Here is a 57,671-nt window from a genome sequence, read left to right as displayed (position 1 = left end):
GCAGCCGTAGTCGGCGGCCAGCGTCTTCAGCGCCTCCAGGCAGGGCCGCAGCAGCGGCAGGGGCAGGGTTTGCGCCTCGTCCAGCACGATGACGGAGCCGGCGATGCTGTGCAGCTTGCGGCAGCGGGATCGGCGGGCGGCGAACAGGCTCTCGAAGAACTGGACGGCCGTGGTGACCACCACCGGGCGATCCCAATTCTCCGCCGCCTGGCGCATCTTCCGCGCCCCGTCCGCCCCCTCGTCGTCGGCGCCCCGGTCGGTCTTGGGCGGGTCCGCCTCGAACGCGCTGTGGTGCTCCAGGATCGCGTCGTCGTCGCCCAGCGCCTGCCGGAACACGTCGGCGGTCTGCTCGATGATCGAGGTGAAGGGGATCACGTGGATGACCCGCGGCCGGTCGAGCCGCGCCGCGTGGTTCAGGGCGAACGACAGCGACGCCAGGGTCTTGCCGCCGCCGGTCGGCACCGTCAGGGTGAACAGCCCCGGCGCCTCGTCCGCCCCCGCCGTCGCCGCGGCCAGCACCTCGGCGCGCAGGGCATTGACCTCGCCGGGCCGGGCCGTGGCGGACAGGCCGGCGAGGTGCCCGGCCAGCCGGTCGCGCAGCGTGGCGAGGGTGACGGCGCTGCCGCGGTCGGAGGTCCGGCCTTCGGCGCGCAGATAGAACGCTTCGGTGGCCAGGGAATCCGCGTCGACGAGGCAGGAGAACAGCATGCGCGCCAGCAGCGCGTCGCCGAACGGGGTGCGGGTGCGGGCGTGGAACGGGGCCAGCACCGCCGCCGCGTCTGGCGGGTCCACCCCGGCGGGTGGCGCGACCCGGCTGCCCCCCTTCAGCCGCTCCTTCAGCGAGGTGACGGCCCCGCCGTAGCCGGTGCCGTTGGCGAGGCCGGCGTGGTGGCCGGCGATGGCGAAGGCCAGCAGGGTGCCGAGACGGTCCCCGTAGAGGGCGCGGGCGAGGAGGGCGCCGGCGGTCGAATGGTCGGGGCCGCCGCCCCGCTTGCCCTTGCGGATGTATGCCTGGAACGCCGGGGTGGCCTTGCCCAGGTCGTGCAGCCGCCCGGCCGCTCGGGCCGCGTCGGCGAACCCGAACGGGTCGGCGAAGGCCGCGGCCAGATCGGCGACCTGGTTCAGATGGTCGGTCAGGGGCTCCCAACACGCCGGGTCCTTGCCCTCGACGGAATGGGCGTAGAGAACGGGATCGCTGTTTCCCATCGGCTGCCCCCTTGTCCGCGGATGCCGGTCCGCCGGACAATGACCATAGCACGACGGCAGGGTGCGCGATGGCGTGGGGCCGGACGTTGTGCGGCAGGTTCACGGAGGATCGAGCCGGCGGCCTTCCTTGACCCCGGAGGGTTCAGGATATACATTTCACACAATGTATATCCGCGAGGTGTCGCCATGCAGGTGGCCAAATGGGGCAACAGCCTTGCCATCCGCCTTCCCGCGGCGGTCGTGGAGGCGTTGGAACTCCGGGAAGGCGATGAAATCGAGATCCACATCACCGACGCGCGGGACTTCGCCGTCGCACGCAAGCCCGGCCGCGCGGACTTGCTGAGGCGGCTGCAGGCGTTCCGAGGGCGCCTCCCGGCGGACTTCACGTTCGACCGGGACGAGGCGAATGCCCGGTAGCTTTCTCGACACCAACGTCCTGGTCTATCTCGCGTCGGATGATCCGGCGAAGGCCGACCGGGCGGAGGGGATCGTCCGCGAGGGTGGCGCCATCAGCGTGCAGGTGCTGAACGAGCTGGCCAACGTCGCCCGCCGGAAGATGCGCCTCTCATGGCGGGAAACCCGCGACTTCCTCTCGCTCGTGCGCAGTTTGCTGGCGGTCCATCCCCTGACCACGGACACCCACGAGCTCGGCCTGTCGCTCGCGGAGCGTTACGGCTTCTCGACCTATGACGCCATGATCGCGGCGGCGGCGCTTCAGGCCGGGTGCGACACGCTGTGGTCGGAGGATTTGCAGCACGGGCTGACGATCGACGGCGGGCTGCGCATCCTCAATCCGTTCCGTGCCGAGGGTTGATCGGCACCGGCGGCATCGGCACCGGCGGCAAGGGGACCGGTGACACGGCCCGTCCTCGGCAACCCTGTGATGGAAGGCAAATTTGGAGCGGGCGAAGGGATTCGAACCCTCGACCCCAACCTTGGCAAGGTTGTGCTCTACCCCTGAGCTACGCCCGCGCTCCGTTGCGGCATCGCCGGGGCTGTCCCCGAAGGGCGCCCGCTGGCGGCGTGCGGCGGACTATACAGATCGGCCGAGGCAATGCAAGCGTCATGTTCCGCCGTTTCGCGACCGCTGGACGGGCCCCGGTGGGGCGGGGTACAAGCGCTCCATGTCCCACACCGATCCCAGCCCCGGGGCCGCCACGCCGCCCTCCGCCGAGGCCGCCCTGCCGCCCCTGCCCACCACGCCCGAGCGGCTGCTGGAGCGGCTGGCCGAGCTCGGCATCGACGCCGTCACCCACCACCACCCGCCGCTCTTCACGGTGGAGGAGAGCAAGGCGCTGCGCGGCGCGCTGCCCGGCGGCCATTGCAAGAACCTCTTCCTCAAGGACAAGAAGGGGCAGCACTGGCTGGTGGTGGCGCTGGAGGACGCGCCGGTCGCCCTCAACAGCTTCGACAAGGTGATCGGCTCGGCCCGGCTGTCCTTCGGCTCGGCCGAGCGGCTGTGGCAGGCGCTCGGCGTGCGGCCGGGCTCGGTCACCCCGTTCGCCCTGGTCAACGACCCGGACCAGCGGGTCGCCGTGGTGCTGCAGCAGGCGATGCTGGAGCACGACCCGCTGAACTACCACCCGCTCTCCAACGACCGCACCACCGCCATCGCCGCCGCGGACCTGCTGCGCTTCATCCGCGCCTGCGGGCACGAGCCGCGGATCGTCGACTTCGGGCGGGAGGCGGAGGGGTGAGCGAACACTTGTGCGGGTGCGTCCGTGCGCTCATCTAATCACGCAAACACCAAACGGGAAAAGTGACCGCCATGTTCTCTGTGCCGCCCGCCAACGCCGCCGCTGCCGCGACCGCCCCCGGGGCCGGGGCCGACCTCATCAAGGACAGCAGCGATCGCACCTTCATGGCCGACGTGGTCGAGGCGTCGAACACCGTTCCGGTGATCGTCGACTTCTGGGCGCCGTGGTGCGGCCCGTGCAAGCAGCTCGGACCGGCGCTGGAGAAGGTGGTGCGCGCCGCCAAGGGCGCGGTGCGCATGGTCAAGATCGACACCGACCAGAACCCGATGGTGGCGCAGCAGCTGCGCGTCCAGTCGATCCCCGCCGTCTACGCCTTCTTCCAGGGCCGACCGGTGGACGCGTTCGTCGGCGCCCAGTCGGAATCCCAGCTCAAGCAGTGGGTCGACCGCCTGGTGACGCTGGCCGGCGGGGCCGCCGGCGACGATCTCGGCGCGGTGCTGGAGGAGGCCCTGGGCCACGCCCGGCAGGCGCTGGAGGCCGGCGATCCGACCGCCGCCGCCGACATCTACAGCCAGATCCTGCAGCACGACGCGGCCAACGCCCAGGCCTATGCCGGCATGGTGCGCTGCCTGATTGCCCTGAACGACCTGGAGCAGGCCAAGGAGATGGTCGCCGGCGCGCCCGAGGATCTGGCCAAGAGCCCCGAACTGGCCGCCGCCCGGACCGCCATCGAGGTGGCCGAGCAGGCCCAGGCCGCCGGCCCGGTGACCGAGCTGATGGAGACGCTGGCCCGCGACAAGGACGACCACCAGACCCGCTTCGACCTCGCCATGGCGCTCTACGCCGCGGGCAAGCGCGAGGCCGCGGTGGACGAGCTGCTGGAGCTGGTGCGCCGCGACCGGACGTGGAACGAAGACGCGGCGCGCAAGCAGCTGGTCAAGCTGTTCGAGGCGTTCGGCCCGACCGACCCGCTGACGGTGCAGACGCGGCGCCGGCTGTCGACCATCCTGTTCAGCTGATCCGCCGGCGCCCGGCCCCACCGCCGATCGGACCGGGTTCCGCCCCGGGTTCCGCCCCGGGTTCCGCCCCGGGTTCCGCCAAGGTCCTGTTCGGCGGGGCGGCGGGCTCTATATTGGTCGCATGAGCCGGAGCCCGTTCCCCACGACCCGCGAAGGTCTGCCCGACACCCTGGCGGTGTTTCCGCTGCCGGGGGTCATGCTGCTGCCACGCTGCCGCCTGCCCCTGAACATCTTCGAGCCGCGCTATCTGGCGATGGTCGAGGACGCGATGGCCGGCGACCGCCTGATCGGCATGATCCAGCCCACCGATCCCGCCTCGCGCGCCCAGGACCCGGCGCTCTACGCCACCGGCGGTGCGGGGCGGATCACCACCTTCTCCGAAACCGACGACGGCCGCTACGTCATCACCCTGACCGGCGTCTGCCGCTTCGCGGTGCGCCGCGAGCTGGACGGCGTGCGCGGCTACCGCCGGGTGGTTCCGGTGTGGGACCGCTTCGCCGCCGACCTCGCGGCCACCGACCCGGAGGCGCTGGGCACCGGCGCCTTCGACCGGCCGCGGCTGCTGGCGGGGCTGCGCCGCTATCTCTCCGCCCAGGGCATCGCCGTCGACCGCGCGGCCATCGAATCGACCCCGGACGAGCGGCTGGTCAACTCGCTGGCGATGATCTGCCCGCTGGACGCCAGCGAGAAGCAGGCGCTGCTCGAGGCGCCGGACCTCGGCGAGCGCGCGAAGCTCTTGATCGCGCTGATCGAGATGTCCATTCTCGACTGCCGCGACGGCGACTGCGCGGCGCAACGCCACTGAGCCGGGGTCCGGCCCGGCGCCGCGCGTCCGCGCGGCCCGCCGCCCCGGAACGCCCGCGACGACAGAACGGATGGCAAGGATCCATGAGCGACAGCAGCCCCCCACCCGAGTCCCCCCCGGCCGGCGCCGGCACGGTGGACCGCAAGCTCCTCGAGATCCTGGTCTGCCCCCTGACCAAGGGGCCGCTGCGCTACGACGCCGAGCGCGGCGAGCTGATCAGCGACCGGGCGGGGCTGGCCTACCCGATCCGCGACGGCATTCCGATCATGCTGATCGACGAGGCGCGCAAGCTGGACGGCGACTCCGCCACCGGCGCCGCCGGCGCGGGGGCCTGACCATGGGCGATGTCGGCGCGGCGGCGGACGAGGGCGGCACCCGCCACTGGCCGGTGGAGGTCCGCCTGAAGGCCCAGGAGAAGCGCCTGGAGATCGCGTTCGACAACGGGCGCACCTTCTCCTACCCCGCCGAGTACCTCCGCGTGCTCAGCCCCTCGGCCGAGGTGCAGGGCCATGGGCCGGGCCAGGAGGTCACCCAGTGGGGCAAGAGGCACATCGGCATTCTCGCCGTGGAGCCGGTCGGGCATTACGCCATGCGCATCCGGTTCGACGACCTCCACGACACCGGGATCTACACGTGGTCCTACCTGTACGACCTGGGGGAGAACCAGGAGACGCGCTGGGCCGGCTATCTGGCGGACCTGGACGCCAAGGGGCTGAGCCGCGACCCGCGCCACCATTGACCCCCCGGCCGGCCCCCCCGGCCGTGGCGGCGGCGCCGTGATCGCCCGCCCCGCGACCGCCCGTCACCTGCGGGACCGGCTGGCGGCGGTGCCGGGCGCGGTGGTGTTCGACCTGGAGTTCACCGCCTGGGAGGGCTCCCAGGCGCGGTGCTGGAGCGGCCCCGGCGAGCACCGCGAGATCGTCCAGATCGGCGCCGTCCGGGTCGGCCGGGCGCCCGGCCTCGCGGAACGGGCGGCGCTGTCGGTGCTGGTGTGGCCGCGCCTGAACCCGCAGCTCAGCGCCTATTTCACCGCGCTGACCGGCATCGACCAGCGGCGCCTCGAACGCGAGGCCATCGCCTTTCCCGACGCCCTCGCCCGATTCGCCGCCTTCGTCGGCGAGGCCGGCGCGGTCCTGTGCAACGGGGCGGACCGCGAGGTGGTGTGGGAGAACTGCGCCCTGGCCGGCGTCGACCCGCCGCTGGACGCGGGGCGCTTCGTCAACGTGCGCGACGTGCTGGCCGTCGCCGCCGGCACCCCGGGGCACCCGGTCAGCAGCGGCGACTTGCACCGCTGCGTTCCCGGCGTGCCGGAGCTTCCCGCCCACGACGCCCTGTCCGACGCCCGCATGGTCGCGGCCGCCCTGCGCCACGCCCTGTCCGCCGACGGCGGCGGCGGCGCCCCCGGTCCGGGGTGACGCCGGGCGCCGGGGGCTCAGGGCAGGATCACCACGTACTGCTTGGTGGTGGTCTCCACCACCTCCCAGGTGCCGGCGAAGCCGGGCTCGAGGACGAAGCGGTCGCCCGCCCGCACCGTCCAGACGCGGCCGTCGTCGTGGGCGATCACGCTGACCCCGGAGAGGATGCGGCACTCCTCCCACTCGTCATAGCGGATGCGCCACCGTCCCGGCGTGCTCGTCCATTCCCCGGCGAAGCGCCGGCCGTCCGCCGATTCGTACGCGTTGCGCGTGGTGAAGACCGGCGCCCCCGCGAGCAGGCGGTCGGGCTCCGGCCCGCCGGTCTCGGCGGCGGCGGCGGCGGGGTCGACGGGGATCAGGGTCATGGCAGGCTCCGGTCGGCGGGGCTGGGGGAGGGCGGGGCGCCGTGCAGGGCGGCGACCGCCGCCGGCAGCGCGTGGAGCGATCCGATGCGGCGGTAGCCGGCGGCCGGCGGGTCCGCCTCCTCGTGCGCCCAGGTCAGGTGATAGGGCACGTGGACGGCGTGGCCGCCCGCCGCCAGCACCGGCAGGACGTCGGAGCGCACGGAGTTGCCGACCATGAGGAAGCGCCCGGGGGCGATGCCGTGGCGCTCCAGCACGCGGCGGTAGGTGGCGGGGTCCTTTTCGCTGACGATCTCGACGGCGGCGAAGCGCTCGGCCAGGCCCGACCGGGCGACCTTGCTTTCCTGGTCGAACAGGTCGCCCTTGGTGATCAGCACCAGGCGGTGGTCGCGGCCGACCGCGTCCAGCGCGTCGGTCACCCCGTCCAGCAGCTCCACCGGATGGGCCAGCATCGTCTTGCCGAAATCCACCAGCGCGGCGATGTCGGCGGCGGCGACGCGGCCGTCGGTCACGGCGATGGCGGTTTCGATCATCGACAGCACGAACGCCTTGATGCCGTAGCCGTAGTAGCGGAGGTTTGCCCGCTCCGCCGCCAGCAGGCGGTGGTCGAGGGTCTCCGGGTCGGCGGCGTGGGACAGCAGGGCGCGGAAGCGGTCCTGGGTCATCGAGAACAGCGACTCGTTGTGCCACAGGGTGTCGTCGCCGTCGAAGCCGATGGTGTCGATCATGGTCCCTCCCCGGCCGCACCGGCCCCACACGCCCCGGCCACAGCTACCCGACCGCTCCCGCCCTGGCAAGGGCGAGTCGCCGGCCGGCACCGCCGGACGGTGCGGCGGCCGCGCCGGGCACCCCTATTCCACGAACAGGTATGGGATTCGCTCACTCCCGATATGTCTAGTTGGGGGTGGTAGAATTGGGCGCGCCGGGGTAACCATGGTCTCAAGAGACAACGACGCAGGCGACGCCATCACGGACGACGCCGCGACAAACAAACGGAATCACCACCATGTCCCTGACCTACCATCCGGCCCCCGCGGGCCGAGGAACCCTGTCCGCCGCCTTGACCCACGGCGTCGACCAGGTGTTCGACACCCTGGCGCTGTGGCGCCACCGCATCACCACCCGGCGTGAGCTGGCCCGGCTGGACGACCGCATGATGCGCGACATCGGCGTGACCCGGTTCGAGGTCGAGCACGAGACGGCGAAGCCCTTCTGGCAGGACTGATCCGCCGGCCCCGGCGCCTTCGCCCGCACGACGAGAAAGGCCGCATCCCCACGGGGGGGTGCGGCCTTTTTCACGTGCGCCCGCCGGAGGCCGGCGCCGCACCGGGGGAACGGGGCCCGGAGGCCCCGCCGTCCTCAGATGCAGTACTGCTGGAGCGGCGCGAAGCCGTTGAAGCACACCGCGGCGTAGGTGGTGGTGTAGGCGCCGGTGGCGTGAATGCGCACGCGGTCGCCGGCCTTCAGCCCGCCCGGCATCCGGTACTCGGCCTTCTCGTACAGCACGTCGGCGCTGTCGCAGGTGGGGCCGGCGAGGATGACCGCCTCGGCGTCGTCGTTGGCCGGCTCGCCCAGCACCTCGATGGGGTACTGGATGGCCTCGTCCATGGTCTCGGCCAGGCCGCCGAACTTGCCGATGTCCAGGTAGACCCAGCGCTTGGGGTCGCTGGCCGACTTGCGCGACACCAGCACCACCTCGCTCTCGATCACCCCGGCGGAGCCGACCATGCCGCGGCCCGGCTCGACGATCGCCTCGGGCAGGCGGTTGCCGAAGTGGCGGCGCAGGCTGTCGAAGATGGCCTGCCCATAGGCCTGGGAGGCCGGGACGTCGGAGCGGTAGCGGGTGGGGAAGCCGCCGCCCAGGTTGATCATGCCGAGGTCGATGCCGGCGTCCTCCAGCTCGCGGAAGAGCTGGGCGACCTCGCCGATGGCGCGGTCCCACTGGCTCAGGTCCTTCTGCTGGGAGCCGACGTGGAACGACACGCCCCAGGGCTGCACGCCCATCTCGCGGGCGCGGATCAGCAGGTCGCGGGCCATCGGCAGGTCGCAGCCGAACTTGCGCGACAGCGGCCACTCCGCGCCCTCGCCGGAGGTGAGGATGCGGCAGAACACGCGGGCGCCGGGGGCGGCGCGGGCGATCTTCTCCAGCTCGGCGTCGCTGTCGTAGGCGAACAGGCGCACGCCCAGCTCGAAGGCGCGGCGGATGTCCGCTTCCTTCTTGATGGTGTTGCCGTAGGAGATGCGCTCCGGCGTGCAGCCCGCCGCCAGCACCATCTCGATCTCGGGCACGCTGGCGGTGTCGAAGGCCGAGCCCAGGCGGGTCAGCAGGCGCAGGATCTCCGGCGCCGGGTTCGCCTTGACGGCGTAGAACACCCGCGCGTCGGGCAGGGCGTCGGCCAGCGCGTGGTAGTTGGATTCCACCACGTCGAGGTCGACGACAAGGCACGGGGTCTGGGGGCGGCGCTCCTCGAAGAAGCGCGCAATCTTGGCGGTCATCTCAGTCTCCCGGACGCAAGATGATGGGGGGAAAGCGGTGGCGTGTGGAGTCGGGTACGGAGCGGCCGAACGCGCCGACAGACCGCGAAACTGAATCAGCGGTCAGGCGTTCAGGCCGCCCATACTGGACGGGCCGGGAGCACCACACGGGGCGCAGACAGATCGGAGACGGGTGGACCGGCGCGGCCCACCGACAACAACATCAACCATCGTAACCTCCAAGACGCCGCCTTGCTTAAGGGACGGTCGGGGATCACGCGTTACGTCGTTGCATAACCACCTCGGCCATCGGGGGGATCCCATAGGGGCGAGGGCGGGCCAGCGGCACGTGCGCTTGCGAGTGGCCGTTACATAGAGCGAACGGTCGGGGGAGGGAAGGGAAAAAATCGCCCGGCCGGTGAAAAAACGTGCAGACGCGCCATGCGTGTCGCACGGCGCCCGGAGGTGGAGACCGACCATGGACCTGACCCTGACCCTGACCCTGCCGTTCGAAGAGGTGGCCCTGCGCCTGGCGCTGGCCGCCGTGTGCGGCGCCGTGCTTGGGCTCGACCGCGAGGCCCGCGGCAAGGACGCCGGCCTGCGCACCCATATGCTGGTCGCCGTCAGCGCCGCCGCGACGACGCTGGTGGCGCTGGAGATGTACGGCTCCCTGTCCGCCCAGGGAGGGCAGGGCGACCTCGACCCGCTCCGCGTCATCCAGGGGCTGGCCCAGGCCATCGGCTTCATCAGCGCCGGCGTGATCATCCACCGCGGCGCCGACGTCCACGGCGCCACCACCGCAGCGGTGATCTGGATCGCCGGGGCGCTCGGCATCGCCTGCGGCGCCGGTGTCTACGCCGTGGCCCTGCTGGCGACCGCCATCTGCCTGGTCACCCTGGTCGCGTTGAAGCCCTTCGAGCGCTGGCTCACGCGCCATCAGGAGACTCGGGACGAATGATCCCCCAGACGACCGCCGCCGCGCCCACGGCCACCAGGGCGATGGCGGCCGCCATGGGCCGGGAGGTGCCGTCGTGCAGGTGGCCGACGGCGATGCCGACCAGCGCGGCGACGCCCATCTGCGCGAATCCCATCAGCGCCGAGGCGAGACCGGCCATGGTCGGGTAGGGGCCGACCGCCGCGGCCATGGCGTTGGGCAGGGTGAAGCCGCAGCCGACGTTGAACAGGGCCATCGGCACGACCACGGCGGCCACCGCCGCCACCGTGCCCTCCACCCCGACCAGGGCCAGGGCGAGGCCCGACAGCCCGCCGGCCGTCGAAATCAGCGTGCCCGTGCGCATCATGCGCAGCCCGCCGACCCGCCCGCTGATCCGCCCGGCGGCGAAGCTTCCCGCCATGTACCCCACGACCACGACGCCGAAGCACAGCCCGTACGCGCCGGGTGACAGGCCGATCCCGTCCACCATCACGAAGGACGAACCGGAGATGAAGGCGAAGATGCCGCTGTAGGAGAAGGCGACCGCCAGCACGCATCCGATGTAGGGCCGGCTGCGCAGCAGGGCCAGGTAGTTTCCGGCCAGCCGGGACGGGCGCAGGGCCTCGGCGTCGCGCCGGAGGTTGGTCTCGGCGAGCAGGAGGGCGGTGGCCGACAGCACCGCCACGGCGATCAGGGTCAGCACCACGAAGTTGGCCCGCCATCCGAACGCTTCGGTCAGCGCGCCGCCAAGCACCGGGCCCACCGCCGGGGCCAGCGCCATGGCCATGCTCATGTAGGCCAGCACCGTCGCGGCGCGGTCGCGGCCGAACACGTCGCGCACCACCGCGCGCGCCACCACCGGGCCGCAGCACGCCCCCAGCGCCTGGAAGAACCGTGCGGCGATGAGCTGCTCCACGGTGGTCGCGGCGGTGCAGGCGAGGCTGGCGACGAGGTAGATCGCCACCCCGCCGAGCAGGACCGGACGCCGGCCGAAGCGGTCGGACAGCGGCCCGTACACCAGCATCGCCACGGCGAAGCCGACGAGGAACACCGACAGGGTGAGTTGCACCGTGGCGATGTCGGTGCCGAACACCCGCACCAGCGTCGGCAGGGACGGCAGGTACAGGTCGGTGGACAGCGGGCCGAAGGCGACGAGCGCCGTCAGCAGCACACGCACGGCAAGGGAATCGGAGCGGGGCATCGGCGGCCGTTGCGTCGGGTGGGAGCGGGCGGCCATGACGCCACAGCCGGCCCGGGCTGGGAAGGCCGCAGCGGCCCGGGCATGGCTGGCCTGCCGCCGCGGCGGGCGGCTCAGCCGTAGCGCAGCAGCCGCGCCCCGTTGCGGCGCAGCCAGGCGCGCGGGCCGGCGACGTCGGCGGTCAGCGTGGCGCACAGCGCCCAGAACCGCGGCGAGTGGTTCATCTCCTTGAGATGGGCCACCTCGTGGGCGACGACGTAGTCGAGCACCGCCTCGGGCGTCAGGATGAGGCGCCAGGAAAAGGACAGGCGCCCGGTGGCGGTGCAGCTTCCCCAGCGGCTGCGGGTGTCGCGCACCGTCACCGCGGCCACCCGCGCGCCGATCCCGGCGGCCTTGGCCCGGGCCCGCTCGGCCAGTTCCCGGCGCGCCTCGCCGGTGAGGAAGTCGCGCACCCGGCGGGCCACGTGCTCGGGCTGGCCGCCGACCAGGATGGCGCCGTCGGCGCGCCGCGTGCCGCCGCGCAGCGCCGCGTCGTGGTGGATCGTGTGGTCGAGCCCGAGATAGGGGACGCTGGCGCCCGCGGCGAAGGGGAGCTGCGGCGGCAGCGCCGCCAGGCGGGCGCGCACCCAGCCTTCGTGGCGCCCGACGAAGCGGCGCACCTCGACCTCCGGCAGGCCCGGCGGCACCACCACCTGGATCAGCCCGCGCCCGGCGTCGACCCGCAGGGTCAGACGCTGGGTGCGCGCGCTCTCGCGCAGCTCCAGCGGCATCGGCAGCCCGGCGATGGCCAGCGCGCGGGGCGCCTTGGGGGTGCGGCGGATGGTCATGGCTCCTGTTATAGACCGCGCGCGGGACCGCGCACCAGCGCCCCTTCCCTCCCGTCGCCACCCGCGCCGGCGGCGGGGCGCGACTTGTCACCACCGCCCGGGGGCACTTGTGTGCAAGATGCCGTCATGTAACCATGTGGTCTCGGCACCAGCCATACATGCAGACCACGTCGATGGCGGCCCGATAGCCGGAAAGGTCATATGACGAACCGCGAAGATCTGCTGGAAGCATTGCTGACTGTGGATGGCCACGGCCTGGCGCTGTTTGCGCCGGATGGAGGTGTTCTCGTCGTCAACCGCAGGTTGGCGGCGTGTCTGGGCCGCACGCCGGCCACCATGGAAGGGAGGGCCGCCGCCGCCGCCGGCCTGCCCGCCGGGATCGCCGCGGCGGTGGCCGCGGTGGCCGCGTCGGGGCGGCCGGACGACGCCACCCTTCCCGCCGTCGGAACGGTGCGCCTGCTGCCGCTGCGCGACGCCACCGGCGCCCCCTGGGCGGTGGCCGCCGCGGGCGGCGCGGGCGAGCCGGCGGCGGGCGAGGCGGAGCGTGCTCGGACGGCGGCGGGGCGGTTCCTGTCGGCGGCCAACCACGATCTGCGCCAGCCCTTCCAGGCGATGCAGCTGTTCCACCATCTGCTGCAGCACCGGGTCACCGACGCCAAAGCCACGGAACTGCTGGACCGCCTCGGGCAGGCGATCGAGGGCGCCGACGCCATGCTGCGCGCGCTCGTCGAGGTGACCCGTCTGGAGGCGGGCATCGACCGCCCCTCCCCTCCGGTCGACGTCGACCTGGACGACCTCTTCGCCAAGCTGCTGGGGGAGTTCGACGGCGCCGCCGAGGCCAGGGGCCTGCGCCTGGTGGTGCGGCCCTGCGGCGCGCGGGTGCGCAGCGACGCCGCCTACCTGGAGCGGCTGCTGCGCCAGTTCCTGTCCAACGCCGTGCGCCTGACCGACCGCGGCGGGGTGGTGCTGGGCGCGCGCCGGCGCGGCGGCGCCCTGCGCATCGAGGTGTGGGACAGCGGGCCGGGCCTGCACCCCGACGACACCGCCCGAATCTTCGACGACTTCCACAAGGCGCACGGCGCCGAGGGGCGCAAGGGCGCGGGGTTCGGGCTGGCGATCGCCCGCCGGCTGGCCGCGGCGCTGGGGCACGCGGTGGCGGTGCGGTCGCGGGCCGGCCGCGGCTCGGTGTTCTCGGTGTCCGTGCCGCTGGCCGGCACGGTGGCCGGCTCCGAGGTTCGCACGCTGGTGGATCTCGGCGCCTAGCCCGTTCGCCCCTGGCCCGTTCGCCCCTGGCCCGTTCGCCCCGGGGCCGTGCGACGGTCGCGGGTCACCGCGCGAAGAGCTGGCCCATGTCCTGGAAGGCCTTGAACTCCAGCGCGTTGCCGCTGGGATCGAGGAAGAACATGGTGGCCTGCTCGCCGACCTGGCCCTTGAAGCGGATCTGCGGTTCGATCACGAAGCGCACGCCGGCGGCGCGCAGCCGCTCGGCCAGGGCGTGCCAGTCGTCCCACCCCAGCACCACGCCGAAATGGGGCACCGGGACCTCCTCCCCGTCGACCGGGTTGTGGCCCTTCGGGCCGGCCCCCGCGGTGACGTGGGCGACGATCTGGTGGCCGTAGAGGTCGAGGTCGATCCACTGGTCGGATTCGCGGCCGACGCCGCAGCCCAGCGTTCCGACGTAGAAGGCGCGCGCCTCCTCCTTGTCGCGGACGGGGAAGGCGAGGTGGAAGGGCTGCAGGCTGCTCATGGGGGACCGTCTCCTCACGCCGGATGCCCGGCCATCCTAGCGCGCGGTGGCGGCGCTGTCTGCGGCGGCGTGGGCCTCGACCCGCCGCCCCGTCGCCGGGTCGAACAGGTGGAAGGCGTCGGCCGGCGCCGCCAGCGCCAGGGTTTCGCCTTCGCGGCAGGCCGGCAGGCCGGGCAGGCGGGCCAGCAGCGGCGCGCCGCCGGGCAGCCGGCCGTGCACCACCGTGTCCGCCCCCAGCGCCTCGACCAGGTCGACGACGACCCGCAGCGGGCCGTCCGCGGTGGGGGCGAGGTGTTCGGGACGCACCCCCAGCGCCACGGCCTGGCCGGCGTGCCGTGCGTACGCGTGCGGCAACGGCAGCCGCACGCCGTCGCCCAGCGCCACCGTGCGGCCGTCCGCCTCCAGCGTCGCGTCGACCACGTTCATGGGCGGGGCGCCGATGAAGCCGGCGACGAACAGGCTGGCCGGGCGCCGGTAGACCTCCAGCGGGGTGCCGACCTGCTCCGCCACCCCGTGGTTCATGATCAGCACGCGGTCGGCCAGGGTCATCGCCTCGACCTGGTCGTGGGTGACGTACAGGGAGGTGATGCCCAGCCGGTCCTGCAGGCGCTTGATCTCCACCCGCATCTGGGTGCGCAGCTTGGCGTCCAGGTTGGAGAGCGGCTCGTCGAACAGGAACACCATGGGCTCGCGGACGATGGCGCGGCCCATGGCGACGCGCTGGCGCTGCCCGCCGGAGAGCTGGGAGGGGCGGCGCTGCAGGAACGGGCCGAGTTCGAGGATGGCGGCCGCCGTGTCGACCCGGGCGCGGATCTCCGCCGCGGGCAGGCCGCGGATCTTCAGCCCGTAGGCCATGTTGTCGAACACGCTCATGTGCGGGTAGAGCGCGTAGTTCTGGAACACCATGGCGATGTCGCGGTCCTTGGGCTCCAGGGTATTGACGACGCGGCCGGCGATGGCGATCTCGCCGCCGGAGATGTCCTCCAGCCCGGCGACCATGCGCAGCAGGGTGGACTTGCCGCATCCCGACGGGCCCAGCAGCACCAGGAACTCGCCGTCCGCCACGTGAAGATCGATGCCCTTGATGGCCTGGACGGCGCCATAGTCCTTGCGGACGGCGCGGATCTCGACGGTCGCCATGTTACTTCTCGCTCTCCACCAGGCCCTTGACGAACCATTTCTGCATGAGGACCACCACCGCCACCGGCGGCAGCATGGCCAGGATCGTCGTCGCCATCACCAGGTTCCATTCGGTGGCGGCGTCGGCGAAGGAGATCATCTTCGACAGGCCGATGACGATCGTGTTCATGTCGTTGCTGTTGGTGACCAGCAGCGGCCACAGGTACTGCGTCCAGCCATAGATGAAGAGGATGACGAACAGCGCCGCGATGTTGGTCTTGGACAGCGGCAGCAGGATGTCCTTGAAGAAGCGCCAGGGTCCGGCGCCGTCGATGCGGGCGGCCTCCAGCAGCTCGTCCGGGATGGTCAGGAAGAACTGGCGGAACAGGAAGGTCGCCGTCGCCGAGGCCATCAGCGGCAGGGTGAGCCCGGTGTAGGTGTCGATGAGGCCGAGGTCGACCATGACCTTGTAGGTGGGCAGGATGCGCACCTCCACCGGCAGCATCAGCGTCAGGAAGATCATCCAGAAAAAGACCATCCGCAGCGGGAAGCGGAAGAACACGATGGCGAACGCCGACAGGATCGAGATGACGATCTTGCCGACGGCGATGGCCAGGGCCACCACCGTGCTGTTGACCAGAAGCCGGGCCACGTCGACGCCGCCGATGCGGCCGATCCCGCCGAACAGGGCGCCGGCGTAGTTCTCCAGGAAATGGGCGCCGGGGTAGAGGGGCAGGGGGGGACCGAGGATCTCCACGGTGGTCCGGGTCGAGGCGACGAAGGTGTAGTAGATCGGGAACGCGACGATGGCGATGCCCAGCACCAGGGTGAGGTGGGCGATCAGCCGGCCGACGGGGCGCCGTTCGATCATGCGTAGTGGACCTTGCGCTCGACGTAGCGGAACTGGACCACGGTCAGCGCCACCACGATGGCCATCAGGATGACCGACTGGGCCGAGGAGCCGCCCATGTCCAGCCCGACGAAGCCGTCGTTGTAGACCTTGTAGACCAGGGTCTCCGTCGCCTTGGCCGGGCCGCCGTGGGTGACGGCGTGGATGATGCCGAAGGTGTCGAAGAAGGCGTAGACGGTGTTGACCACCAGCAGGAAGAAGGTGGTCGGCGACAGCAGCGGGAGAACGATGGTCCGGAAGCGGCGGAACGGGCCGGCGCCGTCGATGGCCGCGGCCTCGACGAGCGAGCGCGGGATCGCCTGCATGCCCGCCAGGAAGAACAGGAAATTGTAGGACACCTGCTTCCACGCCGCCGCCACCACCACCAGGGCCATCGCCTGGTCGCCGTCCAGCAGGGGGTCCCACGCCACCCCGGCGCGGCGCAGCCAGATCGCCAGCGTGCCCATGGCCGGGGAGAACAGGAACAGCCACAGCATGCCGGCCAGCGCCGGGGCCACCGCGTAGGGCCAGATCAGCAGCGTCTGGTAGAGCGTCTTGCCGCGCACCACCCGGTCGGCCATGGCCGCGAACAGCAGCCCGGCGGCCAGCGCCAACAGGGCCACCGACAGGCTGAACACCGCCGTCACGCCGAGGGCGTGGAGGTAGCCGGGATCGCCCAGCACCTGGCGGAAGTTCTCCAGCCCGACGAAGACGCTGGACAGGCCGAAGGGGTCCTCGCGGTAGAGCGAGGTCTCCAGCGCCTGGTAGGCCGGCCAGAAGAAGAACACCAGGGTGATGGCGATCTGCGGGGCGACCAGCAGGTAGGGCAGGGCCTTCCCGGGAAAGACGGCGCGTCGCTGCATGGCGATCCCCTGGGCCCTCCCCCGGACGGCGCCGGGGGAGGGGTGCGGTGGCGTTACTTGGGCGCGACGGCCTTGGCGGCCTGGGCGATGGCCGCGTTGGAGCGCTCGACCGCCGTGTCCAGGGCGGTCCGGGCGTCCTGCTTGCCGGCCAGCAGCGCCTCGATCTCCTCGTTCTGGATGTCGCGCACCTGCGGCATGTTGACGAGGCGGATGCCGCGCGAGTTGTCGGTCGGCTCCTTGCCCATCATCTGGGTGATCGGCGTCTCGCGGCCCGGGTTCTTGTCGTAGAACCCCTCCGCCTTGGTCGCCTCGTAGGCGGCCTGGGTGACCGGCAGGTAGCCGGAGACCTGGTGCAGCCGGGCCTGGACCGGCGTCTGCGACAGGAACTGGAAGAACCGGCCGACGCCCTTGTACTCCTCGGCCGACTTGCCGGCGAAGACCCACAGGGAGGCGCCGCCGGGAATGGTGTTCTGGGGCGCGCCCGCGGCGTCGGCGTAGTAGGGGAGCTGGCCGATGCCGTAGTCGATCTTCGACTTGGCGATGTCGGCGAGGCCGCCCGACGATTCGGTCAGGATGCCGCACTCGCCGCTGAGGAACTTCAGCTTGGCCTCCGACGTCCGGCCACCGTAGCTGAAGGAGCCGTCCTTCTGCATGTCGGCCAGGGTCTGGAAGTGGGCGACGTTGATCGGGCGGTTGATGGTCAGCGTCGGCGTCAGGCTCTTCAGGCCGTTGGCGTCGGTGGCGTAGGGCTGGTTGTTCCAGGCGGAGAAGTTCTCCAGGTGGATCCAGGTCGGCCAGGTCGTGGTGTAGCCGCAGGCCCAGCCGGCCGCCTTGATCTTGCGGGCGGCGTCGAAGACCTCCGGCCAGGTGCGCGGCGGCGCGGTCTCGTCGAGGCCGGCCTTGCGGAAGGCTTCCTTGTTGTAATAGAGGATCGGCGAGGAGCTGTTGTAGGGGAAGGACAGCATCTCGCCGTCGGAGGTCGAATAGTAACCGACGATGCCGGCGAGGTATTGGCTCTTGTCGAAGGTGGCGCCGGCGTCGCGCAGCACCTCGGCGACCGGCTTCACCGCGGCGGCGTTGGCCATCATGACGCCGGTGCCGACGTCGAACACCTGGATGATGTGCGGCGCCTGCTTGGCGCGGAAGGCGGCGATACCGGCCTGCAGCGTCTCCGGGTACTTGCCCTTGTAGACCGCGACGACCTTGTAGTCGCCCTGGGAGTCGTTGAACTCCGCGGCGAGCCGCTCGACGACCTCGTTGTTGCCGCCCTCCATGGCGTGCCACCACTGCAGCTCGGTGACCGCCTGCGCGGACCCGGCCGAGGCCACCAGCGCAAGCGCGGTGCCGGCCAGCAAAGCCTTGACTCGAACCATCCTGTGCCTCCCTTGCGTGGACTGCGGGCGGCCCACGGGCAGGGCGGCGCGTGACCGCGTCGCCGCCCGTCGTGCGCCACCGAGCCCCGCTCCTTAGGCCCGTCGTGTTGCCGGGAGATCTCATCGTGGTGAAGCTTTTGTGGCGGCCGCCGGCGGATTTTTGTGCGGCGGCCGCCGGCCCGCCGGCGGCGGGCGTCCGGTCACCAGCGCCGGGACGGCTTCAGCGACTCCGGCGCGAAGGCGTCGGGCTTCAGCGGCGGGTCGAACACGGGCGCCGGTTCCTCGTTGTCGAGGCCGCTGGCCACGTAGCGCCCGCTGGCGAAGTCGTAGGTCAGCTCGAGGGTCGGCAGGAACACCGGCACCTCGGGGATGGCGATGCCATGGGCTTCGGCGTAGCGGGCCAGGGTCCCCTTGGCGTCGTAGTGGTCGGCCATCAGGATCTGCCAGGAATCCTCGTCCAGATAGTAGGTGCGCCGGGGGAACGGGTGGCGGTAGCCGGGTTTCAGCGTCGCCTCGACCACCCACACCCGGTGCAACTCGTAGCGCAGGAAGGCGGGGTCGGGGTGGGCCGGCCACAGGAAGTCGCGCGGCGTCAGGGCGCCGATGTTCAGGCGGTAGGCGTTGTACGGCACGTACATCTCGCGCCGCCCGACCAGGCGGAAGTCGAAGCGGTCGGTGACGCCGCTGAACATGTCCAGCATGTCCGCCGTGCGCAGGCCGCCGGTGGCGGGATCGGGCGTCCCGTACGCGAAGTCGGGCGCGCGCAGCACGGCGGTGCGGCCGGCGGGGCGGTACCACACGGCGCGCGGCTGGCGCAGCGGGTTCAAGGTCTCGTGGATCAGCAGCGTGCTGCCGGCGATGGCGTCCGGCGCGATGCCCGTGCGCTTGTACGAGAAGGCCGTCAGCCCGGGCCGGCCGGCGCTGTAGTCCGCCAGCCAGGATTCGCGGTAGTGGTTGACGTCCAGCGTGCCGGTGGGCGCGGGCAGCGCGACGACGTCGGTGCGCACGGCCGCCGCGCCGCGCCAGCGCAGCGTGTGGTTCCACATGACCTCGTCGCCGGTGCGCGGCTGCGGGAAGGGAACGCCGGCCTCCGCCCCGGTGACCGCCAGACCGTTCTCCGCGATGCGGGCGCGCCCGGCGTTGGCGGCGGTTGCGTCGTAGATGCGCTGTGGCGCCGCGGCGGTGCGGCGCGTCACGTACATCGGCATCTCGAAGCTGTCGGGGTAGCGGCGCAGCAGCTCCTGCAGGCCGGCCGACAGGCGTACGGCGAACCGCTCCAGCTCGGACGCGCGCACGGTGAACCAGCGGCCGTCGTCGACGAAGGGGTCGGGGTGGTGGGTGCCGGCGACGAAGGTGCGGGGCAGCGTGGTCATGCCGCCCGTCCATTCGGGGATCGTGCCCTCGGGGTTGGCGGCGCGGATGGCGCCCATCGGGGTCAGCCCGTCGGCCAGCCCGCCGGCGATCTCCGCCGCCGCCGCCGCCGCCGTGCCGCCCGGGACCGGCGGGGCGGCCGCCGTGGGCAGGAGGACGGCCAGGAGGACGGCCAGGGTGGCGGTGAGCGGCGCCGTGCCGCGCGCGGTCGCGGATCGCCGGGCCACGGGCGGGCGCCTATTCGGCGGCGGCCGCGCTCTCGACGGCGGCGGCCCGGCGCACGAGGCGGCGGCGGTTCCAGGCGATGCTCTTCCAGGCGACGAGCACGCCCACCACCAGCACGGCCACGCCGAGCAGGATCTTCGTGCCGGATTCGCCGAAGGATGCGGCCGCCTCGCCGAACATGTAGCCGGCACCGGCGAAGCTGCAGGCCCAGAGTCCGGCGGCGACGAAGTTCCACGCCAGGAACGTCCGCCACGGGATGTGCGAGGTGCCGAGCGCCACCGAGGCGATGTTGCGCACCCCGTAGAGGAACCGGAAGGTCAGGATGAAGCCGACGCCGTAGCGCTCCAGCCAGACATGGACCCGGGCCGCGCGGCGGCCGGCGGCGGGAAAGCGGTCCAGCGCCTTGACGCCCCAGCGGCGGCCCAGCCAGAACCACATCTGGTCGCCGCAGAAGCTGCCCAGCCACACCGTCGCGATCAGCAGCTTGACGTCGAGAACGCCCAGCGAGGCGGCCCAGCCGCCGAAGATCACGAACGTCTCGCCCTCGAAGAAAGACCAGAGAAAGGCCACGGGGTAGAACGCATCACCCCAGTCCCGAAGCCAATTGATCCACTCCAACAACGCCTCCTGCGGGTTGCGGACGAGCCCTCGGAACGCGCTGTGGCGGTACGGACCCAACACCCGGCCCGGTCGTCCGGGCTCGCAGCCAATATGGCATGGGGGGTGCCTTTTGTCAGGGGTGGATTCGCCCTGTGACCAATTGGTCTCAGGCGTCCTCCCCCGAAAGTTCGGCAACCGCCTGCGCCGCGGCGCGCAGCAGCCCGCGGTCGGGCTCGAACGGCCCGTCCTCCGCCTCGTCCCAGCCGTCGGGCTGCACCCGCCGCTTCAGGGCGCGCGCCGCCTCCACCAGCAGATGGGCGAGCCGGGCGTCGGGCAGCGTCTGCACCAGCGCCCGCAGCTCCGGGTTGGTCAGGGCCGCCGGGTCGAAGGCCGGCGGCGGCGAGGCCGTCGCCGGGGCCAGGGGCATGGCCCCCTGGCGCGCCGCCGCGCTGGTCGGGGTGGCCGCGGGGGGAGGCGCCAGCGGCCCGGCCGCCGCCCCGGGAACGGCCTCGCGCACGGTGTCCACGCTGACCGCGGCGGCCGCCGTGGTGGCCCCCTTGGCGGCGCGCGGCCGGCCGGCCCGCGCCCGCCGGCCGGGCCGGGGGGCCGCCTCGGGCAGGCTGTCGAACAGCAGGGCCTGCCGGCCGGGCGCCGGCGCAGGGTCCAACCCCGGGGCCGATCCACCGTCCCGCACCGTCTCCTGCTCCCTTTCCTGGGCCATGACCCCACCCGTGGGCTGCGAAATGTTCACGGTTCATTCTACAGCCTGGCGGCGGATTGTCGAGCCTCAATCGCCGGCCTCAATCGCCGGCCTCAATCGTCCGCGGCCGCGGGTGCGAGCCCGGCCAGGAAGGCCGGTGGGCGCAGGATGGGCGTGGCGGCGACCCGGCCCAGCACCAGCAGGTCGCGGTCTTCGGTCACCAGCGCGCCGGCGCGCCCGGCCACCGCGAGGTCGAGGAACTTCTCGTCGTCGGGGTCGCGGCAGCGCCACGGGGTGCGGACCGGCTCCACCCGGACGACCGCGGCCTCGATCACCTCCAGCCAGGCCTCCCGCTCGGCCGCCGTGCGCAAGCGGTCGAACACGGGGCGGCGCAGCACCGCCCGCAGCTCCTCCAGCGTCGCCTGCGAGGCCAGCAGCCCGCCCCGCAGCGCCGCCGCGACGCACGGCCGCACGGCCGCCCAGCGCCGCGGCACGGGGTCGCGCAGCAGGGCGTGGGCGACCAGGACGTTGGTGTCGACGACGACGCGCATGGCCGCCCGCCGCCTCAATAGCGCCGGGCGATGTTCACCGGCACCGGGTGCTTGCGGATCTCCTCCACCATGCGGGTCAGGATGCCGCCGGCCCCCATCTCGACGAAGGCGGCGTCCTCCTCCTGCAGCAGGTACTGGATCGATTCGACCCAGCGCACGGAGTGGTCGATCTGCTGCACCAGGTTGTGGGCGACCTCGTCGTCGCGGTAGGGCAGGGCGGTGAAGTTGGACACCACCGGCACCACCAGCGGCGCGAAGCGCACGCCGGCCACGACGGCGGCGAACGCCTCCTTGAGCGGCCGCATGTGGCGGGAATGGAAGGCGGTGCGCACGTTGAGGCGCACCACCCGGCAGCCGGGAATGGCCTCCAGCACCGGCTGCAGGCGGTCCAGCTCGGCCAGCGGGCCGGCCAGCACGGTCTGGGTCGGGGTGTTGAAGTTGGCGACGTCGACCGCCGCCGTACCGGCCTCGGCGATGGCGCTGCGGATCGCCGCCGCGTCGGGGCCGATCACCGCGGCCATGCCGCCGCCCTCGACCGCGCCCATCAACGCGCCCCGGGTCTGCACCAGCCGCACCCCGGTGGCGAAGTCGAACGCCTCCGCCACCAGCAGCGCGTTGTACTCGCCCAGGCTGTGGCCGGCCGCGAAGTCGGGGGCGCGGCCGCCGTCCTCGACCCGCGCCCGGTGGTCCAGGGCGTTGACCACGAACAGCGCCGGCTGGGTGAAGCGGGTGTCGGACAGCTCGCCCCGCGGGTCCTCCAGGCACAGGGTGCGCAGGGAATAGCCGAGCACCGAGTCGGCCTCCGCCACGGCGTCGGGGAAGCGGTCGAACAGCGCCGCCCCCATGCCGCGCACCTGGGAGCCCTGCCCGGGGAAAAGGTGGATGGTGGTCATCGCAACGCCGCCTCGATCTGTTGCAGGGTGTCCAGGTTGCGGCCGAACTGGTTCATTGCCGGCAGCGCCGCCAGCCCGTCGCCCACCGCCATGCGGGTCAGCGCCGCCAGGGTTCCCGACGGGCCGCAGTCGATGCACAGGGCGCCCGGCAGGGCCGCCGCCACCGCCCGGATGGTGTCGCGGAAGCGGATCGGCCCGCGCACCACCCGCCACAGGTGGTCGCCGTCGAAGCGCGCCACCGGGGCCGCCAGGGCGCAGGAGTACTGCGGCACCCGCGGCGGCGTCCAGGGCAGGGCGAAGCACAGCCGGCGCAGCGCCCCCTCGGCCGGGTCGATGAAGGCGGCGTGGAAGCCGCGGCGCACCGGCAGCCGCGCCCAGGTGGCGCCGTGCCGGTCCAGCGCCGCCGTCACCGCCGCCAGGTCGGCCTCGGCCAGCGTGACCACGGCGTGGCTGTCGGCGTTCACCGCCCCCACCGTGCAGGCGTCCGCCAGCAGCGGGTCGGCGGCAAGCAGGGCGGGATCGGCCAGCACCGCCACCATGGTGGCGGGCGGCGTCTCGTCCTCCATGATCCAGGCCTCGGCCTTCAGGACCTCCACCGCCGTCTCCAGCGGCAGGGCGTCGGCCACCACGGCCGCGATCACCTCGCCCAGGCTGTAGCCGACCAGCGCGTCAGGGCGGATGCCGCGCGCCGCCAGCGCCCGGGTCAGCGCCCAGCCCTGGGCGAACAGCGCCAGATTGGCCTCCACAAGATCGTCGAAGCCGTCGCTGTCGGCCATCGGCCGGTCGAAGACCACCCGGGCCAGCGACCGGCCACCGACCGGCCCGGCGATCTCCGACACCCGGTCCACGGCGTCGCGGTACACCGCGTCGCGGGCGTACAGCTCCGCCCCCATCTGGTAGTACTGGGCTCCCAGCCCGGAATGCAGGAAGACGATCGGCCGCACGCGCGCAAGCTCCCGGGGTCGTGGCGCCTCCCCCTGCGATAGCACATCCCGCCCGCCGGCGCAGCCTCCGACGCGAAAAACCCGCCCGCAGCACCCGAGTCGGGGTTGAAACGCACGGCTTGCGCCGGCCCGTCGCCGCCGCGGCGGCGGAGCACGTCCGAATGTGGTGCTTTTCATACGGGGGTACCCCTCGTGGAAAATATCCCGGGGAATGATCGAGCAAGGGTTGCGCCCGTCGAATTGCCTCTTCTACCCTTCGCGTGCCAAGCGAAAGTCGCATGGGGAGTGCGCCGTGGGAGAGCGGCTGGCCATCGTCGGACTGTCGTGCCGCCTGCCCGGCGCCGACGACAGCGCCGCGTTCTGGGACCTCCTGCGCGACGGGCGCTCGGGGCTGCGCGACCGGCCGCGCGGGCGCTGGGACGAGCGCTCGAGCGAGCGGCGCGCCGCCGCCGCCGACGCCGACGCCGCCGCCGCCGACGAAACCCCGGGTTCGCCGGCCTCCCTGCTGCCCCGCGGCGGCTTCCTCGACGCGGTCGAGGGTTTCGATCACCGCTTCTTCGGGATGTCGGCACGCGAGGCCCGCAGCCTCGACCCGCAGCAGCGCCTGCTGCTGGAGCAGACCTGGCTGGCCCTGGAGGAGGCCGGGATGACCGCCGCCTCCCTGGCGCGCGGCCTCACCTCGGTCCACGTCGGCGTCATGGCGCTGGACTACCAGCAGCGGGTGGCGGCCGACGGCGCGGCGGCCGACGGCCACGCCGCCCTCGGCACCTTCGGCGCCCTGCTCGCCAACCGGATCTCCCACAGTTTCGGCTGGCGCGGGCCCAGCGTCACGGTGGACGCCGCCTGCGCGTCGTCACTGGCGGCGCTGCACCTCGCCCGGCGCGCCTTGCTGACGGGCGAGTGCGACACCGCGGTGGTGGGGGCCGTGAACCTCGTCCTCGCTCCCTGGCGGGCCGCCGCCTTCGCCCACGCCCGCATGTTCAGCCCGACCGGCGCCTGCCGGACCTTCGACCGCGCCGCCGACGGCTATGTTCCCGGCGAAGGCGCGGTGGTGCTGATCCTGCGGCGCCTCGCCGACGCCGAGCGCGCCGGCAACCGCATCCATGGCCTGCTGCTCGGCACCGCGCTCAACCATGTCGGGCCGTCGCAGACGGTGACCGCGCCGGCGGCCGACGCGCAGGCCGCGGTGATCGCCGCCGCCGCCGCCGAGGCCGGCGTGCCGCTCTCCAGCGTGTCCTACGTCGAGGCGCACGGCACCGGGACGGCGCTGGGCGACCCCATCGAGGTGGAGGGGCTGCGCCGCGCCTTCGCCCCGTCCGGAGAGACCCCGCCCGGAAAGGCCCCGCCCGGAAGCGCCGCGGGCGCGGCGCCCGGGCCGTGCCGGATCGGCTCGGTCAAGACCAACATCGGCCATCTGGAATCGGCCGCGGGCCTGGCCGGCGTGGTCAAGGTGCTGCTGATGATGCGGCACGGCACCCTCGCCCCGACCCTCAATCTGGAGCGGGAAAATCCGCTGCTGGGGTTCGCCGCCGGCCTGTTCCGCCCGGTCCGCGCGGCCGAGCCGTGGAGCGGGCGGCGGCGGCGCGCCGGCGTGTCCTCGCTGGGCTTCGGCGGCGCCAACGCCCACGCCATCCTGGAGGAGGCGCCGCCGCGCCCCCGCGCCGCCTCCGCCGCCCTGCCGGACGGCGCCATGCCCTTCCTGCTGTCGGCGGCGGGCGAGCCTGGTTTCGCCGGGCTGCGCGGCCGCTGGGCGGCGCTGGTGGAGGACGAGGGGTTCCGCCGCCAGCCGCTGGGCGACGTGACCCAGACCCTGATGCAGGGCCGCGCCGCCTTGCCCGTCCGGGCGTTCGCGGTGGTGGAGCGGCACGACGACGTGCGCGCCCTGTTCGCCGCCGGCGGTCCGCCGCCGCGCCGCGTCCCGGCCGAGCCGCCGGCCTGCGTCCTGCGGCTGGGCGCCGACCTGCCCATGGACGAGGCCGGATTCGCCGGCCTGTGCGCGGCCGTGCCGGCCCTGGCGGCGCGCCACGACGCGGTCCGCGCGGCGCTGCGCCGCGGCCGCGTCCGCAGCTCGCCGCGGATGGCCGCCTTCGCCCGTCTGCACGCGCTGGCGGCGGTCCTGCTGGACCACGGGCTCGCCCCCGACCTGCTCTACGGCGAGGGGGTCGGCCGCTGGGTCGCCCTGGCGCTGGCCGGTGTCCTGACGCCCGCCGACGCGGTGCGCGCGTCGGGGGAGGGGGCGGTGGACGGCCTGGTGGCGGCGCGGCCGGCGCTGCCGGTGTTCGATCCGGCCCGCGACGCCGTGGTGCCGCCCTGGTCGCTCGACGCCGGCTACCTCGCCGCGCTGCGGGCCGCCTGCGCGGCGGAATCGCTTCCGGTCGCGGAGCTGATGGCGCAGGGCCGCGACCTTGCCGCCGGGAACCACACCTTCCTTGGGTTTCTCGCCCCGTTCGGGGCCGATGGCGCGGCCCTCGACACCACCGGAACGGCCGGCGACGCGGCGCCGGGCCTGGCCTTCGCGGTGGCGGTGGCGCGGGCCCGGGTGTGCGCCAAATGGGCGCTCGCGGTGCCGGCGCCGGCGCTGGGCCCGGCCTGGAGCGAGGCGGTGGCGCTGGCCGCCACCGGCCTGCTGGAACCGCCGCTCGCCCGGGCGTGGCTGACCGGCGCCGGGGCCGGCGCCGCTCCGGCGGACGCCGCCCTGGCCGACACGGTCGCCGCGGCGCGCGGCTGGTGGCGGATTCCCGACCCGCGGGCGTTCCCCCTTCTCGACGCCCGGTCCCGTGCCGCCGCGGCGGCGGCCTGGGATTTCGGCGGCGGCGGCCGCCCCGGCCGGCCGCGCAAGCCGGTGCGGGTGGAGGCCGACCTCGCCGTCGACCTCGGCCGCATCGGCGTGCTGTCCCCGGCGCCGGAGACCGTGGAGCTGGCGGAGGGCGACCCGCAGCGCGCCCTGACCGCGGTGCTGGGCGCGCTGTGGCTGGCCGGTGTCGCCATCGACTGGTCGCCGCTGGCCCGCCCCTTCGCGGTGGCCGACCTGCCGCACACCGTGTTCGACCGGGTGCGCCACTGGATCGACGCGCCCCCGGCCGCCGCGGCCGCCCCCGCCGACCCGGCCCCGCCCCCGCCCCCGCTGGCGCCGCCCCTGCTGGGGCCACGCTGGTGCCCGGTCGCCGCCGCCGGCGAGCACCCGGCCGGCCGCCTGCTCGTGCTCGCCGACGACGGCCCGGTCGCGATGCGGCTGGCGGCGCGGCTGGCGGCGCGGCGCGGCGCGGTCGTGGACAGCGCCCGCTGCGGCGCCGCCATCGACGCCGTGATCGGCGACGCCGACACGGTGGTGGTGCTGTGGCCCCTCGCCCTGGCCGGCGTCGTGCCGACGCCCGACGCCCTGCGCGCCGCCGGAGAGACCCTCTACCGGCCGCTGCTCGCCCTGCTGCGCCGTCTCGCCGCGGCCGGCACGGCGCGGCGCCTGGTGGTGGCGCTGCCCGACGGCGACGCGCCGCTGGCCGCCCCGGCGACCGGCATGGCCAAGGCGGCGGCGCGCGAGGCGCCCCTGCTCGACGTCGCCCTGGTGACCCTGCCGTCGGACCCCGGCGACGACGCCGTGGACGCCCTGTTCGCCCGCGCCCCGGCGCCGCTGGGCGAGCTGGCGGTGCGCGGCGGCCGGCTGTTCGCCCGCGCCCTCGACGGGGTGCCCGGCGGGGTGCCGGGCGCCGCCGGTCTGGACGACGGGGCGGTGTGGCTGATCGCCGGCGGGCTGGGCGGGGTCGGGCGGACCGTCGCCCGCCATCTGCTGCACCGCCACGGCGCCCGCCTCGTCCTGCTCGGCCGCCGCGACGCGGCGGCGGTGGCGGCCGGGCTGGCCGGCCTCGGCGCCCCGGAGCGGGTGCTCTACGTCGCCGGCGACGTGGCCGATCCGGCCGCCGCCCGGGCCGCCGTGGCCGCCGCGGAGCGGCGCTTCGGCCGCCTCGACGCGGTGGCCAACGCCGCCATGGTGCTGGACGACCGGGCGCTTGGCGACCTCGACGACGCGGCGCTGGAGCGGGCGCTGGCGCCGAAGCTCGCCGGCACGCTGGCCCTGGCGGACGCGGTGGCCGGGCGCCCGCTGCGCGCCTTCCTGGCCTTTTCCTCGGTGCTGACCCTGCGCGGCAACGCCGGCCAGGCCAACTACCTGGCCGCCTGCGCCGGGCAGGAGGCGCTGTGCGCCTGGCTGGCCGGCCGGGGTGTTCCGGCGCGGGCGGTGCAGTGGGGGTATTGGGGGGAAAGCGGCGCGGTGGTCGGCGAGGCGCCCCGCCGCCGCCTGTTGCGCCTGGGCTTTCCCGCCCTTTCCGACGCCGATGGCTGTGCCCTGCTCGATGCCGTGCTGGCCAGCGGCCCGGGGCCGACGCCGCTGGTGGCGGCCCGCGTCACCCCGGAGTTCCGCGCTGCCACCGCGCCGCCCGCGGACCGCGCCCCGGCGGGCGCCGCGCCGGCCGATCCCTGGACGGCGCTGGAGGACGCGCTGCACGCCGGCGCGGCGGGGGACGCGGCGGCGCCCGCCCTGGCCGGCTGGGACGATCTCGACCGCTTGGCGGCGCTGCGCCTGCGCGCCGGCTTGGGCGAGGGTGGCCTGGCCGCGGTGCGGCCGTTGCCGCGCCACGCCCGGCTGGTGGCGGCAGCGGCGGTCCTGCTCGCCCGGCAGGGCCTGGACGGGCCGCTTCCCGCCGGTTTCTCGGCCGCCGTGGAGGCCGACCGCCTGGCCGCGGCCCTGCACCGCGACCACCCCGCGCTGGCCGGCGTGGTGGCGCTGGTGGAGCGCTGCGCGCCGCGCTGGCCCGCGGTGGTGTCGGGCGAGCTGCCGGCCACCGAGGTGCTGTTCCCGGGCGGCAGCATGGAGCTGGTCGGCGGATTCTACGCCGGCCATCCGCTGGCCGACCTGTCGAGCCGCCAGACCGGCGCCGCCGTCGCCCGCCTTGCCCGCGCCGTGGCGGCGCGGGGTGCCGCGCCGGTGCGGGTGCTGGAGCTCGGGGCGGGCACCGGGGCCACCACGGCGGCGGTGGTCGACGCCCTGGCCACGGCCGGGGTGGCGGTGGACTACTGCTACACCGACGTGTCCGTCGCCTTCCTCGCCCACGGCCGGCGGCGCTTTGCCGACGCCCCGCTCGCCATGCGCTTCGCCCGCCTCGACCTGGAGGCCGGGCCGGCCACCTCGCAGGGGCTTGGCGCCTTCGACATCGCCGTGGCCGCCAACGTGCTGCACGCCACCGCGCGGATCGCCCGCACCCTCGCCCACGTGGCGGCCCGGCTGGAGCCGGGCGGCGCCCTGGTGCTGAACGAGCTGGTGCGGCCCCGCGACCTGCTGACCCTGACCTTCGGCCTGCTCGACGGCTGGTGGCTGGCCGAGGACGGCGAGGCCCGCGCCGCCGCCGCCGGGCCGCTGCTCGACCCCGCGGGCTGGTGCCGCGCCCTGGCCGCCGGCGGCTTCGACCGGGTGGCCGTGGCCGGCCCGCGCGGTGCCGACGGCACCATCCCCCAGGCCGTCATCGTCGCCCGCCGGGCCGCCGCCCAGGCCGTGGCGACGGCGCCCGCGCCCGTTGCGTCCGCCGCCGCGCCACCCGCTCCCTCCACGCCGGCTCCGGTCAGCCCGCCGGCCGGCCCGCCGGACGCCGGGGTGGCGGAGGCGGTGCGCCGTGCCCTGGCCGCCACCCTGGATCTGCCCGAGGGCGAGATCGACCCGGCGCGGCCGTTCGCCGACTACGGCCTGGATTCCCTGCTCACCGCCGACGTCGCCGCCCGCCTCGCGCGCGCCCTGGGCTGCCCGGTCACGGCCGCCGCGGTGGCCGACCACCCCACGGTGGCGCGGCTGGCCCGCCATCTCGGCGGCGGGCCAGCACCCGCCTCAGCATCGGCACCGGCACCCGCACCGGCACCCGCACCCGCTGGCGGGCCGCCGGCGGCGGCGTTGCTCGACACCATCCGCACCGCGGTGGCGGCGACCCTGCACTGCGCCGTGGCGGAGGTTGCGGCCGACGCCCGCCTCGCCGACCTGGGCGTCGATTCCATCGTCGCGGCGGAACTGGCGATGCGCCTGCGCCGGGTGCTCGACCGGCCGGTGGCCCCCGGCCTGTTCAACGACCATCCCACCCCGGCCAGGCTCGCCCGCCACCTCGCGGGACCGGCCGGGCCCGCGGTTTCCCCGGCCCCGCTGCCGGCCCCGCCGGTGGCCCCGCCGGCGGCGGCGCGGCGGTGGGAGACGGTGGCGCGCGGCACCCTGGACGGGCTGGCCCTGCGGTCGGTGGCGGTGCCGCCGCCGGGCGCCGGGATGGTGGCGGTGCGGGTGGTGGCGGCCGGGCTGAACTTCCGCGACGTCATGGACACCCTGGGGCTGATCCCCGGCGGTCTCGACCTGCCGGCCGGGCTGGAAATGGCCGGGACGGTCACCGCCGTCGGCCCCGGCGTGACCACGGTGCGGCCCGGCGACGCGGTCTACGGACCGGTGCCCGGCGGCGCCCTGGCCGAGCGCGTGGTGCTGCCCGAGGCGCTGCTGGCGCCACGGCCCCCGGACCTCGGCGCCGCCGCGGCCGCCGGCCTGCCCATCGCCGCCATGACGGCGCACCACGCCCTGGTCGAGCTGGCCCGGGTGAAACCGGGGGAACGGGTGCTGGTCCACACCGCCACCGGCGGCGTCGGCCTGGCCGCCCTGGCGGTGGCGCGGGCCGCCGGGGCGGCGGTCCTGGCCACCGCCGGAACCCCGGAGAAGCGCCGGCACCTGCAGGCGCTGGGGGTCGCCGCGGTCGCCGATTCCCGCGCCGGCGACTGGGCCGAGGCGCTACGCCGGGCCGGCGGCGGGCGCGGCGTCGACGTGGTGCTGAACAGCCTGGCCGGCGCCCATGTCGACGCCGGGCTGGCGCTGCTGGGGCCGGGCGGCCGCTTCGTGGAGATGGGCAAGACCGACCCGCGCGACCCGGCCGAGGTGGCGCGCCGCTGTCCCGGCGTCGCCTACCTGCCCTTCGACCTGCTGCGGCCGATCCACGAGCGGCCGGCCGAGGCCGGCGCCCTGTGGCGCACCGTCGCCGCCCGCATCGCCGCGGGGGAGATCCCGGCCCTGCCGGTCACCGCCTTCGCCTTCACCCACGCCGCCGACGCGCTCCGCCACCTCGCCCGCGCCCGCCACGTCGGCAAGGTGGTGGTGGTGGTGGACCCCGCCGCCGCGCCGCCGGCCGACCCGCCCCCCGCGGGGGTGGTTGCGGTTGCGGTGGCGGGGGGCGTGGTGGAGCCATCATCCCGGGCCGACGCCCGCCGCGATGCCGGCCCCGGTCCGATCGCCATCGTCGGGCTGGCCGGGCGTTTCCCGGGCGCCGCCGACGTGCCCGCGCTGGCCGTCCGGCTGCGCGCCGGGACGAGCGCCCTGGGCCCGGTGCCCGAGGGGCGGTGGAGCGCCGGGCTGTGGCGGGCGTTCGGTCCGCCCCGCCCGGTAACCGGAGGGTTCCTCGACGATGTGGAGGGCTTCGACGCCGCCTTCTTCGGGGTTGCCCCGCGCGAGGCGGCGCAGATGGACCCGCAGCAGCGCCTGCTGCTGGAGGAGGTGTGGAACGCCCTGGCCGACGCCGGCTTCCCCAACGAGGGCGGCGGCGGCGAGGAGACCGGGGTGTTCGTCGCCGCCGGGGCGGGCGACCATGCGGTGAAGCTGGCGCTGGCCGCCACCCCGGCCGACCCGCAATCGCTGGCGGCGCAGCTGCCCTCGACGCTGGCGGCCCGGCTCGCCTACGCCTTCGACCTCGGCGGCCCGGCCCTGGTGGTGGACAGCGGCTGCGCCGCCGGGCTGGCGGCCCTCGACGTCGCCTGCGCCAGCCTGCGCCGCGGCGCCTGCCGCACCGCCGTGGTCGCCGCCGCCAGCGTCTTCGCGACGCCGCAGCTGGCGGTGCAGGCGGCCGAGGCCGGGCTGTCGTCGCCGAGCGGTGCCTGCCACCCCTTCGCCGCCGACGCCGACGGGCTGGTGCTGGGCGAGGCGGCGGTTGCCCTGGTGTTGAAGCCGCTGGCCGCGGCGCTGGCCGACGGCGACCGCGTCCACGCCGTCGTGGAGGCGGTGGCGACCGGCCAGGACGGCGCCAGCAACGGCTTCAGCGCCCCCAGCGCCCCGGCTCAGGCGCGGCTGCACGGCCGGGTGCTGGCCGAGGCCGGGGTTGACGCCGCGGGCATCGGCTGCGTCGAGGCGCACGGCGTCGGCACCCCGGCCGGCGACGGCGCCGAGCTCCGGGCGCTGGCCGCGGTGTTCGCCGGCGCGCCGGCGCCGCTGCCGCTGGGCACCGCCAAGCCGGTGCTTGGCCACACCGTGGCCGCCGCCGGCCTGGTGGGCGTGCTGCGCGCCGCCCTGCAAATGGCGGCGGGGGTGCTGTTTCCGGTGGCCGGCGCCGCCGGCCGGGCGCCGGCGGCGGAGCTGGAGGGCGCGCCGCTGGCGGTGGTCGAGCACGCCCGGCCCTGGCCGCGCCCGGCCGGTGGGCCACGCCGCGCCCTGGTCAACGCCTACGCGGTCAATGGCGGGCTTGGCGCCGCGGTGGTGGCCGAGGCGCCGCCGCGCGCCGCCCGGCCGGCCGCCGGGGTGGCGGCGCTGGTCCGCCTGTCGGCCCGCGACCGCGCCGCCCTGGACCGTCGCATGGCGGCGCTGCGCGACCGGGTCGCCACCGACCGGCCCCACCCCGCCGACGTGGCCCGCGCCCTGGAGCGCGGCCACGCCGGCATGCCCTGGCGCTTCGCCGCCGTGGTCGGCGACGCCGACGCGCTGCTGGCCGCCCTCGACGCCGCCCTGGCCGGCCAGGCCACCGGCCCGACCCACCGGCTGGGCCGGGCGGCGGCGGACGGCGGGGTGTTCGCCGCCCTGGCCGCTGCGCTGGCGGATGCCGTGGCCGGCGAGGCGGCGGCCGGCGGCGCCGCGCCGGATCGGCGGCTGGCGCTGGCCGAGCTGTTCGTCGCCGGCCACGACGTCGGGGCGGTGCGCACCGCCGGCGCGCTGGCCATTCCCTTCGTCCCCGGCTACCCCTTCGCCCGCGCCGCGCAGGGCGCGTCCCCAGGGGCGGCCGAGGGGGCCGACACGCCGTTGCGTCGCGCCGTCGCGGCGGTGCTGGGGGTGGCGCCGGCCGCCCTCGGCGCGGCCGACGCGCCGCTGCGCCCGGCGCTGGATTCCCTGATGGCGCTGGAGTTGCACCACCGGCTGCGCCGCGACTCCGGGATCGCCGTGCCGGCGTCGGCCCTGGTCGGGGCGGCCACCCTGGCCGCCCTGGAGGACGCCGTCGACCGCCACGCCGCCGGCCCGGCGCCCGCCGCGCTCCCCGTGCTGGTCGCCGATCCGGCCGGGCGGCACGAGCCGTTCCCGCTGACCGATCTGCAGCTCGCCTACTGGGTCGGGCGCGGCGGCGGCGTGGCGCTGGGCGGCCATGGCTGCCAGGTGTGCTGGGAGTTCGAGCGCCCCGGCGGCTGGGACCTCGACCGGCTGGAGGGCGCGTGGCGCCGCCTCGTCGCCGGCCACGGCATGCTGCGCACGGTGTTCCTGCCCGACGCCACCCAGCGCACCCTGCCCGAGGCGCCGCCCTTCGCCCTGGCCCGCCACGACTGGCGCGGCCTCGACCCCGCCGCCCGCGGCGCGCATCTGGCCGCCCTGCGCCGGACCATGGCCGGCCAGGGCTTCGATCCCGCCAGCGGGCCGCTGTTCGCCCTGGCGGTGGCGCTGGAACCGGATGGCATGCGGCTGCTGCTGGCCATCGACCTGCTGGTGGTCGACGTGCAGAGCCTGCACCTGCTGCTGCGCCAGTGGGGTGCCCTCTACGACGACCCCGCCACCCCGCTGCCGGTGCCGGCGCTCGGCTTCCGCGACTGGGTGCTGCACCGCGCCGCCCAGGAGGAGGACGCCGCGCAGCGCGCCGACGCGGCGTGGTGGGCGGCCCGCGCCGCCGCCCTGCCGCCGGCGCCGGCGCTGCCGGAGGAGAAGCCGCCGGAGGCGGTGACCGGGGCGGTGAGCGTGCGCCACCGCGCCGTGCTGGAGCCGGCGGCGTGGCAGGCCCTGCGCGACGCCGCGGGCCGGGCCGGGGTGACGCCGGTGGCGGCCCTGCTGGCGGCCTTCGCCGAGACGCTCGGGCACTGGGCCCGCTCGCCGCGATTCACCCTGAACCTGACGGTGGCCGACCGGCCGCCGCTGCACCCTGACCTGGCCGGCGTGGTCGGCGACTTCACCTCGACCCTGCTGCTGGGCCTCGACCTCGCCGCGCCGCTGCCCTTCGCCGGACGGGCGCGGCGGGTCGCCGAGGACCTGGCGGAGGCGCTCGACCACCGCGCGGTGTCCGGCGTGCGGGTGCTGCGCCGGATGGCCCGCGAGGGGCGGCGTGCCCTGATGCCGGTGGTCTTCACCAGCATGCTGGGCTTCGGCACGGCCGGCCACGGCCACGGCCACGGCACCGGCACCGGTCCGGGCGGGGACCCGGTCACCGGGCTCGGCCGCCTCGGCTGGGGGGCGACGCGCACGCCGCAGGTGTGGCTGGATTGCCAGGTGCAGGAGGACGAGGGCCGGCTGCTGCTGACCTGGGACGCGGTGGATGCCCTGTTCCCGCCCGGCCTGATCGCCGCCATGTTCGCCGCCTGGGCCGGGCTGGTGGGCCAGCTGGCGGCCGGGCCCGCGCCGTGGCAGCGGCCGCTCGGCCAGCTCCTGGCCGAGGCGCAGGCGGCGCGGCGGGCGGCCCGCAACGCCACCACCGGCCCGCTGCCGGAGGGCCGGCTGCACGAGCCGTTCCTGCGCCAGGCGCGGGCGACGCCCGACGCGGTGGCGGTGATCGCCGCGGATCGCACCCTCACCTATGGCGAGCTGCACGCCCGCGCCGCGGCGCTTGCCCGCCGCATCGGCCCGCAGGCGCCGGACCGCCTGGTCGCCGTCGCCTGCCCCAAGGGCTGGCCGCAGGTGGTCGGGGTGCTGGGGGTGCTGATGGCCGGTGGCGCCTACCTGCCGCTCGACCCCGCCCTGCCGCCGCGGCGCCTGCTGCACCTGCTGGAGCGGGGCGAGGCGACCACCGTGGTCACCGCGGGCCCGGCGGCCGTGGCCTGGCCCGACAGCGTGCGCGTGATCGCCGTCGACGGCGCGGTCGAGCCCCCGCCGGGCGCCGCGCCGGACGCCGCGCCGGAACACGGCGAAGCGGGCGGCGGGGCGGCGCAGACCGACCTCGCCTACGTCATCTTCACCTCCGGCTCGACGGGCGAGCCCAAGGGCGTGATGATCGACCACCGCGGCGCCCTCAACACGGTGATCGACGTCAACGAGCGCTTCGCCCTGGGGCCCGGCGACCGCGTGCTGGGCCTGTCGTCGCTCAGCTTCGACCTGTCGGTGTGGGACGTCTTCGGGACGCTGGCGGCCGGCGCCGCCCTGGTGCTGCCCGACCCGCGCTCGCTGGCCGACCCCGCCCATCTCGGCCGCCTGGTGCGCGAGCACCGGGTCAGCGTGTGGAATTCGGTCCCCGGCTTCCTCGGCCTGCTGCTGGAGGCGGACCACCCGCCGGGCACCCTCGACCCGCTGCGCCTGGTCATGCTGTCGGGCGATTGGATCCCGCTGAGCCTGCCCGGCCGCCTTGCCGCCGCGGCGCCGCGGGCCCGGCTGGTCAGCCTGGGCGGGGCGACCGAGGCGTCGATCTGGTCGATCCTGTACCCGGTGGAGCGGGTCGAGCCGGACTGGACCAGCGTCCCCTACGGCACGCCCATGCGCAACCAGACCGTCCACGTCCTGGACGACGGCCTGGAGCCGGTCCCGGATCTGGTGGCCGGTGACCTCTGCATCGGCGGTGTTGGCCTGGCCCGCGGCTACTGGCGCGATCCCGGGCGCACCGATGCCAGCTTCGTCCGTCACCCCCGCACGGGGGAGCGGCTCTACCGCACCGGCGACCGCGGCCGCTGCCGGCCCGACGGGGTGATCGAGTTCCTCGGCCGCCAGGACGGGCAGGTGAAGATCGGCGGCCACCGCGTCGAGCTGGGCGAGGTCGAGGCGGCGCTGCGCCGCCTGCCCGGGGTGGCCGAGGCGATCGCCGTGGGCCAGGACGGGGAGGGCGCGGACGGCCGCGCCCGGCGCCGGCTGGTGGCCTTCGTCACCGCCCCGCCCGGCGCGGTGGCCGATCCGGAGGCGCTGCGCGCCGCCCTCAAGGACACGCTGCCCGGCTACATGGTCCCGGCGGCGGTGACCGTGCTCGACGCCTTCCCGCTGACCGCCAACAGCAAGGTCGACCGCGCCGCCCTGGCCGCCGGCCGCGTCGCGGCGCCGTCCCCGTCCCCGCCCACCCTGGCGTCCCCTGTGGCGTCCCCGATGACGGCGCCGGTGGCGGCGCCGGTGACCGACGTCGCGGCGCGGCTCGCCGCGATCCTCGGCGCGGAGCTGGGGACGGCCGCCGTGGACCGCCGCACCAACCTGTTCGACCTCGGCGCCGATTCCCTGGTGGCGGTGCGGACGGCCCGGCGCGTCGCGGCGGAGCTGGGTCTGGCCTGCTCGGTCACCGACCTGTTCGAGCACCCCACGGTCGACGCCCTGGCCCGCCATCTCGGCGCCGCCCCCGGCGCGGCCCCGGCCCCCGCCCCATCCGCCACCGCCCCATCCGCCACCGCCCCATCCGCCGCCCCGCCCGAGCCGCCGCTCCCGGCGGCCCACCGTCGCGACCTGCGCCGCCAGTTCCGCGCCCGCACCCGGGAGGACGCCCATGCCTGACGACCGCCTCCACCCCGCGGGCGCCACCCCGATGGGCGACGCCGTCGCCATCGTCGGCATGGCCGTGCGCCTGCCCGGCGCCCCCGACCTCGACGCCTACTGGCGCCTGGTGGTGGAGGGCGGCACGGCGATCCGCCGCCCGGGCGACGCCGCGTTGCGCGCCGCCGGCCTTCCGGCCGCCGCGCTGGGCGACCCGGCGCTGGTCCGCGCCTTCGGGGTGCTGGACGGGGTGGAGCTGTTCGACGCGGCCTTCTTCGGCTATCCCGCGGCGCGGGCCGAGCGGCTCGACCCGCAGCAGCGGGTGCTGCTGGAAACCGCCCACGCGGCGCTGGAGCACGCCGGCTACCCGTCGGAGGCCGGCGGCGACAGCATCGGTGCCTACCTGGCCTTGACCGGCAGCACCTATCGCCCGGCCGCCGCCGGCGCGGGGACCGCCCATGCCTTCTTCGACCTGACCTCGACCGACAAGGACTACGCGGCCACCCGCATCGCCTACAAACTCGACCTGACCGGCCCGGCGGTGATGGTGCAGGCCGCCTGCTCCAGCTCGCTGGCCGCCGTCCACAGCGCGGCGGAGGCGCTGCTGGGCGGCCAGTGCGACCTCGCCATCGCCGGCGGCTGCTCGCTCACCCTGCCGCAGGGCGCCTACCGCTGGGCGCCGGGGCTGATGCTGGCCGAGGACGGGGTGTGCCGCCCCTTCGACGCCGCCGCCGCCGGGGCGGTGCCGGGCAACGGCTGCGCCGTGGTGGTGCTGAAGCCGCTGGCCCGGGCGCTGGCCGACCGCGACACCGTGTGGGCGGTGATCCGCGGCAGCGCCATGAACAACGACGGCGCGGCCAAGGCCGACTACCTCGCCCCCTCGGTCCGCGGCCAGGCGCGGGCGGTGGGCGAGGCGCTGGCGGTGGCCGGCGTCGACCCCGCCACCATCGGCTATGTGGAGGGCCACGGCACTGGCACGGCGCTGGGCGACCCCATCGAGGTGCGGGCGCTGACCCGGGCGTGGCGGGCCCAGGCGCCGCACGGCCGCGGCTGGTGCGCGCTGGGCTCGGTCAAGGGGACGATCGGCCATCTCAACACCGCCAGCGGCGTGGCCGGCCTGGTCAAGGCGGTGCTGGCGCTGCACCACGGCACGGTGCCGCCCAGCCCCAACTTCGCCGCCGCCAACCCGGACATCGACCTCGCCGCCAGCCCGTTCCACGTCCCGCGGGAGGCCGCGCCGTGGCCGGTGGCGGGGACGCGGCGCGCCGCCGTCAGCTCCTTCGGCTTCGGCGGCACCAACGTGCACATGGTGCTGGAGCAGGCGCCGCCCCGCCCGGCCGGGCCGCCGGCCGCCGGGCCGCTGGTGCTGCCCCTCAGCGCCAGGACGCCCGAGGCCCTGGCGCGGCGGCGCTCCGACCTCGCCGCCCATCTGCGGGCCCACCCCGCGCTGTCCCTCGCCGACGTGGCGCTGACCCTGCGGGCCGGCCGGGCGCCCCATCCGGTGCGTGGCGCCGTCGCCGCGGCCAGCGTGGCGGAGGCGGCGGCGGCGCTGGAAAGCGGCGCCGACCGGGCCGAGGACGCGCACGCCCGGCGCTGGCTGGACGGCGCGGACGTGGCGTGGCCGGTGCCCGAGGGGGCCGGGCGGGTGCCGCTGCCCACCTATCCCTTCGCCCGCACCGTCCACTGGTCGTGGCAGGACGAGGCGGCGGCCCCGCCGCCCGCCGCCGCCGCTCCCGCCGCTCCCGCCGCCGCCGCTTCCGCCGACCCGCTGGACTGGCTGACCCGGGTGTTCGCCGAGGAGCTGAAGGCCGACCCCGCCGCCCTCGACCCCGACGCCACCTATGACGCCTACGGCGTCGACTCCCTGCTGGTGGTGGCGATCGCCGACCGCCTGACGGCGCGCCACCCCGGGCTGCGCTCCTCGGTCCTGTTCGAGCACAACACGCTGCGCCGCCTGGCCGGCCATCTCGCCGGCCATCTCGCCGGCCCGTCTCCCGCGGAGTCCCCGGTCACCGCCCCGGCGGTGGCCGGGACGGTCCGGGCGGTTCCCACCGGCGTGGCGGCGGCCGAGCCGATCGCCGTGGTCGGTCTGGCCGGACGCTACCCCGGGGCCGTCGACGTCGAGGCGTTCTGGGAGCTGCTGCGCGAGGGCCGCTCGGGCATCGCCGAGGTGCCGGCGGAGCGCTGGGACTGGCGCGCGCTCGGGGAGCGCAGCTACACCCGCTGGGGTGGCTTCATCGCCGGCGCCGACCGCTTCGACCCGCTGTTCTTCGGCATCACGCCGCGCGAGGCGAAGATGCTCGACCCCCAGCAGCGCCTGTTCCTGGAATGCGCCTGGCACGCCCTGGAGGACGCCGGCTACACCCCGGCCGGGCTGAAGGCGGCGGCCGGGGAGGGCGACGTCGGGGTGTTCGCCGGGGTGATGAACCTGGCCTACCGGCTGTGGGCGCCCGAGGCCTCGGCCGACGGGCTGGTGCTGCAGGCGAACCACTGGTCGGTGGCCAACCGCGTCTCCTACCACGGCGACTTCACCGGGCCGTCGCTGGCGGTGGACACCGCCTGCTCCGCCTCCTTGACCGCGCTGCACCTGGCCTGCGAGGCGCTGCGCCGTGGCGAGTGCGGGGCGGCGCTGGCCGGCGGCGTCAACCTGGTGCTGCATCCGGTGCAGCAGGTCGAGCTGTGCCGCATGGGCATGCTGGCAAGCGGGCCGGAGTGCCGCGCCTTCGGCGCCGGGGCCGACGGCTTCGTCCAGGGCGAGGGGGTCGGCGTGGCGGTGCTGAAGCCGCTGTCGCGGGCGCGGGCCGACGGCGACCATGTCTATGGCGTGATTCTCGGCAGCGCGGTCAACGCCAACGGCCGCACAGCCGGCTACACCGTGCCGAGCCCGGGCGCCCAGACCCGCGCCGTGCGCGCCGCCCTGGCCCGCGCCGGCACCGATCCCGCGGCGATCGAGGCGGTGGAGTGCCACGGCACCGGCACCGCCCTGGGCGACCCCATCGAGATCGCCGGCCTGGCCGACGCCCTCGCGGCGGCGCCGTCGGTCGCCCTGGCCTCGGTCAAGTCGAACCTGGGGCACCTGGAATCCGCGGCCGGCATCGCGTCCCTCACCAAGATGCTGCTGCAACTGGACCGCGGCGTCCTGGCGCCGTCGCTGAACGCCGAGCCCGCCAATCCCGCCATCGACCTCGCCCGCACGCCGTTCCGGGTGCAGACCGCGGCCGCGCCCTGGCCGCGCCGCGCCGGACGGCCGCGGCGCGCCGGCATCAGCGGGTTCGGCGCCGGCGGCGCCAACGTCCACGTGATCGTCGCCGAGGCGCCGGACCCGGCCGCTCCGCCTTCCGCCGTGCCCGCGGGGGCGGTGCCGGTCGTGCTGTCGGCCCGCGACCCGGAGCGGCTGGCCGCCCTGGCGGCGCGCCTCGCCGAGCGGGTGCGCCGCGCGCCGCCGTCCGGGCCGGCCGGCCTGTGGGATCTGGGCTGGACGCTGGCGGTGGGGCGGCTGCGCCACGACGCCCGGGCCGCCTTCCTCGCCGCCGACGGGGCCGCCCTGCTGCGCGGCCTGGAGACGGTGGCGGCGGGTCGGCCGGTGGACGCAGATGCAGGGGCCGGAACAGCGCCGGGCGCGGCCCGCCGCTTCGTCCGGGCGTGGCTGGGCGGGGAGGACGCCGACGCCGTGGCGGCGTTCGGCGCCGGCCGCCGCCGGGTGCCGCTGCCGGGATACCCCTTCGCCGGGGAGCGCTGCTGGTTCACCCCCACGGGCGGGCGGATCGCCGCTCCCGCCGCCGCTTCCGGCGGCCTGCTCGGCCCGGCCGTGCCGACCCTGGCGGCCGAGGCGCGCTGGCGGGTGGACCTGCCGGCCGGCCACCCGATTCTGGCCGGCCACGTGGTGGCGGGGCAGCCGACCCTGCCCGGGGTGGCCGTGCTGGAGATGGTGGCGGAGGCGGCGCGGGCCTTGGGCGGCGAGGCCGAAGTGTCCGGCGTGACGTGGCTGCGGCCGCTGGTGGCGGTCGACGGCGCCGCCCGGGCGGAGCTGGTGCTGCGCCCCGACGGCGGGTTCGAGCTTGTCTCCGGCGGCACCGTCCACGCCCGGGGGACGGTGGGCGATCGGGTCCAGCCGGTGATTTCCCTGCCCGCGTTCTCCGCCGGAGAAACCATGGGGAAGGAGGCCGTCTATGCCCGCTTCGCGGCCCTCGGCCTGGTTTACCAGCCGGTTTTCCAGGCGGTGGAGTCGGTGGCGCTCACCGCCGACGCCGCGGCGGCGCGCTACCGCCGCCCGGTCGGGGCCGGCGACTGGGCGCTGCTGGACGCCGGGCTGCAGGCGGCGGCGCTGATCCTGTTCCGCGATCCGGCGGCGGCGCCGCTGCTGCCCTTCGCGGCGGAGCGGATGGAGCGTGCCGGCGGCCCGCCGCTGCCCGATTCCGGCACCATCCGGGCGCGGCGCCTGTCCGGCAGCCCCGGCGGTGCGGTGGCGACCTTCGAGGTGGCGTGGTGCGACCCCGCCGGCCGGGTGGTGGCGCGCATCGCCGAGCTGACGGCGCGCCCGTTGGCGGGGGCGGCGGCCCGGGCCGCCGCGGTCGCCGCGCCGCCGGCCCAGGGCGACGACGCGCCGGTCGGCGCGTGGTTCTACCGCCCGGTGTGGCGGCCGGCCGCGCCGGACGCCGCCGCGCCGGCGGCGGGGCGCGTGGTGGTCTGGGCGGCGCCCGGCGACCGGGTGGCCGCGGCGCTGGCGGCGCGGGGGCTGCCGGTCGTCACCGCCGGCGCGGATGTGGGGGCGTGCGACACGCTGATCGCCGTGCGTCCGGACGCCGCCGCACTGGCCCTGGCGCTGGGCGGGCTGAAGCGGGCCGGGGTCGCGGCGCTGCGGCTGGTGCTGGCGACCGTGGCGGCGTGGGACGCGGCGCCGGGGGAGGTGCCCGACCCCGACGCCCTGGCCGCCGTCGGCGTCGCCCGGGTGGCCGGCAACGAAACCCCGGGCTGGCGGGTCGCCTGCGTCGACCTGGAGCGCCCCGAGGAGGCCGCGCGCCTGCTCGACGATCCCGGCGGGGCGGCGGGGCGCGAGGTGGCGTGGCGTGGCGGCCGGCGCCTCGAGCGCGGGCTGGAGCCGGCCATCCTGTCCGCGGCGGCGCCGGTGTGGCGGGACGGTGGCTGCTACCTCGTCCTGGGGGGCGCCGGGGGCATCGGGCTGGCCCTGGCGGAGCGGCTGGCACGCCGCCACCGCGCCCGGCTGGCGCTGATCGGGCGCGGCCCGGCGGACGGCGCGCGGGCCGCGGCGCTGGCCGCCATCGAGCGCGCCGGCGGGGAGGTGCTCTACCTCCAGGCCGACGCCACCGACGCGGCGTCGCTCGTCGCCGCCGTGGCCGCGGCACGGCGCCGCTTCGGCGCGATCCACGGCGCCATCCACGCCGCCATCGTCATGGAGGACCGGGCGCTGGAGCGGATGGACGCGGCGTCCTTCGCCGCCGCCTACGCGGTCAAGGCCGAGGGCTGCCGGGCCCTCGCCGCCGCCCTGGACGGCGAGGCGCTGGACTGGTTCGCCGTGTTCTCCTCGGCCAACGCCTTCGTCGCCAACGCCGGCCAGGCCAACTACGTCGCCGGCTGCTTCTACAAGGACGCCTTCGCCCGCCGCCTCGTCGCCGAGACCGGCTGGCGCACCCACATCATCGATTGGGGCCTGTGGGGGGAGGTCGGCCGGGTCGCCGACCCGCGCTACCAGGAGCGGCTGAAGCGCCAGGGCGTCGTCCCCTTCACCACCGCCGCCGGCCTGGCGGCGCTCGACCGGGCGCTGGCGTCGGGGGAGCGGCAGCTCCTGGTGATCGACGCCGCCCCCCATGTCCTCGACCGGCTGGGGGTGGTGGCGGGCGCGGAACCGGGATCGGGGTCGGGACCGGGGTCGGTGGCCGACGCGGTGCGCCGGGAGATGGCGGCGGCCGCGGCCGCCATGGAGGGGGCGTGGCAGGAATACGCCGACCTCGACCGCCTCGCTCGGGCCATGCTGGCGCGCTGGTGGGCCGACCACGGCCTGCCGGCCGGCGCGGCGGCGGGCGAGGCGGCCGCCGCCCTCGGGCTGGCGCCGCGCCACCGCCGCCAGTTCGCCGCCCTGCTCGACGCGCTGGAGCGCGCCGGGGCGCCGCCGGACGCCGCGGCGCTGGCGGCGGAGCGCGCCGCCTTCCTGGACCGGCTGCCGCACTTCGCCCCGCACCTGCGGCTGGTGGAGGTGTGCCTGGACGCCTATGCCGAGGTGCTGGCCGACCGCCGCCCCGCCACCGAGGTGCTGTTCCCCGGCCTGTCGATGGCGCTGGTGGAGCCGATGTACCGGGCGACCCGCCTGGTCGACTACTGCAACGGGCTGGTCGCGGCGGCGGTGGACGCCCTGCGCGCCGCGGCGCCCGGCCCCTTCCGCGCGCTGGAGTTCGGCGCCGGCACCGGCGGCACGGCGCAGTGGCTGCTGCCACGGCTCGCGGGCCGGGGCGGCGCGGTGGACTACCTCTACACCGACGTCTCCGTCGGCTTCACCCGCCACGGCCAGCAGCGGTTCGCCGACGCCCATCCCTTCGTGCGCTTCCGCGCCCTGGACATCGGCCGCGACCCGGTCCGGCAGGGCTTCGAGGCGGCGTCGTGCGATGTGGTGGTCGGCGCCAACGTGATCCACGCCACCCCCCGGCTCGACCTCTCGCTGGGCCATGCGCTGGCCCTGCTGAAGCCCGGCGGCAGCCTGATCCTGTACGAGATGACGGCGCGCCACGACTTCGTGACGCTGACCTTCGGCCTGCTCGACGGCTGGTGGAACGCCGAGGACGAGCGCCTCGCCCACACCCCGCTGCTGAGCGCGCCGGAGTGGCGCCGCCGCCTCGCCGCCGCCGGCTTCGCCGCGGTGGAGCTGTTCAGCGAGCCCGGCCTCGCCGACGAGGCGGCGTTCCGCCACACGGTGATCGTCGCCCGCAAGGACGCCCCGGTGGCGAGGCCGGCGGCCCTGCTGCGCGGCCGGCTGCGGCGCGGCGCCGAGCCGGCGCCCCTGCCGGCGCTGTCCCCGTCACCGCCCGCCGTCGCGGCGCGGGAGAGCGGGTTGATCGACCTCATCCGCGAGACCGCGGCGCAGACGCTGGAGATGCGCGTCGCCGACCTCGACCCGCGGCGCAACTTCGCCGAGATGGGCGCGGATTCCCTGATCGGCGTCGACCTCGTGGCCGCGCTCAACCGCCGTCTGGGCATCGAGCTGAAGCCCACGGCGCTGTTCAGCCACCCCACCGTGGCGGCGCTCGCCGCCCATGTCGCCGAGGTCCACGCGGTGCGCCTGGCGCCGGAGCCCGCTCCCGCTCCCGCGCCGGAACCGGCGCATTCTCCCGCGCCGGAACCGGCGCATTCTCCCGCGCCGGAACCGGCGCATTCTCCCGCGCCGGAACCGGCGCATTCTCCCGCGCCGGAACCGGCGCCGGCCGGCAGCCCCTGCCCGGACGCCGTCGCCGTGATCGGCATGAGCGGCCGCTTCCCCGGGGCGGCGGACGTGCACGCCTTCTGGGACGACCTGACGGCCGGGCGCTGCCGGGTCGGGCCGGTGCCGCCGGAGCGCTGGGACCATGCCGCCGTCTACGACCCGGCGCCGCGCACGCCCGGCCGCACCGACTGCCCCAACGGCGGCTTCCTCGACGACGTCGCCGCGTTCGACCCGCTGTTCTTCAACCTCTCGCCGGCCGAGGCGGTGGCCATGGACCCGCAGCAGCGCCTCTTCCTGGAGGAGAGCTGGCGGGCGCTGGAGGACGCCGGCCTGTCCGACCGCGCGGTGCGCGGGACGCGGACCGGGGTCTACGCCGGCACCGTGGCGGGCGACTACGGCGAGCGGTTGCGCAGCGCCGGTCGCGCCGACGACGCCCGCAGCTTCACCGGCACCGCGCCGTCCATGATGGCGGCCCGCATCGCCTACCACCTCGACCTGCGGGGCCCGTGTCTGTCCATCGACACCGCGTGCTCCTCCTCCCTGGTCGCGGTGCACCACGCCTGCGAGGCCCTGCGCCGCGGCGAGATCGACCTGGCGCTGGCCGGCGGCGTCGCCGTCATGACCACCCCCGCCTTCTACCGTGTCGCCTCCGACGCCGGCATGCTGTCGCCGACCGGCCAGTGCCACGCGCTGGGCGACCGGGCCGACGGCTTCGTGCCCGGCGAGGCGGTGGCGGTCGTGGTGCTGAAGCGGCTGGCCGACGCCCAGGCCGCCGGCGACCGGGTGCACGGCGTGCTGCGGGCCAGCGGCGTCAACCAGGACGGCGCCTCCAACGGCATCACCGCGCCCAGCGCCGCCGCCCAGGCGGCGCTGGAGCGCGCCGTCCACGCCCGCGCCGGCATCGCCGCGGACAGCCTGGGCTACGTCGAGCTGCACGGCACCGGCACCCGGCTGGGCGACCCCATCGAGATCGAGGGGCTGAGCGCCGCCTTCCGCCCCGCCGCCGCGCCGGTCGGGTCGTGCGCCATCGGCTCGGTCAAGTCCAACATCGGCCACACCCTGCCGGCCGCCGGCATCGTCGGGCTGATCAAGGTGCTGCTGATGCTGCGCCACCGCCAGATCCCGCCGACCCTCCACGTCGGGCGGCTCAACCCCATGCTGGCCCTGGAGGACGGCCCCTTCCGCGTCGCCACGGCGCTGCAGCCGTGGCAGCCGCGCCCCGGGGCGCCGCGCCGCGCCGCCGTCAGCGCCTTCGGCTTCTCCGGCACCAACGCCCATGCCGTGGTCGAGGAGGCGCCGCCATCCCCGCCGGCCGCCGCGGCGCCCGGTGCGGCACGGCCGCTGCACCCGGTCGCCCTGTCGGCGCGCAGCCGCGCGGCGCTGCTGGCGCGCGCCGAGGACCTGCGGCGCTGGCTGGAGGCGGGGCGCGACGGCCCGGCCGGCATCGTCGACCTCGCCTTCACCCTCAACGCCGGGCGCAGCCACTTCCCGTGGCGGGCGCTGCTGCTGGTGCGCGACCGGGCCGGCCTTGTGGCCGCGCTCGCCGACCCCGCGGCGCTGGAGGACAACGGCGGGGCGGCGCCCGGCGCCACCGGCGGGGACGCCGGTCCGGTGCTGGCGGCGCTGCGCCGCGACCCCGGCGACGCCGCGGCCTGGCAGGCCCTGCGCCGTCTCTATCTGGGCGGCGGATTCGACGACTGGGCGGCGGTCCACGCCGGCGATGGCGGCCGGATCGTCGATCTGCCGACCTATCCCTTCGCCCGCCGCCGCTGCTGGCCGGCCGAGCCGGCACCGCCGGCACGGGAGGTGCCGCCCCCGGCGGAGGCGCCGCCCCCGCCGGCCCCGCTGTTCGGCGCCGTCACCGCCGTACTGCACCGCCGCTTCGGCGCGGCCGCGGAATGAGGGAGGGACACCGATGACGCTCCGCGACGACGCCTCCTTCACCCCGGCCGATCCCTATGGCGCCCTGGAACGCTACGCCGCCCTGCGCCTGGCCGCGGCCGTCGACGACACCGCGCTGGCGGCGGCGCTGCCCCGGCACGCGCGGCTGGGCGTGGCGCTCCGCGCCATCCTCGCCACGGTCGGGCGGCCGGCGCCGGCCGGCGCGGCGGCGGCGGAGCGGGAGCGGGTGCTGGCGGCCCTGCCGGGGCTCGCCCCCCACCTCGCCCTGCTCGACGCCTGCACCGCCCGCCTGCCGGAAATCCTGGCCGGCACCGTGGCCGCCACCGACGTGCTGTTCCCCGGCGGCAGCATGGAGCGGGTGGAGCCGATCTACCGTGGCAACGTCTGGTCCGACCGCTTCACCGCCATGACCGCCGCCGCGGTGGTCGAAGCGGCGCAGCGGCGGGACCGCCTGCGGGTGCTGGAGGTGGGGGCGGGCACCGGCGGCACCGCGGCCGGGGTGCTGGCGGCGCTGGATGCGGCCGGCCGGGTCGTCGACTACGACTACACCGACATCTCCCAGGGCTTCGTCCAGCACGGGCGGCGGGTGCACGGCCGCGGCCGCGACCATGTCCGCTTCCGCACCCTGGACATCGAGCGCGACCCGGAGGGCCAGGGCTTCGCACCCGCCGGCTACGACGTCGTGGTGGCCACCAACGTGATCCACGCCACCCGCCGGGTCGACGGGCCGGTGCGGCGGCTGCACACGCTGCTGAAACTGGGCGGGCTGCTGCTGCTGACGGAGATCGTGCGCACCGGTGCCTTCGCGACCCTGACCTTCGGCCTGCTCGACGGCTGGTGGCTGTTCGAGGACGCCGAGCGCCGGCTGCCCCATGCTCCGCTGCTGTCGGCCGGGGGGTGGCGCACGCTCCTGGCCGGCGCCGGGTTCGCCGAGGTCGCCGCCTACGGCTGGGACGGCGCCGCCGAAGGATCCTTCCAGTGCCTGTTCGTGGCCGCGGCCGGTGCCCCGGGCGGGGCCATTCCGGCGGCCGTTCCGGCCCCGGCCCCGACCCCGGTGGCGGTGGCGGCGGCGGAGCCGGTGACGGCCGGTCCGGAGACGGCGGCGGGCGAGGGCGCCCTGTGGGCGGCCATCGCCGGGGAGCTGGCACCGCTCCTGGGGCTGGAGCCGGCCGAGCTGGGGGCCGACACGCCCTTCGCCGAGCTGGGGGTCGACAGCATCGTCGCGCCCCAGCTGGTGGCCGCGGTGAACCGGGCGCTGGGCAGCGACCTCGCCGCCACCGACGTGTTCGATCACGCCACCATCCGAGCCCTGGCGCGGCGGGTGGGAGCGCGCCCGCCGGTCGCGCCGGCCCAGCGGGTGCCGACGCCGGAGCCATCTCCGGAGCCATCTCCGGAGCTAGCCCCGGAGCCTGCTCCGTGGTCGCCGCCACCGGCCGCGGCGCCGCGGCCGGAGTCCGCCATCGCCGTGGTCGGCCTGGCCTGCCGGATGCCGGGGGCGCGGGACGCCGCGGCGTTCTGGCGCAACCTCGCCGAGGGGGTCGACAGCATCACCGAGATCCCGGTGGAGCGCTGGGACTACCGGCCGCTCCACGCCGCCGGGAAGACGCCGGGCCGCCTTTACGCCCGGTGGGGCGGCTTCGTCGACGAGCACGACCGCTTCGACGCCGGGTTCTTCCATCTCTCGTTCAAGGAGGCCGAGGTCGCCAGCCCGCAGCAGCGCCTGCTGCTGGAGGAGGCGTGGCACGCCCTGGAGGACGCCGGCTATGGGCCGCGCGCCCTGTCCGGCCGGTCCTGCGGCGTCTACGTCGGCGTCGCCGCCGACACCTACGCGCCGCTGGACGGCACGGCGCTGTCGTCGCTGGGCAACTCCAACGCCATCCTGTCGGGACGGCTGTCCTACCTGCTGAACCTCAAGGGTCCGAGCCTGCCGGTGGACACCGCGTGCTCGTCGTCCCTGGTGGCGGTGCACCTGGCCTGCCGGGCCCTGGCCGACGGCGACTGCGACCTGGCGCTGGCCGGCGGCGTCTCGGTGCTGCTGATCGACCCCACCCTGCCGCTGTTCCTGTCCGACAGCGGCATGGCCTCGCCGACCGGGCGCTGCCGCGCCTTCGACGCCGCGGCCGACGGCTTCGTCCCGGCCGAGGGGGTGGGGATCGTCGTGCTGAAACGCCTCGACGAGGCGCTGGCCGACGGCGACCGCGTCTACGGGGTGATCCGCGGCAGCGGCGTCAACCAGGACGGCAAGTCCAGCGGCATCACCGCCCCCAACGGGCCGTCGCAGACGGCGCTGCTGACCCGGGTGTGGGCGCGCGCCGGCATCGACCCCGCCACGCTCTCCTACGTCGAGGCCCATGGCACCGGCACGGCGCTGGGCGACCCGATCGAGGTCGGGGCGCTGACCGCCGCCTTCCGCGCCCACGGCGGCGCCGTGGGGACGTGCCGGCTGGGCTCGGTCAAGACCAACATCGGCCACACCCTGACCACCGCCGGCGTGGCCGGCCTCATCAAGGTGCTGCTGATGCTGGAGCACGGGGCCATCGCGCCCTCGCTCCACCTCGCCACCCCCAACCCGCGCATCGACTTCGCCGCCGGCCCCTTCGTCCCGGCGACCCGGCTGGAGCCGTGGCCGCGGGTGCCGGGGGCGCCGCGGCGCGCCGCCGTCAGCTCCTTCGGCTTCTCCGGCACGAACGCCCACGTCGTGGTCGAGGAGGCGCCGGCCGGCCCCGCCGCCCCGCCGCCCGCCGCCTCGCTGGACGGCACCGTGCCGTGGCGCCTGGCCCTGGTGGCGGCGCGCACCGGCGACGCGCTGCGCCGGCGCTGGGCCGATCTCGCGGCGTGGCTGGAGGCCAACGCCGGGGTGAACGCCGCCGACCTCGCCTTCACCCTCAACACCGGGCGCGGCCATTTCGAGCGGCGCAGCGCCATCCTGTTCCGCGACCCCGGCCACTTCGGCGCCACCCTGCGCGGGCTGGCGGCCGGGGCGGCGCCGGACGACGCCCTGGTGGGCACCGTCCGCCTGCCGGCGCCGCCCGAGGTCGACGCCGCGCTGGCCGACGCCCTGGGGGGCCCGGTCGCCGGGCGCGACGGGCTGCTGGGCATCGCGCGGCTCTACCTCGCCGGGGCCGATGGCGACTGGGCGGCGCTGCCGGGCGGGCGCGGCCGGCGCATCGGCCTGCCCACCTATCCCTTCGCCCGCGACCGCTTCTGGCGCCAGCCGGCGGCGCTGGCCGCGCTGGCGGGACGGCCGGCCGCGATCGACCTGTCGCCCGACGCGCCGCACCTCGCCGGCCACCGCTTCGCCGGGTGGGCGCTGCTGCCCGCCGCCGCCGGGCTGCTCGCGGTGCGGGACGCCGCCGCGGCCGCCGGCACCGCCGTCGCCCTGGAGGGGGTGACCTGGACGGCACCGCTGTTCGCGGCCCCCGGCCGGCGTGCCACGGTGGCGTTGGCCGGGGACGGCTTCACGGTGGCGGCCGACGACGGCACCCGCCACGCCGCCGGCCGGATCGCCGCCGCCGGGCCGGCCCCGGCGCCGCTGGACCCGGCGGGGCTCGGCGCGCGCCTGCCCCATGCCCTGGACGGGGCCGCGGTCTACGCCGCGTTCCGCCGGCTGGGCTTCGACTATGGCGACGGGTTCCGGCCGATCGCCGGGCTGGCGACCGACGGCACCGAGGTGCTGGCCCGCCTCGACCCGGCGGGGGAGGCCGGGCTGCTGGACGGCGCCGTCCAGGCCGCCATCGGCCTGATGCTGGGGCCTTCCGGCCTGCCCGAGGGCACGGTGGTTCCGGTGGCCCTGGAGTCCGCCCGCTTCTTCGCGCCTCTGACCGGCCCGGCGCTGGCCCATGTGGCCCGCCGTCCGGACCGCGGCGGCGGCACGGTGGTGCTCGACGTCACCCTCGCCACCGCCGCCGGGGCCGCGCTGGCCACGCTGTCCGGCCTGTCGGTGCGGCTGAAGGCCGACGGCCGCATCGGCGGGGCGGAGACGCTGTTCTTCGCGCCGGTGTGGCGCCCCCTGCCGGCGGTGGTCCCGGCGGTGGTCCCGGCGGCGGTCCCGGCGGCGGTCCCGGCGGCGGCGCCCGGGCCGCTGCTCGTCCTCGACCGCGACGCCGGCCGCTGGCAGCGCCTGGGCGGGGACGCGGCGGGCGTCGCGCTGGCGCTGCCCGGCGCCGCCACGGTGCGGCTGGCGGCCGGGCTCTACACCGTCGATCCCGCCGGTGGCATCGGCGCCCTGTGGGGCCTGCTGCCGCGGCGGCCGCGCGCCGTGCTCGACCTGCTCGGGCTGGACGGGCCGGGCGGCGGCGCGGCCGATCCGGTGCGCCGCGCCTTCGCCCTGGTGGCGGCCGGCCTCGCCGGCGGCGGCGCGGCGGCGCTCGACCTGCTGATGGTGCACCGGCCCGGCGACGCCGGGGCGGAGGCGGTGGCCGGGCTGGCCGAGACCCTGGCGCTGGAGGCGCCGCACGCCGCCCTGCGGGCGCTGGCGGCGGACAGCCCCGACGACGCCGTCCTGCTGGCGGAACTGGCCGATCTCGCGGCGCGGCGGCGTGGCCCCGGGGGCCGGGTGGCGACGGCGGTGCGGCGCGCCGCCGACGGCGCCCGCTCCGCTCCGGCGCTCGAGCCGGCCGAGCCGTCCGGCACCGCCACCCCCATCCCCGACGGTGCGGTGTGGGTGGTGACCGGCGGTCTCGGCGGGATCGGCCGGCTGGTGGCCCGCCACCTCGCGGCGACCCGGCGGGCCCGGCTGGTGCTGCTGGGCCGCGCCGCCCTCGACCAGCCGGGACGGGCGTTCCTCGACGGGCTGCGGGCGCTCGGCGGCGACGCCGGCTACTGGGCGGTGGACGTGGCCGACGGGCCGGCGCTGGCGGCGGCGCTCGCCGCGGCGCGGCAGCGTTTCGGGCCGATCGACGCGGTGGTCCACGCCGCCGGGGTGACCCGCGACGGCTTCCTGGCGCGCAAGAGCGCCGCCGACCTCGACGCCGTGCTGGCGCCCAAGATCGCCGGCACGCTGGCCCTCGACGCGGCGACGCGGGACGACCCGCTGCGCCTGTTCTGTGCCTTCGCGTCCCTGGCCGGGGTGCTCGGCAACGTCGGCCAGGGCGACTACGCCGCCGCCAACCGCTTCCTCGACGCCGCCCTGGCGACCCGCGCCGGCCCGGGCCGCAGCCTCAGCCTGGACTGGTCGTTCTGGCGCGACGGCGGCCTGGCGGCGGGGGAGGGCGAGGAGGCCCTGGCCGCGGCGACCGGCATGCGCTGGCTCGACACCCCGGCGGCGCTGGCCGCCTTCGACCGGGTGCTGGCCGCCGAGGGGCGGCAGCTCCTGGTGCTGGCCGGCGACGCCGCCCGGGTCGGCGCCGTGCTGGCCGGGCCGGGGGCCACGCCGCCCCTCGCGCCGGCCGCGGCGCAGCCGCTCGTGCCAAACGCGGCGCAGCCGCTCGTGCCAAACGCGGCGCCCGCCGGCCCGGGCGCCGAGCCGGCGGTGCGGGCGCGGCTGCGCCGCCACCTGTCGGAGGCCACCGGCGTGCCCGAGGACCGCATCGAGGATGAGCGGCCGTTCGAGCAGTACGGCATCGACTCCCTGCTGGTGACCACCCTCAACACCGCCCTGGAGCGCGACTTCGGCCGCCTCTCCAAGACCCTGCTGTTCGAGCACCAGACCCTGGCCGCGCTGGCCCGCCACATCGCCGCGACGGCCGCCCCGCCCCCCGCCGCCCCGCCCCCCGCCGCCCCGCCCACTGCCCCGCCCGCCGCCCCACCCGCCGTCGAACCGGTGCGGGTGGACGCCGCCGCCGCGCCCTCCCGCCCCGCCGATGTCGCCGTGATCGGCATGGCCGGGCGGTTCCCCGGGGCCGACGGGATCGACGCGTTCTGGGACCTGCTGCGCCAGGGGCGCGACGCCGTCACCGAGATTCCCGCGGCGCGCTGGGACCACGGCCGCTGGTACCACCCGGACAAGGGCGTTCCCGGGAAGTCCTACGCCAAGTGGGGCGGCTTCCTGTCCCAGGTCGACCGCTTCGACCCGCTGTTCTTCGGCATCGCGCCGGGCGACGCCGCGCTGATGGACCCCCAGGCCCGGCTGTTCCTGGAGACGGCGTGGCAGGCCATGGAGGACGCCGGCCACACCCGCGCCTCCCTGGCGGGGGAGCGCCGCGCCGGCGGCGTCTTCGTCGGCGTCATGTACGGCGACTACCAGCTCTTCTCGGTCGAGGAGCACGCCAAGGGCAACCCGGTCTACGGCGCCGCCCCCTACTGGTCGGTGGCCAACCGCGTCTCCTACCACCTCGACCTGCACGGCCCCAGCGTGGCGGTGGACAGCGCCTGCTCCTCGTCGCTGACCGCCCTGCACCTCGCCTGCCGCAGCCTGGCGGACGGCGAGTGCGAGGTCGCGGTGGCCGGCGGCGTCAACCTGATCCTCCACCCCTCGCGCCACCTCGGCCTCGCGCACGGGCGCTTCGCCGCCTCCGACGGGCGCTGCCGCAGCTTCGGCGCCGGCGGCGACGGCTACGTGCCGGGCGAGGGGGTGGTGGCCCTGGTGCTGAAGCCGCTGCACCGGGCGCTGGCCGACGGCGACCCGGTGCGCGGGGTGATCCGCGCCACCGCCGTCAACCATGGCGGCCGGACCAACGGCTACACCGTGCCGAACCCGGCCCAGCAGGGGGCGGTGATCGCCGCCGCCCTGGAGCGCGCCGGCGTCGACCCCGCCGCCATCGGCTGCGTCGAGGCGCACGGCACCGGCACCGCGCTGGGCGATCCGGTGGAGGTCGACGGGCTGTCCCGCGCGTTCGGCGACGTGGTGCCCCGCGCCTCGATCCCGCTCGGCTCCGTCAAGGCGGCGATCGGCCATCTCGAGGCGGCGGCCGGGCTGGCCGGCGTCGTCAAGGTGCTGCTGCAGATGCGCCACGGCCGGCTGGCGCCGATGCCGACCGTCGGCCCGCCCAACCCGGCCATCGACTTCGCCGCCAGTCCCTTCGTCCTGCAGACCGCCGCGGCCCCCTGGCCGCGCCCGGCCGGGGGGCCGCGGCTGGGCTGCGTCAGCGCGTTCGGGGCCGGCGGCAGCAACGCCCACGTGGTGCTGGAGGAGGCGCCGCCGGCCGCGGCCGCGGAGGCGGCGGCGGACGGCCCCCATCTGCTGGTCCTGTCGGCGCGCACGCCCGCCCAGCGCGCGGCCGACGCCGCGGCCCTGGCCGCCGCCCTGATGGCCGCGGACGCGCCGGCCCTGGCCGACGTCGCCTTCACCCTGCGCCATGGCCGCGAGGCTCTCGAGGCGCGGCTCGCCCTGGTCGTCGCCGACCGGGCCGAGGCGGCGGCGGCGCTTGCCGCGGTCGCCCAAGGGCTGGAGACGGTGCCGCGCCTGTGGACCGGGGAGACGGTGCCGGGCTTCGGCGCGGCGGCGCCCGAGCCGGTCGCCGACCTGGAGACGGCGGGGCGGCGTTGGGCCGCCGGCGACGCCGTGACCTGGGCCGCCGCCGCGGGGCGGCGGGTGGCGCTGCCGCCGCGGGCGTTCCTCGGCAAGCGGTACTGGCTTCCGGTCACGCCGGCCGCGGCCGGCGGCCCGGCCGCCGGGCCGGCCCTGCACCCGCTCCTGGATGCGGCGGAGCCGTCGCTGGACGGCGCCGTGTTCGTCAAGCGCTTCGCCGCCGACCACCCCTGGCTGGCCGACCACGGGGTCGGCGGCCGGGCGCTGCTGCCCGGCGTGGCCGGGCTGGCGATGGCGCGGGCCGCCGCCGCCGCGGTGGGGATCACGCCGGGCGGCCTGGCCGACGTGGTGTGGCGGGCGCCGCTGGCGGCCGGCCCCGACGGGCTGACGGTCCGCGCCACGCTGACCCGCGACGGCGACACCGTGCGCGTCCGCCTCGCCGACGGGGCCGGCACCGTGGCCGCCGAGGCGCGGGTCGTCGCCGGCCCGGCGCCGGCCCCGGAGGCGCTCGACCTTCCGTCGCTGGCCCCGGCCGGCCGGGTGTGGGAGCGCGACGCCCTCTACCGTCGCTTCGCCGATCTCGGGCTGGCCTACGGGCCGAGCCTGTCGACGCTGCTGCGGGTGCGCGCCGGCGGCGGGGTGGCCGTCGCCGACCTGGATCCGGCGGTGGTGGCCGCCGCGGCGGCGCCCGGGATGGACTGGCCGCCGGCGGTGCTGGACGGCGCCTTCCAGGCGCTCTCCGGGCTGGCCGGCGACGGGGCGACCCTGGCGGTGCCCTTCGCCCTGCGGTCGCTGACGGCGTTCGGCGACCTCGCCGCCGCCCGCCACGTGGTGGCGCGCGACCTCGGCGGCTCCTACGCCCTGGCCGTGACCGACGCGGCCGGCACGGTGCTGCTGGCCTTCGACGGGCTGTCGGCCCGGCCGGCGCGCGGCGCCGCCGTTTTGTCGGCCGCCGCTGGGCCGGCCGCCGACGGGCCGGCCGCCGGGATGGCGACCGATGGACCGGCGACCGATGGACCGGCGACCGACGGACCGGCGGCGCTGTCCCTGCTTCGGCCGTGCTGGCGCCCGGTGGCCGCGGCGCCGGGCGGCGGCGCGCGGGTGCGCTGGCTCGACGCCCTCGCCCTGCCGCCGCTGGCCGAGGACCCGGACCCCGCGGGCAGCGCCGAGCGGCTGTGCCTGGCCCTGCTGGACACCCTGAAGACGCTGGCCCGCCCGGCCACCCTGGTGGTCGCCGGGCGCGGCGCCACGGGGGCGCTGCCGGGCGAGGCGGTGGACCCCCGTCCCGCCGCCCTCCACGGCCTCGCCAAGTCGGCGGCGCGGGAGCTGCCCGGCCTCACCGTGGCGCTGGTCGACCTGCCGCCGCGCGGCGGCGGGACGGCCGCGCCGCCCGACATGGCACCGGACGCGGCGCTGGACGCGGTCCTGGCCGCCGCCCCGGCGACCGGCCGGGTGGTGGCGTGGCGCGGCGGCGGCTGGCTGGAGCAGGGGCTGCACCGCGTGGAGCCGCCGCCCGGCGGGCGCCTGCCGCTGCGCCAGGGCGCGGTCTGCCTGGTGCTGGGCGGCACCGGCGGCCTCGGCCGGGTGCTGGCCGACCACCTGGTGGCGACCCGGGGCGCCCGGGTCGCCCTGGTGGGGCGGCGCGCCCCCGACGAGGCCCTGGCCGCGGCGCTCGCCGCCGACCCCGGGCATCTCATGCACCTGCGGGCCGACGCCGCCGACCCGGACTCCCTGGCCGCGGCGGTGGCCGCGGTGACCGCGCGCTGGGGCGCCCCCGACGCCGTGGTGGTGTCGACCCTGGTGCTGGCCGACCGTGCCCTGGCGCGCCTCGACGCGGCGACCTTCGCCACCGCCTTCCGCGCCCGTGCCCGGGTGATGCAGGCGGTCGACCGCGTGCTGGGCGGGCTGCCGCTGGACGCCCTGGTGCTGTTCTCCTCGGCCAACGTGCTGGCGGGCAGCGCCGGGCAGGCCAATTACGTGGCCGGCTCGGCCATGCTCGACGCCTGGGGGGAGCGGCTGCGCCGCCTGCGCCCCTACCCGGTGATCACGGTGGATTGGGGCCTGTGGGGTGGGGTGGGCGCGGTGTCCGCCGCCCGCTTCCAAGAGCGTCTGGCCCGCGAGGGCGTGCACCCCATCGCCCCCGGCGAGGGCATGGCCGCCCTGGAGGCCGTCGGCGGTCTGGGCGGGGTCGCCGTCGCCGCGGTCAGGGCGGCGCCGCGGGTGCTGGCCGAGCTCGGGCTCGATGGCGCGGCGGACGACGATCCGGTGGCGGCGGCGCTCGCCACCGCCCGGCTCGACGACCGGGCGCGGGCCGCCCGCGACGGCTTCGCCGCCCTGGAGCGCTGGGGACGGCGCGGCCTGGCGGCGGCCCTGGCCGGCATGGCCGAGGTGCCGGTGGGCCGGGCCTTCACCACCGAGGGGCTGCGCCGCCGCCTCGGCGTCGCCGACCGCCACGCCCGGCTGTTCCCCGCGCTGCTCGAGGCGTTGGCGGCCGACGGCCTGCTCGACTCCGGCGACGGCCTGTGGCGGGCGACCGCCACCGCGTCGGGCCACGCCGCCCGGGCGGCCGAGTCCCGCATCGAGCTGGAGGCGGCCCAGGCCGCCCACCCCTGGCTGGCCGGTCCGCGGCGCCTGCTGGCGGCCTGCCTCGACCGCTACCCCGAGTTGCTGCGCGGCGCCGTCGACCCGGTGGCGGTGCTGTTCCCCGGCGGCGCCACCGGGCTGGTGGAGGCGGCCTACGCCGGTGACCCCCTGTCCGACCACTTCAACCGGGTGGCGGCCGCGGCGCTGCGCGCCGCCGTCGCGGCGCGGCTGGACGCCGGGGCGGAGCGGGTCACGGTGCTGGAGGCCGGTGCCGGCACCGGCAGCGCCGCGGCCGCCGCGCTGGCCGCCCTGGCGCCCTTCGGGGCGCGGGTGCGTTACCTCTACACCGACGTCTCCGCCGTGTTCCTGCGCCAGGGCGAGGCCCGCTTCGCCGGCGCCGGGCCGGCGCTGGAGACGCGCCTCTACGATCTGGAGCGCACGCCGGAGGAGAACGGGCTGGTCCCGGGGGCGGCCGACGCGGTGCTGGCCACCAATGCGCTGCACGCCACCCGCGACCTCGCCGCCACGCTGGGCGGCCTGCACCGGCTGCTGGCGCCGGGCGGCACCCTGGTGGTCAACGAGGTGACGGCACGCCAGGATTTCGGCACCATCGTGTTCGGCCTGACCGAGGGATGGTGGCGCTTCGCCGACGCCCGCCTGCCGGGTGCGCCGCTGGCCGACCCGGCGCGCTGGCGCGCCGCGCTGGAGGGGGCGGGCTTCGTCCCGCTGCCGCCGCACGGCCCGGCCGACGGCGACGCGGTGCCGCAATGCGTCCTGGCCGCCCGCCGGGCCGGCGCACCGGACGTGGCGGTGCCGCCGCCCGGCCCCGCCGCCACGCCCGACCCCGCCGCCACCCCCCCGGCGCCGGCGGCGCCGGGCGATGACCCGCTGCTGGCACCGCTGGTGGCGCACCTGCGCGGCCTGTTCGTGGAGGTGCTGAAGGTCGAGGCCGCGGACCTCCGCCTCGACGACACGTTCGAGCGGTTCGGCCTGGAATCCCTCACCGCGGTGGAGATCCGCGACCGGCTGGCCAAGGCCGCCCCCGCCCTGTCGGCGACCCTGCTGTTCGAGTGGAACACCCTGCGCCGCCTCGCCGGGCACCTGCTGGCGGAGCACCGCGCGGCGATGGCCGGGCTGATCGGTCCCGCCCCCGCCTCCACACCCGCCCGCACCCCCGCGCCTGCCGCGGCGCCGGGGGAGGCGCCGGGGGAGGTGGCGCCCGCACCGGCGCCGCCGGCCGGGGACCCCATCGCCATCATCGGCATGGCCGGGCGCTACCCCGGCGGCGAGACGCTGGACGCGTTCTGGCGCCTGCTGCTGGAGAACCGCTCGGCCATCGCGGAGGTGCCGCCCGGGCGCTGGGACGTGGCGGCGAGCTTCGCGCCCGGCCGGGCCGAGGGCCGCAGCTACACCAAATGGGCCGGGTTCCTGTCGGACGTCGCCGGCTTCGACCCCCTGTTCTTCCGCATCGCCCCGATGGAGGCGGAGACCATGGACCCCCAGGAGCGGCTGTTCCTGGAAACCGCCTGGGCGGTGCTGGAGGACGCCGGCTACACGCCGGACCGCCTGCGCGCGCTGTGCCCCGACGGCGACGCCGCTGACGGTGGCGGCGGGGCGGCGGTCGGCGTGTTCGTCGGCGCCATGAACGCCCCCTACCAGTGGCTGGCGGCGGAGGCCTGGGGGCGCGGCACGGCCGGGGCGGCGTCCTCGTCCTTCTGGTCGATCGCCAACCGGGTGTCCTACCAGCTCGACCTGACGGGGCCGAGCCTGACGGTGGACACCGCCTGCTCGTCCTCGCTGACCGCGCTGCACCTGGCCTGCGAGGCGCTCCGCCGCGGCGACTGCCGGGCCGCCATCGCCGGCGGCGTCAACGTCATCGTCCACCCGCGCCAGCTGGTGAACCTGTCCCAGGCCGGCATGGTGTCCCAGGGGGCGGAGTGCCGCGCCTTCGGGGCCGGCGCCGACGGCTTCGTCGACGGCGAGGGGGTGGGGGCGGTGCTGCTGAAGCCGCTGGCGGCGGCCCGGCGCGACGGCGACCGGATCGACGCGGTGATCCGCGGCAGCGCCCTGACCGCCGGCGGCAAGACCGGCGGCTACACCGTGCCCAACCCGCACGCCCAGGCCCGCGCCATCCGCCGCGCCCTGGAGCGCGCCGGCGTGGCGCCGGAGAGCGTCGGCTGCGTCGAGGCCCATGGCACCGGCACCGCCCTGGGCGACCCCATCGAGGTGGCCGGGCTGACGGCGGCGCTGGGCGGCGCGGCGCGCACCCGGCCCTGCGTGCTGGGCACCCTGAAGGCCAACATCGGCCACCTGGAATCGGCGGCCGGCATCGCCTCGCTGACCAAGGCGGTGCTGCAGTTCCGCCACGCCACCCTGCTGCCGGCGCGCCACGCCGGCGACCCCAACCCGCGGATCGACCTGGGCGGGGACCTGGCCCTGCCGGCCACCCCGATGCCCTGGCCC

The 57,671-nt window shown here is 76.5% G+C and carries 31 protein-coding genes and 1 tRNA gene (1 of these 32 running past the window's edge); 14 read left to right on the top strand and 18 right to left on the bottom strand.

Translation table 11 applies throughout. The annotated features are described in order from the left end of the window. Positions 1-1,206 carry the 5' portion of a CRISPR-associated helicase Cas3' gene (gene cas3 / locus AC6H2I_RS14715; protein ID WP_497501409.1) on the bottom strand. It extends 897 nt beyond the left edge of the window, so only the first 1,206 of its 2,103 coding nucleotides appear in the window; it begins with the start codon at positions 1,204-1,206; its stop codon lies off the left edge, out of view. A gap of 186 nt (positions 1,207-1,392) precedes the next feature. On the opposite strand from cas3, the gene AC6H2I_RS14710 reads away from it, so the two are divergent. After that, a complete protein-coding gene (locus tag AC6H2I_RS14710; RefSeq protein ID WP_497501408.1) occupies positions 1,393-1,623 on the top strand; it encodes an AbrB/MazE/SpoVT family DNA-binding domain-containing protein in 231 nt (76 codons plus the stop codon). Then, positions 1,613-2,020, top strand: a complete 408-nt coding sequence (locus AC6H2I_RS14705) for a PIN domain-containing protein (RefSeq protein WP_497501407.1) — start codon at positions 1,613-1,615, stop codon at positions 2,018-2,020. The genes AC6H2I_RS14710 and AC6H2I_RS14705 overlap by 11 nt, the downstream gene beginning before the upstream one ends. A gap of 83 nt (positions 2,021-2,103) precedes the next feature. Here AC6H2I_RS14705 and AC6H2I_RS14700 read toward each other — a convergent pair. Then, positions 2,104-2,178, bottom strand: a tRNA-Gly gene (locus tag AC6H2I_RS14700). Positions 2,179-2,330: 152 nt separating this feature from the next. On the opposite strand from AC6H2I_RS14700, the gene AC6H2I_RS14695 reads away from it, so the two are divergent. The 6 genes from AC6H2I_RS14695 to AC6H2I_RS14670 all read left to right on the top strand — a co-directional run bounded on the left by AC6H2I_RS14695 (position 2,331) and on the right by AC6H2I_RS14670 (position 6,142). Further along, positions 2,331-2,903, top strand: coding sequence for a prolyl-tRNA synthetase associated domain-containing protein (locus tag AC6H2I_RS14695; protein WP_497501406.1), 573 nt, complete (start codon positions 2,331-2,333; stop codon positions 2,901-2,903). A gap of 71 nt (positions 2,904-2,974) precedes the next feature. Further along, complete coding sequence (trxA, locus tag AC6H2I_RS14690; protein WP_497501405.1) at positions 2,975-3,922, top strand: thioredoxin; 948 nt, start codon at positions 2,975-2,977, stop codon at positions 3,920-3,922. A 121-nt stretch (positions 3,923-4,043) separates the two neighbouring features. After that, on the top strand, positions 4,044-4,727 hold the full coding sequence (locus AC6H2I_RS14685; RefSeq protein WP_497501404.1) for an LON peptidase substrate-binding domain-containing protein: 684 nt from the start codon (positions 4,044-4,046) through the stop codon (positions 4,725-4,727). An 83-nt stretch (positions 4,728-4,810) separates the two neighbouring features. Then, positions 4,811-5,062 (top strand): Trm112 family protein, encoded by a 252-nt coding sequence (locus AC6H2I_RS14680; RefSeq protein WP_497501403.1) that lies wholly within the window; start codon positions 4,811-4,813, stop codon positions 5,060-5,062. Between the two features lie 2 nt (positions 5,063-5,064). Further along, positions 5,065-5,466 carry a gamma-butyrobetaine hydroxylase family protein gene (locus tag AC6H2I_RS14675; protein WP_497501402.1) on the top strand — a complete coding sequence of 134 codons (402 nt, stop codon included), beginning with the start codon at positions 5,065-5,067 and terminating at the stop codon, positions 5,464-5,466. Positions 5,467-5,503: 37 nt separating this feature from the next. Further along, positions 5,504-6,142, top strand: a complete 639-nt coding sequence (locus AC6H2I_RS14670; protein WP_497501401.1) for an exonuclease domain-containing protein — start codon at positions 5,504-5,506, stop codon at positions 6,140-6,142. A 17-nt stretch (positions 6,143-6,159) separates the two neighbouring features. Here the strand turns inward: AC6H2I_RS14670 and AC6H2I_RS14665 are convergent, their stop codons facing one another. Both AC6H2I_RS14665 and AC6H2I_RS14660 read right to left on the bottom strand, forming a co-directional pair. Beyond that, on the bottom strand, positions 6,160-6,507 hold the full coding sequence (locus tag AC6H2I_RS14665; RefSeq protein WP_497501400.1) for a cupin domain-containing protein: 348 nt from the start codon (positions 6,505-6,507) through the stop codon (positions 6,160-6,162). After that, complete coding sequence (locus AC6H2I_RS14660) at positions 6,504-7,232, bottom strand: HAD family hydrolase (RefSeq protein WP_497501399.1); 729 nt, start codon at positions 7,230-7,232, stop codon at positions 6,504-6,506. Before AC6H2I_RS14660 ends, AC6H2I_RS14665 begins: the two co-directional genes overlap by 4 nt. Positions 7,233-7,510: 278 nt before the next feature. Here AC6H2I_RS14660 and AC6H2I_RS14655 point away from each other — a divergent pair, with 278 nt between their 5' ends. Further along, positions 7,511-7,729: a DUF1127 domain-containing protein gene (locus AC6H2I_RS14655; protein WP_497501398.1), complete on the top strand. Its 219-nt coding sequence runs from the start codon at positions 7,511-7,513 to the stop codon at positions 7,727-7,729. Between the two features lie 134 nt (positions 7,730-7,863). Here AC6H2I_RS14655 and AC6H2I_RS14650 read toward each other — a convergent pair whose 3' ends face one another. Beyond that, positions 7,864-9,000 carry a type III PLP-dependent enzyme gene (locus tag AC6H2I_RS14650; RefSeq protein WP_497501397.1) on the bottom strand — a complete coding sequence of 379 codons (1,137 nt, stop codon included), beginning with the start codon at positions 8,998-9,000 and terminating at the stop codon, positions 7,864-7,866. Positions 9,001-9,457: 457 nt separating this feature from the next. On the opposite strand from AC6H2I_RS14650, the gene AC6H2I_RS14645 reads away from it, so the two are divergent. Continuing rightward, a complete protein-coding gene (locus AC6H2I_RS14645) occupies positions 9,458-9,937 on the top strand; it encodes an MgtC/SapB family protein (RefSeq protein WP_497501396.1) in 480 nt (159 codons plus the stop codon). Here the strand turns inward: AC6H2I_RS14645 and AC6H2I_RS14640 are convergent. Then, positions 9,906-11,114 (bottom strand): multidrug effflux MFS transporter, encoded by a 1,209-nt coding sequence (locus AC6H2I_RS14640; RefSeq protein WP_497501395.1) that lies wholly within the window; start codon positions 11,112-11,114, stop codon positions 9,906-9,908. The genes AC6H2I_RS14645 and AC6H2I_RS14640 overlap by 32 nt on opposite strands. 110 nt (positions 11,115-11,224) lie before the next feature. Continuing rightward, positions 11,225-11,938, bottom strand: a complete 714-nt coding sequence (locus tag AC6H2I_RS14635; RefSeq protein ID WP_497501394.1) for a M48 family metallopeptidase — start codon at positions 11,936-11,938, stop codon at positions 11,225-11,227. A 201-nt stretch (positions 11,939-12,139) separates the two neighbouring features. Between AC6H2I_RS14635 and AC6H2I_RS14630 the strand changes: the two genes are divergently transcribed. Continuing rightward, the gene (locus tag AC6H2I_RS14630) at positions 12,140-13,201 is read left to right on the top strand and encodes a sensor histidine kinase (protein WP_497501393.1); all 1,062 of its coding nucleotides are present in this window, start codon (positions 12,140-12,142) and stop codon (positions 13,199-13,201) included. A gap of 64 nt (positions 13,202-13,265) precedes the next feature. Here the strand turns inward: AC6H2I_RS14630 and AC6H2I_RS14625 are convergent, their stop codons facing one another. From AC6H2I_RS14625 to AC6H2I_RS14575, 11 genes are all read right to left on the bottom strand, one after another. Next, positions 13,266-13,685, bottom strand: coding sequence for a VOC family protein (locus AC6H2I_RS14625; RefSeq protein ID WP_497501392.1), 420 nt, complete (start codon positions 13,683-13,685; stop codon positions 13,266-13,268). 36 nt (positions 13,686-13,721) lie between these two features. Then, positions 13,722-14,825, bottom strand: a complete 1,104-nt coding sequence (locus AC6H2I_RS14620; protein WP_497501391.1) for a sn-glycerol-3-phosphate import ATP-binding protein UgpC — start codon at positions 14,823-14,825, stop codon at positions 13,722-13,724. A 1-nt stretch (position 14,826) separates the two neighbouring features. Then, positions 14,827-15,675, bottom strand: coding sequence for a sn-glycerol-3-phosphate ABC transporter permease UgpE (gene ugpE / locus AC6H2I_RS14615; RefSeq protein ID WP_497501390.1), 849 nt, complete (start codon positions 15,673-15,675; stop codon positions 14,827-14,829). Continuing rightward, the gene (gene ugpA / locus AC6H2I_RS14610; protein ID WP_497501389.1) at positions 15,672-16,556 is read right to left on the bottom strand and encodes a sn-glycerol-3-phosphate ABC transporter permease UgpA; all 885 of its coding nucleotides are present in this window, start codon (positions 16,554-16,556) and stop codon (positions 15,672-15,674) included. The genes ugpE and ugpA overlap by 4 nt, the downstream gene beginning before the upstream one ends. A gap of 53 nt (positions 16,557-16,609) precedes the next feature. Next, positions 16,610-17,929, bottom strand: coding sequence for a sn-glycerol-3-phosphate ABC transporter substrate-binding protein UgpB (gene ugpB / locus AC6H2I_RS14605; RefSeq protein WP_497501388.1), 1,320 nt, complete (start codon positions 17,927-17,929; stop codon positions 16,610-16,612). A 200-nt stretch (positions 17,930-18,129) separates the two neighbouring features. Next, positions 18,130-19,527 carry a DUF1329 domain-containing protein gene (locus AC6H2I_RS14600; protein WP_497501387.1) on the bottom strand — a complete coding sequence of 466 codons (1,398 nt, stop codon included), beginning with the start codon at positions 19,525-19,527 and terminating at the stop codon, positions 18,130-18,132. A gap of 10 nt (positions 19,528-19,537) precedes the next feature. After that, entirely contained in the window at positions 19,538-20,143 is a 606-nt protein-coding gene (locus tag AC6H2I_RS14595; RefSeq protein ID WP_497501386.1) for a DedA family protein, read from the bottom strand. 148 nt (positions 20,144-20,291) lie between these two features. Beyond that, the gene (locus AC6H2I_RS14590; protein WP_497501385.1) at positions 20,292-20,846 is read right to left on the bottom strand and encodes a hypothetical protein; all 555 of its coding nucleotides are present in this window, start codon (positions 20,844-20,846) and stop codon (positions 20,292-20,294) included. A gap of 92 nt (positions 20,847-20,938) precedes the next feature. Continuing rightward, positions 20,939-21,376, bottom strand: a complete 438-nt coding sequence (locus tag AC6H2I_RS14585; protein ID WP_497501384.1) for a putative toxin-antitoxin system toxin component, PIN family — start codon at positions 21,374-21,376, stop codon at positions 20,939-20,941. 14 nt (positions 21,377-21,390) lie between these two features. Further along, entirely contained in the window at positions 21,391-22,269 is an 879-nt protein-coding gene (gene fabD, locus AC6H2I_RS14580; protein ID WP_497501383.1) for an ACP S-malonyltransferase, read from the bottom strand. Next, on the bottom strand, positions 22,266-23,213 hold the full coding sequence (locus AC6H2I_RS14575; RefSeq protein WP_497501382.1) for an acyltransferase domain-containing protein: 948 nt from the start codon (positions 23,211-23,213) through the stop codon (positions 22,266-22,268). The genes fabD and AC6H2I_RS14575 overlap by 4 nt, the downstream gene beginning before the upstream one ends. 292 nt (positions 23,214-23,505) lie before the next feature. Between AC6H2I_RS14575 and AC6H2I_RS14570 the strand changes: the two genes are divergently transcribed. The 3 genes from AC6H2I_RS14570 to AC6H2I_RS14560 form a co-directional block, all read left to right on the top strand. Further along, positions 23,506-35,907: an amino acid adenylation domain-containing protein gene (locus AC6H2I_RS14570; protein ID WP_497501381.1), complete on the top strand. Its 12,402-nt coding sequence runs from the start codon at positions 23,506-23,508 to the stop codon at positions 35,905-35,907. Beyond that, positions 35,900-45,217: an SDR family NAD(P)-dependent oxidoreductase gene (locus AC6H2I_RS14565; RefSeq protein ID WP_497501380.1), complete on the top strand. Its 9,318-nt coding sequence runs from the start codon at positions 35,900-35,902 to the stop codon at positions 45,215-45,217. Before AC6H2I_RS14570 ends, AC6H2I_RS14565 begins: the two co-directional genes overlap by 8 nt. A 13-nt stretch (positions 45,218-45,230) precedes the next feature. Then, on the top strand, positions 45,231-57,671 hold a 12,441-nt coding region (locus AC6H2I_RS14560), incomplete at its 3' end, for an SDR family NAD(P)-dependent oxidoreductase (RefSeq protein ID WP_497501379.1).

This window comes from Azospirillum sp. NS33 (assembly GCF_059703765.1).
Note: the sequence above shows the minus strand (reverse complement) of the source record. Positions and strands in the feature narration are given on the sequence as shown.

Coding starts and splice junctions, on each gene's coding strand:
- AC6H2I_RS14710 (WP_497501408.1), top strand. CDS start 1,393: ATGCAGGTGGCCAAATGGGGCAACAGCCTTGCCATCCGCCTTCCCGCG.
- AC6H2I_RS14705 (WP_497501407.1), top strand. CDS start 1,613: ATGCCCGGTAGCTTTCTCGACACCAACGTCCTGGTCTATCTCGCGTCG.
- AC6H2I_RS14695 (WP_497501406.1), top strand. CDS start 2,331: ATGTCCCACACCGATCCCAGCCCCGGGGCCGCCACGCCGCCCTCCGCC.
- trxA (WP_497501405.1), top strand. CDS start 2,975: ATGTTCTCTGTGCCGCCCGCCAACGCCGCCGCTGCCGCGACCGCCCCC.
- AC6H2I_RS14685 (WP_497501404.1), top strand. CDS start 4,044: ATGAGCCGGAGCCCGTTCCCCACGACCCGCGAAGGTCTGCCCGACACC.
- AC6H2I_RS14680 (WP_497501403.1), top strand. CDS start 4,811: ATGAGCGACAGCAGCCCCCCACCCGAGTCCCCCCCGGCCGGCGCCGGC.
- AC6H2I_RS14675 (WP_497501402.1), top strand. CDS start 5,065: ATGGGCGATGTCGGCGCGGCGGCGGACGAGGGCGGCACCCGCCACTGG.
- AC6H2I_RS14665 (WP_497501400.1), bottom strand. CDS start 6,507: ATGACCCTGATCCCCGTCGACCCCGCCGCCGCCGCCGCCGAGACCGGC.
- AC6H2I_RS14660 (WP_497501399.1), bottom strand. CDS start 7,232: ATGATCGACACCATCGGCTTCGACGGCGACGACACCCTGTGGCACAAC.
- AC6H2I_RS14655 (WP_497501398.1), top strand. CDS start 7,511: ATGTCCCTGACCTACCATCCGGCCCCCGCGGGCCGAGGAACCCTGTCC.
- AC6H2I_RS14650 (WP_497501397.1), bottom strand. CDS start 9,000: ATGACCGCCAAGATTGCGCGCTTCTTCGAGGAGCGCCGCCCCCAGACC.
- AC6H2I_RS14645 (WP_497501396.1), top strand. CDS start 9,458: ATGGACCTGACCCTGACCCTGACCCTGCCGTTCGAAGAGGTGGCCCTG.
- AC6H2I_RS14640 (WP_497501395.1), bottom strand. CDS start 11,114: ATGCCCCGCTCCGATTCCCTTGCCGTGCGTGTGCTGCTGACGGCGCTC.
- AC6H2I_RS14635 (WP_497501394.1), bottom strand. CDS start 11,938: ATGACCATCCGCCGCACCCCCAAGGCGCCCCGCGCGCTGGCCATCGCC.
- AC6H2I_RS14630 (WP_497501393.1), top strand. CDS start 12,140: ATGACGAACCGCGAAGATCTGCTGGAAGCATTGCTGACTGTGGATGGC.
- AC6H2I_RS14625 (WP_497501392.1), bottom strand. CDS start 13,685: ATGAGCAGCCTGCAGCCCTTCCACCTCGCCTTCCCCGTCCGCGACAAG.
- AC6H2I_RS14620 (WP_497501391.1), bottom strand. CDS start 14,825: ATGGCGACCGTCGAGATCCGCGCCGTCCGCAAGGACTATGGCGCCGTC.
- ugpE (WP_497501390.1), bottom strand. CDS start 15,675: ATGATCGAACGGCGCCCCGTCGGCCGGCTGATCGCCCACCTCACCCTG.
- ugpA (WP_497501389.1), bottom strand. CDS start 16,556: ATGCAGCGACGCGCCGTCTTTCCCGGGAAGGCCCTGCCCTACCTGCTG.
- ugpB (WP_497501388.1), bottom strand. CDS start 17,929: ATGGTTCGAGTCAAGGCTTTGCTGGCCGGCACCGCGCTTGCGCTGGTG.
- AC6H2I_RS14590 (WP_497501385.1), bottom strand. CDS start 20,846: ATGGCCCAGGAAAGGGAGCAGGAGACGGTGCGGGACGGTGGATCGGCC.
- AC6H2I_RS14585 (WP_497501384.1), bottom strand. CDS start 21,376: ATGCGCGTCGTCGTCGACACCAACGTCCTGGTCGCCCACGCCCTGCTG.
- fabD (WP_497501383.1), bottom strand. CDS start 22,269: ATGACCACCATCCACCTTTTCCCCGGGCAGGGCTCCCAGGTGCGCGGC.
- AC6H2I_RS14565 (WP_497501380.1), top strand. CDS start 35,900: ATGCCTGACGACCGCCTCCACCCCGCGGGCGCCACCCCGATGGGCGAC.